Annotated in this window: 52 protein-coding genes, 6 pseudogenes and 1 riboswitch (1 of these 59 running past the window's edge); of the genes and pseudogenes, 33 read left to right on the top strand and 25 right to left on the bottom strand. The window is 61.1% G+C overall.

The features are described from left to right. Window positions 1–127: 127 nt before the first annotated feature. Window positions 128–524: riboswitch (cobalamin riboswitch) on the bottom strand. A gap of 253 nt (window positions 525–777) precedes the next feature. Then, window positions 778–2,568 carry a chloride channel protein gene (locus ACS4RR_RS12620; RefSeq protein ID WP_456188861.1) on the top strand — a complete coding sequence of 597 codons (1,791 nt, stop codon included), beginning with the start codon at window positions 778–780 and terminating at the stop codon, window positions 2,566–2,568. A 4-nt stretch (window positions 2,569–2,572) separates the two neighbouring features. Here ACS4RR_RS12620 and ACS4RR_RS12615 read toward each other — a convergent pair whose 3' ends face one another. The 3 genes and pseudogenes from ACS4RR_RS12615 to ACS4RR_RS12605 all read right to left on the bottom strand — a co-directional run bounded on the left by ACS4RR_RS12615 (window position 2,573) and on the right by ACS4RR_RS12605 (window position 5,986). Further along, window positions 2,573–3,661 (bottom strand): adenylate/guanylate cyclase domain-containing protein, encoded by a 1,089-nt coding sequence (locus ACS4RR_RS12615; protein WP_170261968.1) that lies wholly within the window; start codon window positions 3,659–3,661, stop codon window positions 2,573–2,575. A 325-nt stretch (window positions 3,662–3,986) separates the two neighbouring features. Beyond that, window positions 3,987–4,283: pseudogene (locus tag ACS4RR_RS12610) on the bottom strand (SDR family oxidoreductase); the annotation flags it as partial. Between the two features lie 248 nt (window positions 4,284–4,531). Then, window positions 4,532–5,986, bottom strand: coding sequence for a cobyric acid synthase (locus ACS4RR_RS12605; RefSeq protein ID WP_456188860.1), 1,455 nt, complete (start codon window positions 5,984–5,986; stop codon window positions 4,532–4,534). Window positions 5,987–6,626: 640 nt separating this feature from the next. Between ACS4RR_RS12605 and ACS4RR_RS12600 the strand changes: the two genes are divergently transcribed. Both ACS4RR_RS12600 and ACS4RR_RS12595 read left to right on the top strand, forming a co-directional pair. Continuing rightward, window positions 6,627–7,628, top strand: a complete 1,002-nt coding sequence (locus ACS4RR_RS12600; RefSeq protein WP_017964684.1) for a glycine betaine ABC transporter substrate-binding protein — start codon at window positions 6,627–6,629, stop codon at window positions 7,626–7,628. A 20-nt stretch (window positions 7,629–7,648) separates the two neighbouring features. Further along, window positions 7,649–8,002 carry a hypothetical protein gene (locus ACS4RR_RS12595; protein WP_456188859.1) on the top strand — a complete coding sequence of 118 codons (354 nt, stop codon included), beginning with the start codon at window positions 7,649–7,651 and terminating at the stop codon, window positions 8,000–8,002. A 98-nt stretch (window positions 8,003–8,100) separates the two neighbouring features. On the opposite strand, the gene ACS4RR_RS12590 is transcribed toward ACS4RR_RS12595, so the two are convergent. Beyond that, complete coding sequence (locus ACS4RR_RS12590) at window positions 8,101–8,256, bottom strand: entericidin domain-containing protein (RefSeq protein WP_003540537.1); 156 nt, start codon at window positions 8,254–8,256, stop codon at window positions 8,101–8,103. Between the two features lie 100 nt (window positions 8,257–8,356). Beyond that, window positions 8,357–9,298, bottom strand: a complete 942-nt coding sequence (locus ACS4RR_RS12585) for a LysR family transcriptional regulator (RefSeq protein ID WP_018074580.1) — start codon at window positions 9,296–9,298, stop codon at window positions 8,357–8,359. 73 nt (window positions 9,299–9,371) lie between these two features. Between ACS4RR_RS12585 and ACS4RR_RS12580 the strand changes: the two genes are divergently transcribed. Beyond that, the gene (locus ACS4RR_RS12580) at window positions 9,372–9,560 is read left to right on the top strand and encodes a hypothetical protein (protein WP_311202848.1); all 189 of its coding nucleotides are present in this window, start codon (window positions 9,372–9,374) and stop codon (window positions 9,558–9,560) included. 107 nt (window positions 9,561–9,667) lie between these two features. Here ACS4RR_RS12580 and ACS4RR_RS12575 read toward each other — a convergent pair whose 3' ends face one another. Then, entirely contained in the window at window positions 9,668–10,276 is a 609-nt protein-coding gene (locus tag ACS4RR_RS12575; protein ID WP_222387325.1) for a LysE/ArgO family amino acid transporter, read from the bottom strand. A gap of 100 nt (window positions 10,277–10,376) precedes the next feature. Here ACS4RR_RS12575 and ACS4RR_RS12570 point away from each other — a divergent pair, with 100 nt between their 5' ends. Further along, window positions 10,377–11,270, top strand: coding sequence for a LysR family transcriptional regulator ArgP (locus ACS4RR_RS12570; protein WP_260111028.1), 894 nt, complete (start codon window positions 10,377–10,379; stop codon window positions 11,268–11,270). Window positions 11,271–11,362: 92 nt separating this feature from the next. Here the strand turns inward: ACS4RR_RS12570 and greA are convergent, their stop codons facing one another. Then, a complete protein-coding gene (gene greA / locus ACS4RR_RS12565; RefSeq protein WP_260111029.1) occupies window positions 11,363–11,845 on the bottom strand; it encodes a transcription elongation factor GreA in 483 nt (160 codons plus the stop codon). Between the two features lie 284 nt (window positions 11,846–12,129). Between greA and ACS4RR_RS12560 the strand changes: the two genes are divergently transcribed. Next, the gene (locus ACS4RR_RS12560) at window positions 12,130–12,849 is read left to right on the top strand and encodes an MgtC/SapB family protein (protein ID WP_222387322.1); all 720 of its coding nucleotides are present in this window, start codon (window positions 12,130–12,132) and stop codon (window positions 12,847–12,849) included. A gap of 37 nt (window positions 12,850–12,886) precedes the next feature. On the opposite strand, the gene ACS4RR_RS12555 is transcribed toward ACS4RR_RS12560, so the two are convergent. The 5 genes and pseudogenes from ACS4RR_RS12555 to ACS4RR_RS12535 all read right to left on the bottom strand — a co-directional run bounded on the left by ACS4RR_RS12555 (window position 12,887) and on the right by ACS4RR_RS12535 (window position 16,076). Beyond that, window positions 12,887–13,072: a DUF3008 family protein gene (locus tag ACS4RR_RS12555; protein ID WP_003560205.1), complete on the bottom strand. Its 186-nt coding sequence runs from the start codon at window positions 13,070–13,072 to the stop codon at window positions 12,887–12,889. A gap of 39 nt (window positions 13,073–13,111) precedes the next feature. After that, window positions 13,112–13,320: pseudogene (locus ACS4RR_RS12550) on the bottom strand (hypervirulence associated TUDOR domain-containing protein). 51 nt (window positions 13,321–13,371) lie between these two features. After that, window positions 13,372–13,605 (bottom strand): DUF2171 domain-containing protein, encoded by a 234-nt coding sequence (locus ACS4RR_RS12545; protein ID WP_017964693.1) that lies wholly within the window; start codon window positions 13,603–13,605, stop codon window positions 13,372–13,374. An 81-nt stretch (window positions 13,606–13,686) separates the two neighbouring features. After that, complete coding sequence (locus ACS4RR_RS12540; protein WP_260111030.1) at window positions 13,687–14,643, bottom strand: DUF2950 domain-containing protein; 957 nt, start codon at window positions 14,641–14,643, stop codon at window positions 13,687–13,689. Between the two features lie 20 nt (window positions 14,644–14,663). Beyond that, on the bottom strand, window positions 14,664–16,076 hold the full coding sequence (locus tag ACS4RR_RS12535) for a DUF3300 domain-containing protein (RefSeq protein WP_222294689.1): 1,413 nt from the start codon (window positions 16,074–16,076) through the stop codon (window positions 14,664–14,666). A gap of 761 nt (window positions 16,077–16,837) precedes the next feature. Here ACS4RR_RS12535 and ACS4RR_RS12530 point away from each other — a divergent pair. The 5 genes from ACS4RR_RS12530 (at window position 16,838) to ACS4RR_RS12510 (ending at window position 21,311) form a co-directional block, all read left to right on the top strand. After that, window positions 16,838–17,302, top strand: coding sequence for a hypothetical protein (locus tag ACS4RR_RS12530; protein WP_222294691.1), 465 nt, complete (start codon window positions 16,838–16,840; stop codon window positions 17,300–17,302). 200 nt (window positions 17,303–17,502) lie between these two features. Further along, the gene (locus ACS4RR_RS12525; protein WP_222294693.1) at window positions 17,503–19,221 is read left to right on the top strand and encodes a SulP family inorganic anion transporter; all 1,719 of its coding nucleotides are present in this window, start codon (window positions 17,503–17,505) and stop codon (window positions 19,219–19,221) included. 6 nt (window positions 19,222–19,227) lie between these two features. Next, on the top strand, window positions 19,228–20,073 hold the full coding sequence (gene ppk2 / locus ACS4RR_RS12520; RefSeq protein ID WP_222387318.1) for a polyphosphate kinase 2: 846 nt from the start codon (window positions 19,228–19,230) through the stop codon (window positions 20,071–20,073). A gap of 103 nt (window positions 20,074–20,176) precedes the next feature. Beyond that, window positions 20,177–20,509 carry a hypothetical protein gene (locus ACS4RR_RS12515; RefSeq protein WP_222387317.1) on the top strand — a complete coding sequence of 111 codons (333 nt, stop codon included), beginning with the start codon at window positions 20,177–20,179 and terminating at the stop codon, window positions 20,507–20,509. Window positions 20,510–20,783: 274 nt separating this feature from the next. Beyond that, a complete protein-coding gene (locus ACS4RR_RS12510; RefSeq protein ID WP_222387316.1) occupies window positions 20,784–21,311 on the top strand; it encodes a CYTH domain-containing protein in 528 nt (175 codons plus the stop codon). A gap of 355 nt (window positions 21,312–21,666) precedes the next feature. Here the strand turns inward: ACS4RR_RS12510 and ACS4RR_RS12505 are convergent, their stop codons facing one another. From ACS4RR_RS12505 to ACS4RR_RS12495, 3 genes and pseudogenes are all read right to left on the bottom strand, one after another. Next, window positions 21,667–22,695, bottom strand: a complete 1,029-nt coding sequence (locus ACS4RR_RS12505; RefSeq protein ID WP_222387315.1) for a DUF2955 domain-containing protein — start codon at window positions 22,693–22,695, stop codon at window positions 21,667–21,669. Continuing rightward, complete coding sequence (locus tag ACS4RR_RS12500; protein WP_222294700.1) at window positions 22,685–23,794, bottom strand: HlyD family secretion protein; 1,110 nt, start codon at window positions 23,792–23,794, stop codon at window positions 22,685–22,687. Before ACS4RR_RS12500 ends, ACS4RR_RS12505 begins: the two co-directional genes overlap by 11 nt. 165 nt (window positions 23,795–23,959) lie before the next feature. Next, window positions 23,960–24,219 (bottom strand): annotated as a pseudogene (locus ACS4RR_RS12495) (hypothetical protein). Window positions 24,220–24,366: 147 nt separating this feature from the next. On the opposite strand from ACS4RR_RS12495, the gene ACS4RR_RS12490 reads away from it, so the two are divergent. From ACS4RR_RS12490 to ACS4RR_RS12460, 7 genes and pseudogenes are all read left to right on the top strand, one after another. Continuing rightward, window positions 24,367–26,187, top strand: a complete 1,821-nt coding sequence (locus tag ACS4RR_RS12490; RefSeq protein ID WP_260111032.1) for an adenylate cyclase — start codon at window positions 24,367–24,369, stop codon at window positions 26,185–26,187. A 156-nt stretch (window positions 26,188–26,343) separates the two neighbouring features. Then, window positions 26,344–26,515, top strand: a pseudogene (locus ACS4RR_RS12485) (alpha/beta hydrolase); the annotation flags it as partial. A 50-nt stretch (window positions 26,516–26,565) separates the two neighbouring features. Continuing rightward, window positions 26,566–28,722 (top strand): mechanosensitive ion channel family protein, encoded by a 2,157-nt coding sequence (locus ACS4RR_RS12480; protein ID WP_456188858.1) that lies wholly within the window; start codon window positions 26,566–26,568, stop codon window positions 28,720–28,722. A gap of 53 nt (window positions 28,723–28,775) precedes the next feature. Next, entirely contained in the window at window positions 28,776–29,174 is a 399-nt protein-coding gene (locus ACS4RR_RS12475; protein WP_170280875.1) for a hypothetical protein, read from the top strand. Between the two features lie 109 nt (window positions 29,175–29,283). Next, window positions 29,284–29,931 (top strand): MarC family protein, encoded by a 648-nt coding sequence (locus ACS4RR_RS12470; protein ID WP_222294705.1) that lies wholly within the window; start codon window positions 29,284–29,286, stop codon window positions 29,929–29,931. A 327-nt stretch (window positions 29,932–30,258) separates the two neighbouring features. After that, window positions 30,259–30,459 (top strand): hypothetical protein, encoded by a 201-nt coding sequence (locus ACS4RR_RS12465; RefSeq protein WP_260111034.1) that lies wholly within the window; start codon window positions 30,259–30,261, stop codon window positions 30,457–30,459. Between the two features lie 294 nt (window positions 30,460–30,753). Then, window positions 30,754–31,773 carry a GlxA family transcriptional regulator gene (locus ACS4RR_RS12460; RefSeq protein ID WP_003540607.1) on the top strand — a complete coding sequence of 340 codons (1,020 nt, stop codon included), beginning with the start codon at window positions 30,754–30,756 and terminating at the stop codon, window positions 31,771–31,773. A gap of 67 nt (window positions 31,774–31,840) precedes the next feature. Here ACS4RR_RS12460 and ACS4RR_RS12455 read toward each other — a convergent pair whose 3' ends face one another. From ACS4RR_RS12455 to ACS4RR_RS12440, 4 genes are all read right to left on the bottom strand, one after another. Further along, on the bottom strand, window positions 31,841–32,158 hold the full coding sequence (locus ACS4RR_RS12455; protein ID WP_017964712.1) for a hypothetical protein: 318 nt from the start codon (window positions 32,156–32,158) through the stop codon (window positions 31,841–31,843). 19 nt (window positions 32,159–32,177) lie between these two features. Further along, on the bottom strand, window positions 32,178–32,624 hold the full coding sequence (locus ACS4RR_RS12450) for a CBS domain-containing protein (RefSeq protein WP_017964713.1): 447 nt from the start codon (window positions 32,622–32,624) through the stop codon (window positions 32,178–32,180). A 170-nt stretch (window positions 32,625–32,794) separates the two neighbouring features. Further along, complete coding sequence (locus tag ACS4RR_RS12445; protein WP_011652402.1) at window positions 32,795–34,126, bottom strand: diguanylate cyclase; 1,332 nt, start codon at window positions 34,124–34,126, stop codon at window positions 32,795–32,797. Window positions 34,127–34,312: 186 nt separating this feature from the next. Further along, complete coding sequence (locus ACS4RR_RS12440; RefSeq protein ID WP_032985103.1) at window positions 34,313–35,143, bottom strand: response regulator; 831 nt, start codon at window positions 35,141–35,143, stop codon at window positions 34,313–34,315. Between the two features lie 374 nt (window positions 35,144–35,517). Between ACS4RR_RS12440 and ACS4RR_RS12435 the strand changes: the two genes are divergently transcribed. Further along, window positions 35,518–36,501 carry a squalene cyclase gene (locus tag ACS4RR_RS12435; RefSeq protein ID WP_456188857.1) on the top strand — a complete coding sequence of 328 codons (984 nt, stop codon included), beginning with the start codon at window positions 35,518–35,520 and terminating at the stop codon, window positions 36,499–36,501. Window positions 36,502–36,604: 103 nt separating this feature from the next. Here the strand turns inward: ACS4RR_RS12435 and ACS4RR_RS12430 are convergent, their stop codons facing one another. Further along, window positions 36,605–37,129: a DUF6428 family protein gene (locus ACS4RR_RS12430; protein WP_456188856.1), complete on the bottom strand. Its 525-nt coding sequence runs from the start codon at window positions 37,127–37,129 to the stop codon at window positions 36,605–36,607. 42 nt (window positions 37,130–37,171) lie between these two features. Here ACS4RR_RS12430 and ACS4RR_RS12425 point away from each other — a divergent pair, with 42 nt between their 5' ends. The 7 genes from ACS4RR_RS12425 to arsK are packed head-to-tail and all read left to right on the top strand — an operon-like array spanning window position 37,172 to window position 41,562. Then, window positions 37,172–37,528, top strand: coding sequence for an ArsR/SmtB family transcription factor (locus ACS4RR_RS12425; protein ID WP_170276603.1), 357 nt, complete (start codon window positions 37,172–37,174; stop codon window positions 37,526–37,528). Further along, window positions 37,525–38,055, top strand: coding sequence for an arsenate reductase ArsC (locus ACS4RR_RS12420; RefSeq protein WP_456188855.1), 531 nt, complete (start codon window positions 37,525–37,527; stop codon window positions 38,053–38,055). The genes ACS4RR_RS12425 and ACS4RR_RS12420 overlap by 4 nt, the downstream gene beginning before the upstream one ends. Beyond that, window positions 38,055–38,498 carry an arsenic resistance N-acetyltransferase ArsN2 gene (gene arsN2 / locus ACS4RR_RS12415; RefSeq protein ID WP_456188854.1) on the top strand — a complete coding sequence of 148 codons (444 nt, stop codon included), beginning with the start codon at window positions 38,055–38,057 and terminating at the stop codon, window positions 38,496–38,498. Before ACS4RR_RS12420 ends, arsN2 begins: the two co-directional genes overlap by 1 nt. Next, window positions 38,495–39,202, top strand: coding sequence for an aquaporin (locus ACS4RR_RS12410; RefSeq protein WP_456188853.1), 708 nt, complete (start codon window positions 38,495–38,497; stop codon window positions 39,200–39,202). The genes arsN2 and ACS4RR_RS12410 overlap by 4 nt, the downstream gene beginning before the upstream one ends. Then, a complete protein-coding gene (arsC, locus tag ACS4RR_RS12405; protein WP_456188852.1) occupies window positions 39,199–39,627 on the top strand; it encodes an arsenate reductase (glutaredoxin) in 429 nt (142 codons plus the stop codon). The genes ACS4RR_RS12410 and arsC overlap by 4 nt, the downstream gene beginning before the upstream one ends. Continuing rightward, window positions 39,602–40,327, top strand: a complete 726-nt coding sequence (gene arsH / locus ACS4RR_RS12400; RefSeq protein ID WP_017964722.1) for an arsenical resistance protein ArsH — start codon at window positions 39,602–39,604, stop codon at window positions 40,325–40,327. The genes arsC and arsH overlap by 26 nt, the downstream gene beginning before the upstream one ends. Beyond that, a complete protein-coding gene (arsK, locus tag ACS4RR_RS12395) occupies window positions 40,324–41,562 on the top strand; it encodes an arsenite efflux MFS transporter ArsK (protein WP_170261988.1) in 1,239 nt (412 codons plus the stop codon). The genes arsH and arsK overlap by 4 nt, the downstream gene beginning before the upstream one ends. A gap of 21 nt (window positions 41,563–41,583) precedes the next feature. Here arsK and ACS4RR_RS12390 read toward each other — a convergent pair whose 3' ends face one another. From ACS4RR_RS12390 to ACS4RR_RS12370, 5 genes and pseudogenes are all read right to left on the bottom strand, one after another. After that, entirely contained in the window at window positions 41,584–41,850 is a 267-nt protein-coding gene (locus ACS4RR_RS12390; protein ID WP_170261989.1) for a hypothetical protein, read from the bottom strand. A 112-nt stretch (window positions 41,851–41,962) separates the two neighbouring features. Then, entirely contained in the window at window positions 41,963–44,497 is a 2,535-nt protein-coding gene (locus ACS4RR_RS12385; protein ID WP_456188851.1) for a mechanosensitive ion channel family protein, read from the bottom strand. Between the two features lie 92 nt (window positions 44,498–44,589). Beyond that, the gene (locus ACS4RR_RS12380) at window positions 44,590–45,141 is read right to left on the bottom strand and encodes a DUF924 family protein (protein WP_017964725.1); all 552 of its coding nucleotides are present in this window, start codon (window positions 45,139–45,141) and stop codon (window positions 44,590–44,592) included. 228 nt (window positions 45,142–45,369) lie between these two features. Continuing rightward, a pseudogene (locus ACS4RR_RS12375) lies at window positions 45,370–46,433 on the bottom strand (sensor histidine kinase). A gap of 279 nt (window positions 46,434–46,712) precedes the next feature. After that, window positions 46,713–48,157: pseudogene (locus tag ACS4RR_RS12370) on the bottom strand (MFS transporter). Window positions 48,158–48,737: 580 nt separating this feature from the next. On the opposite strand from ACS4RR_RS12370, the gene ACS4RR_RS12365 reads away from it, so the two are divergent. From ACS4RR_RS12365 to ACS4RR_RS12335, 7 genes are all read left to right on the top strand, one after another. Continuing rightward, a complete protein-coding gene (locus ACS4RR_RS12365) occupies window positions 48,738–50,063 on the top strand; it encodes an ABC transporter substrate-binding protein (protein WP_017964728.1) in 1,326 nt (441 codons plus the stop codon). Between the two features lie 123 nt (window positions 50,064–50,186). Then, entirely contained in the window at window positions 50,187–51,155 is a 969-nt protein-coding gene (locus tag ACS4RR_RS12360) for a carbohydrate ABC transporter permease (protein ID WP_017964729.1), read from the top strand. Continuing rightward, entirely contained in the window at window positions 51,152–52,105 is a 954-nt protein-coding gene (locus tag ACS4RR_RS12355) for a carbohydrate ABC transporter permease (RefSeq protein ID WP_017964730.1), read from the top strand. Before ACS4RR_RS12360 ends, ACS4RR_RS12355 begins: the two co-directional genes overlap by 4 nt. Next, the gene (locus ACS4RR_RS12350) at window positions 52,102–52,314 is read left to right on the top strand and encodes a hypothetical protein (protein WP_017964731.1); all 213 of its coding nucleotides are present in this window, start codon (window positions 52,102–52,104) and stop codon (window positions 52,312–52,314) included. Before ACS4RR_RS12355 ends, ACS4RR_RS12350 begins: the two co-directional genes overlap by 4 nt. A 3-nt stretch (window positions 52,315–52,317) precedes the next feature. Next, a complete protein-coding gene (locus ACS4RR_RS12345; protein ID WP_017964732.1) occupies window positions 52,318–53,415 on the top strand; it encodes an ABC transporter ATP-binding protein in 1,098 nt (365 codons plus the stop codon). After that, window positions 53,408–54,415, top strand: a complete 1,008-nt coding sequence (locus ACS4RR_RS12340) for an ABC transporter ATP-binding protein (RefSeq protein WP_017964733.1) — start codon at window positions 53,408–53,410, stop codon at window positions 54,413–54,415. The genes ACS4RR_RS12345 and ACS4RR_RS12340 overlap by 8 nt, the downstream gene beginning before the upstream one ends. A gap of 53 nt (window positions 54,416–54,468) precedes the next feature. Continuing rightward, window positions 54,469–55,074, top strand: partial view of a dihydroxyacetone kinase subunit DhaK gene (locus ACS4RR_RS12335; RefSeq protein ID WP_456188850.1) — the 5' end (the start) only. Its footprint extends 1,038 nt past the window's final position; only the first 606 of its 1,644 coding nucleotides appear in the window; it begins with the start codon at window positions 54,469–54,471; its stop codon lies beyond the right edge, outside the window.

Here is a 55,074-nt window from a genome sequence, read left to right as displayed (position 1 = left end):
TCGGGCCACCTTCTCCCCGCTGGGGAGAAGAGGAAGCAAATAGCGCCGCACCAGGCCGCGCCGAATTCAATCGTTCAGCCAAGACAACCTCCGTGCTGGCAACGGGCATAGTGCCCAGGTGTGGGCTTCTTGCCCGGCACGTATGGCAGGTCTCCTGGCTCGCGGTTATCGGCCGCGATCGGGGCAGACCGGAAACCGGTCGCCCTGATCGTGCCAGCGGATCATCCTCGCCTTCCCGGCCGCATCAGTGAAAAGGTGGACGATTCGTAGACTTGAGAGGCGTCCGACCCCGGTTGATCACCATGCATTTCCAGTGGCTTTTCCGGCATATCGCCTATCCCGCCCGCTTGCATGTTTGCAAGCCGCCGGCCGGAAGGGCTTTGTGCCGGATGGAAGACCCTGACCGCTCTACAGTCGCGGGGTCGGCTGTGATGAAGGCGCCCGGCTTGGGTCCGCCCCGTCACATTCCCTTTTCATCCGGAAGGGCGTAACACCGATCCGGAACCATCCGTTATGTCAGGATGGTCAATCGACCATCCGTTATCGGGATGGTTAGGCAAGCGCAGGGGTGAAGTCAACCGATCTTGGCGGTCGACCAGTTGACGGCCAGCCGGTATGCTTGCTCCAACACGACTTACTCTACCTAAAACATCGTCATTTATCAGGGACTTACGTCACAAATATTTATCCCGCCCGCCGAGTTTTCGCCGCAATTGCGTCGCAAGCGGGCTGCGCCTCCGCCCTTGACCGGGCCTCTCCTCGCCTAGTTGTCTAGCCATGCTTATGAAATTGGATCGGCGCCGTTTCCGCGCGCTGCGTGTTTTCTTCGATCCGGGACGCCTGCGCGCGCTGACCCGCCGTAGCGAGGTCGGCCTGTCGCTGGCGGGCGCCGTCGTCGGCATCATCTCGGGTCTTGCCGTCACCGGCATGAGCTACGTCTCCAACGAGCTGCATCAGCTGGTCTTCGGCATCGCCGACAGCGAACGGCTGAGCGCGTCCGAGATCGAGAACAAGATGCTGCTGCTCACCGCCCCCGTCATCGGCGGCACCCTGCTCGGCCTGTTGCTTCTCGTGCTGGCGAAACGGCGCAAGAAGCCGATGGTCGACCCGATCGAGGCCAATGCGCTGCATGGCGGCCGCCTGTCCCTGACCGACAGCATCATCGTTGCCGTGCAGAACCTGATCTCCAACGGTTTCGGCGCCTCGGTCGGCCTGGAGGCCGGCTATACCCAGCTTGCCGCCGGCCTCGCCTCGAAATTCGGCCTGAAGCTGCAGCTTCGCCGCTCGGACCTGCGCACCCTGGTTGGCTGCGGCGCGGCGGGCGCCATCGCCGCCGCCTTTAACGCACCGCTGACCGGTGCTTTCTACGCTTTCGAGCTGATCATCGGCTCCTATACGATCGTCTCGCTGACGCCTGTCGTCGTCTCCGCCCTTGTCTCGACTCTGATCGCAAGGCTGCTTGCCGGCAGCGATTTCACCATCGGTATCGGCAGCTTCGGCTCAGTCGTGCCGGCCGATTATATCCCAGCGCTGCTGCTCGGCATTTTCTGCGCCGGTGTCGGCATCCTGATCATGCAGGGCGTCGCTTTTGTCGAGGAGCTGGCGCGCAAGAGCTCAATCGCCCCACCCTTCCGTCCGGCACTCGGCGGCATCATCGTCGGGCTCTTGGCTATGATCTCGCCGCAAGTGCTCTCGGCCGGCCACGGCGCGCTACATCTCAATCTTTCCCGTGAGGTGGCAATCCCAACGCTGATCGGCCTCTTCCTCTTGAAATCCTTCGCCTCGGCGATCTCGATCGGCTCCGGCTTCAGGGGTGGGCTATTCTTCGCTTCGCTGTTCATGGGCGCCCTGCTCGGCAAGCTCTTTGCCTATTGTGGCCCCTACTTCGCCGATGCGACGCTGACGCCCGTCATCTATGCCGTGGTCGGCATGAGCTCGCTTGCCGTCGCCGTCATCGGCGGGCCGCTGACCATGACGTTCCTGGCGCTCGAAATCACCGGCGATTTTCCGATCACGGCGCTGGTGCTCGCTGCCGTCATCACCTCCTCCCTCGTCGTGCGCTCGACCTTCGGCTACTCCTTCGCCACATGGCGGTTCCATCTGCGCGGCGAAAGCATCCGCAGCGCCCACGACGTCGGCTGGATCCGCAATCTGACGGTCGACAAGCTGATGCGCGCCGACGTCAAGAAGGCGAAGGCGGGCATCACGCTGGAGGAATTCAAGCAGGCCTTCCCGATCGGCTCGACCCAGCGCGTCATCCTCGTCGAGGAGAGCGACAAATATGCGGGCTTGGTGCTGGTGCCGGAGATTTACGCCAACCCGACCGACGCTCAGGACGAGGGCAAGACGCTTGCCGATTTCATCCACTACCGCAACGACTTCCTGCAGCCGCAGATGAATGCCAGACAGGCGGCGGCGATCTTCGACAAGAGCGAAAGCGAAGCGCTCGCCGTCGTCAACAATCTGATCGAACGCAAGGTGATCGGCCAGCTCAGCGAAAGCTATACGCTGCGCCGTTACAGCGAAGAACTCGACCGCCGCCGCCGCGAGGTCTCCGGCGAGATCTAAGCCGCTATGATCCGGGGCCGGCGAGCTTGAACACCTCTGCCCGCTTCGAAACGCCGCGCAATTCAAACGAACCCAGATACTCGCAGGCCACGGCGCAGGTGGTCGCGAAGCTCTCCGACATCAGCAGGTCTTGCTCCAGCGTGCCGCAGAGCTTTTCAAGCCGCGAGGCCTCGTTGACGGCCCTGCCGATCACCGTGAAATCGAGCCTGCCGCGGGCGCCAACGTTCCCGTAGAAAACCTCGCCGAGATGAAGGACGACATCGACGCCGATATCGGGGCCGCCGTTTTGCGTCCGCTCGCGGTTCAGCGCCTCGTTTGCTTTCAGCAGATTCTTCGCGGAAGCCAGCGCGGCCATGCAAGCCTTCTGTGGGTCGTCGGCGTCGGTCGGAAAGATCGCCAGCACGCTGTCGCCCATGAACTTGAGGATTTCGCCGGAATTTTCCTCGACATGCCGATCGATCAGCTCGAAATGTTCGTTCAGAAACCCGACGATCTCGCCGGGTTGATAGACCTCGGTCAAGGCAGTGAAATTTCTGAGGTCCGCAAGCAGGATCGCGGCATTGATGGAACCGCCCGTTCCCCTCTGGGTCTCCCCGGCCAGGATGCGCGCGCTCGTTCTGGCGCCGGTATAGACCGCGAGGATATCGGTGGCGGTTTTCGATGCCGCCACACGGTAAGCCGCCAGCCCCAGCGCTGGGACAAGCGCTTTGACTGTTACCAGTTGATCATCGGAAAATCCGCCCGGCGCATCGCTGGTCAGCGAGAAGCCGAGCCCGCGTAGCGCGACTTCCTTCGGGAATTCGAAAAGGCTGACCACGTGGTCCGTGCCGCCGGCGAGCGCGAATTCCTTGAGCTGCGGATAGTCGAAACCTTCACCCTTCGCCAGTATCCAACGCCCCGTCCTTTCGCCGCGGCTCAACAGGTAGAATATCGGCGTTTTCTCGAAATTGCGCTCTTCCACGCTGCCATGCGCCGCATTTTCAAGAACCGTTGCACCGCCCCGGATGAAATTGGCCGAAACGCCGCGATACATAGGGTGAATGGATGGCATAGTGATGCTGGCCCTCCAGATGGGAAAGCCGTCCGCGATCAACCGGTCGCACAGGCCGGCGACGAGATCGCCAATATGCTCACTAGTGATTCCCTGTTCTATAAGCCACTGAATATGATCGTTAATTTTTGAATCTCCACATGACCGACGCAGTCTATCGTCGGAAATCGGGCAAATGGACGGCGATGACCAACGGGGGCGTTGCACGTCAACCAATAGTCGAGTCAGGCAGATATTTCTAGCCACGGACTCCGGCAACGACAACCGCAGGGCAGACGAAGAGGCGATTACCGTCATTCGACTCCGACGAGAATCAGTGGAGAGTGCCGCAGAAATGAAAGACGGTGCCGTAGCGCCTACGAATATCTCACATCCTGACCGTCATGCCGCCGTTGACCGTCAGCACATCGCCGTTGACGAAGGAAGCGGCGGCGCTTGCGAGAAACAGCGCCGCGCCGGCGATCTCGTCTGGGCGTCCCCAGCGCTGGACCGTGATGCGCTGGCGCACGAAGGGCATCAATTCCTCGTTCGCAGCCATCGCCGCATTCGTCTCGGTAGCAAACCAGCCGGGCGCAATCGCGTTGCTGGTGATGCCGTCCGGGCCGAACTCGACCGCCATGCCGCGCATCAGTCTGGTCAGTCCCTTCTTTGCTGCAGGGGGAACGCGGCGCCGCCACGATTCTCTTCTCCCCATCGGGGAGAAGGTGCCGGCAGGCGGTTGAGGGGGTGAGCGGCGGAGCCGCGAATGCGCTGAGCGAAAGCGAAGGGCAATCAATGACGTAGTGCCGCGTCGCCCCCTCATCCGACCCTTCGGGCCACCTTCTCCCCGCTGGGGAGAAGAGGGAGCCAGCCGCGATCCTTGTCATCCCACAGACTAGGAACGATGCGGCAGCCGCCCACGACACACCCAGCCTAGCCAATCAACCCGGCCAGCCAGCGCGGATCGAGATGACGTTCCAATTCTCCGGCGATCTCGTCGAGCGCCTGCTCGACGCTCTCGCGATAATACCTCCGCTCGCCTGATAGGCCGAAGCTTTGAAGCAGTCGGGCGCGGTAGGCGTCGCTGCCGAAGAGCCCGTGCAGATAGGTGCCCATGATCCGGCCGTCGGCCGACAGTGCCCCATCCGGCGCGCCGTCGATGATAGCCGAAGGCCGATTGCAATCCGGGCCGCGGGTGATGCCGAGATGGATCTGGTAGCCGGCGAGCGGCGCGTCATATTCGGTCGAGCGGGCATGGCTGTTGCGCACGGTCTTTTCCGGCGCCATCTCAGTCTCGATGTCGAGCAGCCCGAGCCCCGGCATCTCGAGCGTCCCGCCCTCGATGCCGAGCGGGTCGCGCACCATGCGGCCGAGCATCTGATAGCCGCCGCAGATGCCGATCACCCGGCCGCCGCGCCTGACATGCGCCTGGAGATCGTGATCCCAGCCATGGGCGCGGAAGTCGGCGAGATCCGATATCGTCGATTTCGAGCCGGGAAGCACAACGAGGCTCGCATCGGCAGGTATCCGCTCGCCTGATCGCACGAAGACCAGCTCGACATCCGGCTCGGTCCTCAGCGGATCGAGATCGTCGAAATTGGCGATACGCGGCAGCACCGGCACGGCGATCTTCAGCGCGCCCGTCCCGCCCCTCGCCAGCCGTTCGAGCACGGCCGAATCTTCGGCCGGCAGGCGCGCAGCCCCCCTCAGCCACGGCACGATGCCGAAACACGGCCAACCGGTAAAACCCTCGATGGCGCGGATGCCGTCGTCAAACAGCGAGACGTCGCCGCGGAACTTGTTGATGATATAGCCTGAAATCATCGCCCGGTCGCTATCATCGAGGATCGCATGCGTGCCGACCAGGGAGGCGATGACACCGCCGCGGTCGATATCGCCGACGAGCACGACAGGCACGCCGGCCCGCGTCGCAAAGCCCATATTGGCGATATCGCCGGGCCTGAGATTGATCTCGGCCGGCGATCCGGCGCCCTCGACGATAACGAGGTCGGCCCCTGCAGCGACTTTTTCGAAACTTTCGAGCACGGCGCCGAGCAACTGAGGCTTCAGCCGCTGGTAATCGCGTCCTTTCGCCTGCCCAAATATCCTGCCCTGCAGGATGATCTGGCTGCCATTTTCCGATTGCGGCTTGAGCAGCACCGGGTTCATGTGCACCGAGGATGGCGCGCGCGCGGCCAACGACTGCAGCCACTGCGCCCGGCCGATCTCGCCCCCATCATCGGCGACCGCCGCATTGTTCGACATGTTCTGTGGCTTGAACGGCCGGACGGTCAGCCCACGATTGGCCGCCAACCGGCAAAGGCCCGCAACCAGCACCGTCTTGCCGACATCGGAGCCGGTCCCCTGCAGCATGATCGCTCTTGCCATGATGGCCTGTATTCGCCTCTCGTTCAGGCGAGGCCTACAATGGGCGGCAACCTCGGGTCAAGCTTGGCTCGGGTCAAGACTTGGCCCGGCGCAAGACTTGGCTCCCACGCAAACGCGAAAACCGCGCATGGCCTTGGCTCTGCGCGGTTTGCCGAAAACTCAGGCGTCTTCGCCCTTACACGGCGAAGCTCGCTTTCTCCGGTACGCACTACCTGAACCGGAGAAGCGGCGGTCATTGCTGCCACGCCCCAACTGATAACGGCACATTCTTACCGGAGAGTTATTGAAGGCTTACGCAAGTGTTAATTTTGATCTTTTTTGACATTCTCGCCAAAATTTCTGCCGAAGATCCGCCGCCGGTCGCGAAGAGCGTGCATTTCGCCGGAGGGCGCCATTTTCGGGATGCCGACATAAATTCTTCGAATTCAATAATTTAGTCACGCAACCATGAGCAGAAGATGGTTGATTTCTGTGAGCGAACGCGTAGGCTTCATCAAGATGCTCCATTGTTGAACATGGCCTGCCCATGAACCGGAAAGCCTGTTGCGGTATCGCCCGGCAGGCATTGTCCCTTCGGGTGCCGGAGAGATTTGTCGGTGGATTTCAGAGCCTGCGCGTCCGCCTAAGAAGAATTCGGGAAATGACGATGAAGACGTTTCTGATTCCGGCCGTCTTTGCCGCGGCTCTTTCTACCGTCGCGCCGGCTGAAGCCGCTGAGTGCGGCAGCGTTTCGATCGCCGAAATGAAATGGGCCTCGGCAGGCATCGCGGCGAGCTTCGACAAGATCATCCTGGAAAAGGGATACGGCTGTTCGGTCACCATTGTCGATGGCGACACTCTGCCGACTTTCGCCTCGATGAATGAGAAAGGCACCCCCGACATCGCCTCGGAATACTGGATCAATTCCGTCAGGTCCCTGCTCGATCAGGCCGTCAACAGCGGCCGGTTAGTGGAGGGGGCCGAAATCCTGGCTGACGGCGCCGTCGAGGGTTGGTGGATTCCGAAATTTATCGCCGACGCCCACCCCGACATCCGCTCGGTCGAAGACGCGCTGAAACATCCCGAACTCTTCCCCGCCGAGGACGACCCATCGAAAGGCGCAGTTTACAACTGCCCCGCCGACTGGAGCTGCCAGATATCGACCACAAATCTGTTCAAGGCGCTTGCCGCCGACAAGAAGGGCTTCGAGCTCGTCGAGACCGGCAGTCCCGAACGGCTCGATGCATCGATTGCCCGCGCCTTCGACAACAAGGTCGGCTGGCTCGGTTATTACTGGGCGCCGACCGCCATCCTCGGCAAATACGACATGACGCGCCTGAGCTTCGGCGTCGGCCACAACAAGAGCGAATGGGACCGCTGTACCGCAGTTGCCGGCTGCGCCAGGCCCGAGGTCAACTCCTACCCCGTCTCGCGCGCCTTCACACTGATGACCAGGTCCTTCGCCAGCCGCGCCGGGCCTGTCACGACCTATCTCAAGACCCGCAAATGGGACAATGCGACGATCAATCAGGTGCTCGCCTGGCAGGACGAAAACCGCGAAAGCAATGAGGGTGCCGCGATCTATTTCCTTCGCAATTACGAGAGTCTGTGGACCAAATGGGTGCCAGTCGATGTAGCCGAGAAGGTCAAGGCGAGCTTATAACGGCAAAAACACGATCAAGCATGGACGATTCGATGATTCCCTTTCCTGACCGCGATACCGTTGCGGAAAAGCTCGCCGCACTATCGGAGACCGACAAGTCGTATCTGGCGCGGCTCATGGAAAACGCTGCCCAGGACGACAACCTGCTCGACGGCCTGCGCCGCCATCTCGATCTTGCCGCCGGATCGCGTTTCCTGAACTCGCTGAAGCTCGAAAATCTGGGAATCTGGCTCGGAACCCAGGCGCCGAACCGGTTGCAGATCCGGCTGAAGGAAACCGCCCGCTCCAGCCAGCATCCCGCCTACCAGGCCTTCCGGACCGGTCTCGACCGATCCGGCGGGCTGGAAAAGGCTTATCCCCCGGTCACCCCTTAGAATGATCCGAACTCGGTCATCTGATCCGGCCCCGGCCGATATCTGATCCCGCGGTCAATATCTGATCCGGCAATCCTCGGAAGAAAGCTGAATCGTCATCACTTCTTCGCGGCGCGGTCGACCGAGCGGCCGGCATCCTGCGTGGCGTTCACGGTATTTGCCGTATCCTTTCCTATGCCGCGGATCGTGTTGCCGCAGGAAGAAAGGGCAAGAAGAACCATCAAGGCTGCGGCAATTTTGGCCGTTGTCGTCATCTCGGATATCCTTGTTTGAAATCAACCCCGAACGGCGACAATTGCCGTCCGCGCCAATAACGCACGACAAACCAAAAGGTTCACTGGCTATGATGCTGCTTCAGGCGGCGACCGCTTTCGCTCTCTCGGCAAAGGCGCCGCGAATGCTGTCGGCCACCGTCTCGATCGGCCCCGATACCTGCGAGGCGGTCAGCAGGCGGATATCGAAGGCGCCGAGCTCCGGCAGCCCTTCCTGAGGCCCGAGGATCGCCATGTCTTCGTTGACATAGGACAGCGGCAGCGGCGCAATGGCGAGATCGGAAAGCACGGCGGCGCGCTGCGCCATCGTGTGGCCGCTGAGATAGGCGACGCGATAATGCCGTTTGTTGCGTTCGAGTTGGGAGAGCGCCTCCTGGCGCCAGATGCAGCCATCCTCCCAGATCGAGATCGGCAGGGGATCGCGGCGATGCGCCGAACCACACTTGGCGCCGGCCCAGACCAGACGCTCGCGGAACACCACCTCACCGCCCGTCGGGAACGGCCGTGTCGCACAGTTGATCAACGCCAGGTCGAGGCGTTGCTCCTCCATGCGCTTCTTCAGCCCCATGCTCATGTCGATCGTCACGTCGACCATGATGCCGGGATAGCTCTCGGCGAAACTCTTCAGAATACTCGGCAGCAGCCGTTCGCCGATATCTTCCGGCGCGCCGAGCCGCACGACGCCGCTGAGCTCCGGCATAATGAAGCGCGACACCGCTTCGTTCGACAGCGCCAGGATGTTGCGGGCATAGGACAGCAACATCTCGCCATGGCGCGTCAGCGAAACCGAGCGTGCGTCGCGCAGAAACAGTGTCGCACCAAGCTGCTCTTCAAGTTTCTTGATCTGCATCGACACCGCCGACGGTGTGCGGAAGACCGCCTCGGCGGCGGTCGAAAAATTGCCCGTCTCGGCGATGGCAACAAAGGTGCGCAATACATCGTTGTCGAGCAGCGGAATGGGACGGCGAAAGGGAATGCTCATCGTCGCATCTTTCAATTTTTCTGATTTATAACCCCATATCATTTTGTTTGATTGAATGTCAATTGAACCCGATATTTCGCGTGTCGGCAGCAAAATGCAGCCAAGGAGGCCCGACATGTCTCAAACAAGCATCTGGAATATCGTACAGGCCCTTTCCGCATTCAAGGCGCAGAGACGCAGGGATGCCAACCATGAGCATGCGCTCCGCGAGTTAAGGCGCTTTCCGCCACATCTGCTGGCGGATTGCCAGCGCGAAATGGAGTTGACCCTCCCGGAGCGCCGCGCATGCGATGGGACGCGGTAGAGACGCTTCATCGTTTTGAATTCGCTGAGCTGGCCAGATTGATGCCGGTCCACTTGCGACGTCCGCTCGACCTGCACCGTAGCGGCCGACCGACAGCCGAACGGCGATCACAGCCCGCCCAGCAGTTTGAACGCAATGATCCACATCGTGAAAGCGACGAGCGTTTCCAGCACGCGCCAGGATGAGGGTTTCGAGAAGATCGGCCGCAGCCGTGTAGCGCCATATCCGAGCGAAAAGAAGAACAGGAAGGAACCCGTCACCGCCCCTGCCGCAAATGAAGCCTGCTCTCCCGGATATCGTGTCGATATCGTGCCGAGCAGTACCACGGTGTCGAGATAGACGTGCGGGTTGAGCCAGGTGAGTGCGAGGCAGGTCGCCAGTGTCTGCCGGAAGCTCGATGGTTTGGCTTCCGCGGCCGTGAGAGCGGTGGACGACCGCAAGGCGGAATAGAGGCTTCTTGCCCCGTACCAGACCAGAAATACGGCTCCGCCGTAGCGCATGACGGGATCGAGCCAGGGCATCAACCTGGCGATTTGTTGGAGGCTGGTCACGCCAAGCACGATCAGCGCTGCATCCGATACCGCGCATGCGAGGCAGATGGCGAAGACATGTTCGTTGCGCAAGCCCTGGCGGAGGATGAAGGCGTTCTGCGCGCCGATGGCGACAATCAGGCTGAGGCCCATCATCAGGCCGGTTCCATAAATCGAAAAATTCATCGCTTCGGCCAACGCCCCTCATTTCGGTGAGGTTGCGCTATCGCTATTGGGAGAATTAGGCTAATTAATCCACCTTACTCCAATTAAGTAAAACTAATCCATGATCGACTATCCCGCTCTTCACGCAGTTGCAACCATTGTCCAGACAGGCAGCTTCGAAAGAGCCGCGACCGTGCTGAACGTGACGCCTTCGGCCATTTCCCAGCGCGTGAAGCAGCTCGAAGAGCGTCTCGGCGTCGTCCTCATCGTTAGGGGCGCGCCGTGCACGGCGACGGAAAAGGGAGAATGGCTCTGCCGCCATATGGAGAATGTAGGTATGCTCGAAGCCGAACTCTTCGGGCAGCTGCCGGCACTCGTCGATCCCGACGAGCCCCGCCAAAGGGTCACGCTTCAAATCGCGACGAATGCCGACAGCCTCGGGACATGGTTCGTCGAGGCCATGGCGAATTTCACCAGGAGCTCTTCCTATTTGCTGAACGTCGCCGTCGACGATCAGGACCACACCGCCGAATGGCTGCAGCGCGGGCGGGTGATCGCTGCCGTCACCAGCCTGGAAAAGCCGGTCCGCGGATGTCGGCGTTTTGCACTCGGCGTTCTCAGATACCATGCGACGGCAACCCCCGACTTCGTCGCCCGTCACTTTCCGCATGGCGTGACATCAGAGGCAATCCGCAGCGCCCCGGCGCTAACCTTCAATCAGAAGGACAGGTTGCAAAGCAGTTGGATCAGGCGGATGTTCGGACACGATCTCGACCACCCCACCCACTGGCTGCCGTCGCCGCAAAGTTTCGTCGAAGCCAGCCTCTCGGGCATGGGCTGGGGAATGAACCCCACCCAGCTGACCCGCGAGCATCTGTTATCGGGACGGCTGGTGGAGCTGGTTCCCGATACGCCGTTGGACGTCCCACTCTATTGGCAGATAAACCGCTTTGCCGCCGATCGCTTGGCGGAGCTGACGCGGGAGGTCATCAAGGTCGCGAAACGCAATCTCTGACGCTTCACTCATCTCGGCGACCGAGTGCGCTTTTGTCAGACGTAAGCGGTGCGGCTGCCGAACTCGCTGGTCTCTACGCGAATAGCGCTCTCCTATGTTATGGTGATGATCTCCAGTTCCTGGCCGCCTGTCTGCACCATATCCCCAACAGCCTTGCCCATCAGGAGCCGCGCCACCGGGGAGACATAGGAAATGGTCCCGGCCTTCGGATCGGCCTCGTCCTCCCCGACGATGCGATAGGTCTGCACGCGCCCGTCGTCACGGTGGAAAGTCACCGTGCTGCCGAAGGCAACCCTGTCGGTTGACGTCGGGTCAGGCATAAGCTGGGCGGTGCGAAGTCTTGCGGCTAAGTAGCGAAGATCACGCAAGGGATTGGCCGTCTGCCGCCGCCGTTCGTTCACGTCTTCGATGGGGGTCGCAGTATCATAGGCCTCGCGAGCCTGCTGGAACTGCAATTCCAGAGCCTTCAATCCCGCTTCCGTGACGAGGTTCGGATGCGGCGAGATCGGACGATCGGGCAGCAGGGTTTCCGAAGCGGTTTCGAAACTCTCTTCCTTGGTGAAAGCGACGGCCAATCTCGGACTCCGTTTTAGGGCGATGCGGTCTCGTAGCTGATGGGCGATTGCCCAGATCTCTGTTGGAACCATACACCGACTGCAGACGAACCGCCAATCGGGCCCATCGACGGCCGCTTTTCCTGTCACGCCCCCAACTTGGGAGCGTTAGGAACGTCCTGCGCCGCATGACGTTTATACCACGGTGCGCCGTGGCGCATCGGATACACTCTGATAACCACGGCCGAGGAGGAGCAAATGCCCGGCGAGCAGCGAGAGGGCCAGGACAAAGTCTGGACCAAAACATGCCTTCGCTCCTGACGGATGCCATGCCGCTGACGCCAGGCTGGTGGGATATCGGCGCGCGGATCATGCTGACATTGATTGCCGGCGGCCTCATCGGCCTTGATCGCGAGCGCGGCGGTCATGCGGCAGGTTTCAGAACCACGATCTTGGTGGCGCTTGCCGCCTGCCTGGCGATGATCCAGGCAAACCTTCTTCTGTCGACATACGGAAAGACGCCTGGCTCGTTCACGCAGATGGACGTGCTGCGCTTTCCGCTCGGCGTCCTGACGGGCGTCGGCTTCATCGGCGGCGGAGCGATCCTCAAACGCGGCGACATGCTGACCGGGGTCACGACGGCGGCGACCTTGTGGTTCATGACGGTGGTCGGCCTCTGCTTCGGCGGGGGCCAGATCCTGACCGGCATCGCGGCGACGGCGGTTGGCTTTATCGTCCTGTCGCCCTTGAAGCGTCTGGACGCCTGGCTGCGCTGCGAACAGAAGGCAACGCTTGTCGTCCGCGCCTCAAACGGCAATGTCCCCGAGCTATCGGAAGTTCTGAACCCGCTCAGATGCCATGCAGGCTTCCTGTCACTCCACCGAACCGCCGAGAGCGGCGCCGAGGTGACGTTCGAGCTGCGATGGCTCGCCAGGGACCCCGACGCGTCGGCACGCGCGATCCTGAACGCGCTTTCGAACACGCATGAGGTCGCGGATTTCTCCATGAAGTCGATGACGATATAAGCTTCGCGGTGACACGCCGGCGGCGGTTCCACATCTCTCATTTCGAAACGTGCTGAGGTTTTCCTTTCCTCTTGGTTGAGGCAAATTCCTCGAGCTGTTTCTCGCTCATGGATTCGACCATCTGTTTCGAGGCGCCTTTGAGTTCGCTCTTGGGTGTCTCGCCACGCTTGGCCGAAAGTGCGGCGCCTGCCGCCTTCTGCTGGGCCTTGGACTTGGCTGGCATATCGATCTCCTTTTTGCTCGAACAGAACGGCCGCCGGCGTCAAAGTTTCTTGAGCTCGTCAGGTTTGTGGGCGGCACGCTTTTCCGACGTGTCGCTCTCGACGATATATTGCGGCTCGGTCTTCGATGCCTTCACGCTGTGGCCTTTGATGTTCGTCGGACTGCTCTGCTTTTTGACCGCCCTGCCCTCTGTTTTCCCAGGCTGGTATTCCAGCTGACCTCATCGCCCATCTTCAATTGCTTCGACATGACGGCCGCTTGCAAGGAGGCTGCGGCTTATAAGCCGCAGCCGACCGATTGTCAGTTGATAGTGGCCCACTGGCTTCGGACATCCCTGGCGTTCTTCGACAGGTGGACGTGGGCGTCCACGTGGTCGACCCAATCGAGCGGGATCAAGTGGTGCTTACCATCCCCCGAGTCGGTCTTCGTCAGCTTGATGCGCGTGGGGCCGTCGAGATGATCGACTGTGCCGACATGGGTGCCGTCGGCAGCCCGAACTTCCATATGTTCACGGATCTGATCTGCGGAAATCATCGTTTCCTCCTTTGCATCATTGTCGGATACGAAGCGGCAACGACGTGGAGCGGACTTGGTTCCAAACACGAGCGACCGTGTTCAATCATCAGTCAACTCCCAGTTATCATCCGGGTTGAAGGTCCTGATGCCGGCAGCTATTTTTTCGGTCTGCCGGCCGAGATCGGCTTGGTAGACCGTGCCGTTAGCATTCACTTGGAACGTGTGCACGCCGGTTTCGCCATATCGGATCGGCCAGGCGATCAGTGCGAATCCTGCGATCATGTTGCCGTTGATCACGTAATCGAACTTTCCGCCCGCGATGTTCGGCCCCTGGCTTTCGATAATCCTGTAGCGATAGCCGTAATAGCCCTCGCCGGCCTTCGCTTTATCAAGCGCCGCATTGTCTTCGAGGGCGTTGCCAGCCGGGCTGTCACCCTCGCCCAGATCAGGCGACCAGTAGAGACCGTCAGTTTTGCCGTCGCTGCTGATCAGTTTCTGGGCATATTCCAGGACGCCGTCATCGTCGTGGTCGGCGGAAGAATATTCCTTTTGGGCGTCGACATAGGCCCGCATCGTGTCGATGGTCTGCAATTCGTTCTCGCCGACGCGACGATCGATGATCTCCTCGAACCCGGCATACGTGTCGAAACCCCATTTGCCATCGTCGCCCTTCGCGATCGGAAATGGCAGAGGCCACAGTTTGTCGCCGATCTCGATGATCTTGCGGCCATCGACGTCCTTCACGACGATCTTCTTGCTTGTGCCGTCCCGGATCTGTGCGTAGGTGTCCATCACGCCTTCGTCTGCCTTCGCTTTCGCCGCATCAATTCCCAGCAGCGCCGTAAACTTGTCGAAATCATCAGCCGACAAGGCCGCCTTGAAGGCCTCGACGGCTTGTTCCGGCGTCTCGAATACCGGAGGATCGCTCTGCGAAGCGAAGCCCGAGATGACGGTCGCATCGGATGGCTCTGCCGCAGATGTCGAAACCGGATTGGTGGCGAGAGCCGCAAGAGCGAACACAGAACCCAGAAGCATGTTTCTGACTGACTTGGTCATCACTTTCCTCCTTCTTTCGGTCACCGACGACCGCCGCCGCGGCCACCACCTCCACCACCGCGGCCACCACCACCGCCACCGCGGCCGCCGCCACCGCCGTGCATTACTCTACCGCCGCCGCGATTGCTCCCGGCCATGGCCTGTCTGCCGCGGTTGGACTGCATCTGCGCGCGCCTGCCGCTGTCGACCTGACCGAGGGCTGATGGCTTTCTGGGCCGGTTGTCGACGCGGGACGCTGGCTTCGCCTTTGCGACTGGACGTTTGGCGTTGGCCCCGGACCTTGCCTTTTCGCCAGCTCTGTTCGTCGGCCTCGCGTCGGGCCTGCGGTTCTGCGCGGCCTGCGCTGCCTTCCCGCCTCCAGGAGCCGCTCCCGTATTGCCTGGCTTGTTGCGGGCAGCACTGATCCTGTCCGCATCGATCTTGCTCTTGCGGACATCGTTGACGCTGATTTTGCCTGGCTGGTCGCGGATCGTGTTCGCACGGTCGTTGCCTCTGGCTCCGACCCTGTTGCCGGGATTCGCCTCGATACTGCTCCGGAAGGAACTGCGGTCCATCTTGTTGAATTGAGCGCCGTCGAACCCGATCTTGCTGCGATCGACATTCTTCCAGTCGACGTCGTTGATATTCACTTTGCCATTGATGTTGTTGAGGCAATTGTTGCAGTCGATGTCGACGTTGCCGTTCCAGCGCCCGCCCCATACGCCCCAGCGGTTCCAGTCGACGGCGGCGGCCCATACCGCTCCGGTCACCACGCCCGCAAAAAAGGTGGCGGTCGGATAGTAGTAGTTCGGATACGGCTCGGAATAGTAGCCGATAGGCTCAGCCGCATAGTTCGGTTCATACAGCATCTCCGGCGCATACTGCGGAACGTAGATCTTGTCGGGACTGGCGGAGACGATCACGACGTTGTCGTTCTCCTGGCTGACCTTGATCTTGTCGTCAGTCTTGATGATGCCGTCGGCGACCGCTTTGTCGCGCAGTTGCTGTATGGCGATCAGAACGTCCTTCTGCTGGACGGAGAGCGCCTCTCCGAGCGACTGCGTCCAGTCCAGATCGTCGCTCATCATCGTGACGATCTGGGGATAGTTCAGCAGCGATACGATGCTGCCGTCCCACGTCGTCTTCGGCTTGAGCTCGGGCTGCTTCTTCAAGGTTTCGAGAAACCGGGCTGCTTCCACGACCTGCAGCGGATAGAGCGACGCCGATGTGACGAGCGCGACCAGTTCGTCCGGATAAAGTGCAATCCGCGCCACCAGGATCTCGAGTTCGTCCTCACTCAGCGGCGCCGGTGCATCGTCTTCCGCCGCCGCGGCGGGACTGGAAGCGGTCGGCTCCTGCGCGGCGGCGATCGGCGTCGGATGTGGCGAAAACGGGAAACCTGCAAAGGGCAGGAACAGGCCCGTGGCGAGTAACAATGCGTGAGGTCTAGCCATCTCAAATCCTCCTTGCGGTCAGACATGGTGTGCAGGCTGTCGACTATTGTATCTTCGCTCGTGCCGCATACTCCTCCGAGTGGAGGAGGATTGATAGCTAAACATCGGCCAAGCCGTCTTTTGCTCCAAATTTATAGCAAAGACAGCCCCAGGCGTAGTCGCGGGACTGATCTAGGACGTATGTTACAGTAACACACTTGCAAAAGCGGAGTTCAGCGCGCAAACTAAAATCGACTGCGGGTCGCTTGATCACGAAGTCAATGGCACGCCGAAGAAACACATCCGCGCCAACAGCATCGCCCTAGGCGCCATTCGCACGCCGACCAAGACCAGCGCGTGGCGAACCTCGGAAACTGTGCCGACTTGATGAAGCTCAATTCCGTACACGCATCGGTGCGACGGAGGAGATCGGCCGAACGGCGATGCGGCTTGCGCCTGATTTCACCGACTACATCGTCGCAACGACGATCTATATCGACGGCGGAATAACGCTGCACCCCGGTTTCGAAACCGGTGCCTAACGTTCCATCTCAGCGCGGTGCCCTGCCGCCCCCGTTTGGCACGTCAATGAGAGATGGAGCCGACACACTCCTGCTTCATGCATTTCGCTCATGCCGCATACTCGTCCCAGTGGGAGGGTGTTGACGGCTAAAATATCGGCAGGCTGTAGGTAACCAGAACCTACAGTATCATACGGTCTAGTTTGACTTATCGATGCTGTAATATTTGGTCTTGGCCTTGGATCACTGGGAGGGAACGTCATGGCTGAAAGTGAAAAGTCAAATCCTCAGATGCTTAGCGCGGAAGAATTGCGACAGAAAGCTCTGGAACTGCAGCTGATAGAAATGCAGCGTGATGACAAAGTCAAAGAGCGTGAAGCAAAAAAACACGCGGAGTTCGTCGATGACTTCTTCCGCAAACACGTCGGCGACAAGGAACGTGACATTATCAGGCGCGTCGTCATGAAGGCAGCCGCCGACGGCAAATCCGAAGCCATGGTCTATAGCTTTCCGTCGAGCTTCTGCACGGATAGCGGCCGCGCGATCAATAGTGCCCGGCCAGAGTGGCCGACGACGCTTCAAGGAAAAGCCAAGGAAATTTATGATCTTTTCGTCGAAGTCGCCCGGCCGCACGGCTACAAGCTGAAAGCGATGGTCATCAGTTTTCCGGGCGGCATGCCGGGCGACATCGGCTTCTTCCTGAATTGGGAGGCCCCCGTCGGCTAGGCTGCTGCGCAACTATGCGTTTTGTCAGCCATGGTTTCGGCCGGCGCATCAGAGCCCGAGGTCAACCCTTCAGCTGATGCTGCTTGGCAAGACCATCTTCGTCAAAGCCCAATCTGCGCCCAGTCTGGAGCGATCGGAGGCTGCCCCACTGGTAGCCTGAGTTCGCCTCAGCAGATGAATGAATTTCCGGGGGGAGTGGCATGCTTCAAAGTTTTCATATGCCGATATTCAGGGGCCTGGAGGGATTTCGCGCGGACTGGCTGCGAAGCGATATTCCTGCGGGGCTGTCGATTGCAGCTGTCGGCCTGCCGAGTGCGATCGCTTATCCAGCCATCGCCGGCCTCCCCCCGGAAACCGGGATATATGCGAGTATCGTCGCGCCCGTTGCCTACGCTCTGTTCGGGCCGTCGCGCCTATTGGTGGTCGGACCGGACGCCGGGACCATGGCGGTTCTTGCGGCGGTCATAGGAACTGTCATCGCCGCGCAACCTGCCGGCACATCAGCCGATCCGGTTGCGATCGCGTCTGCCCTGGCGCTCGGCGTCGGAGCCTTCTATTTTGCAGCACGGCTGCTGCGGCTGGGCGTCCTCGCAAGCTTTCTTTCCCGCCCGATTCTGGTCGGCTTCTTTGCCGGCGTATCCATCTCCATCCTTGTCGGGCAGATCGGCCGCTTTACCGGGGTGCGTATCGAGTCCGACGGTCTCCTGCCGCCGATTGCCGAGATCATTCGCAAGAGTGCCTTGATCCATTGGCCGACATTACTGTTCGGCCTTGCCATGTTCGCACTGTTGTGGATCGTGAAAGCCACGCGGCTGCCTGTACCGGGACCCGTCGTCGTCGTCGTCGTTTCCGTGATTCTCTCCGCCATCTTCAACTTCGAAGCCGCAGGCATCCGCGTCGTTGGCGATCTCCCCACCGGCTTGCCGTCATTCTCCCTCCATGCATTCTCTCAAATGCCCATGGACAGGATCGTCCTTGGGTCGGCAGCCGTCTTTCTGATCAGTTTTGGCTCGAGTATCGTCGCCGCACGAAGCTTCGGGGCGCGCTCCGGCGAGGAGGTCGACGCCAACCAGGAACTGATCGGGCTGGGCGCGGCGAACATCGCCCCCGGCCTGTTTGGTTCATTTCCCATCGCCGTGTCCGACTCGCGTACAGCGATCAATCTTGCAGTCGGCGGCAGATCGCAGGCAGCCGGTCTCGTTTCCGCCGTGACCCTGATGGCGACGCTGCTGTTCTTGAATGGCGCTCTGCGCATCCTGCCGATCCCTGCCCTGGCGGCGATCCTGGCGGCAGCCGCAATCAGCCTGATCGACGTCAGCGAGTTGAGAAAGATATGGCACATCAGCCGCGCGGAGTTCGTCTTCGCCCTGATCGCCATGTTCGGAGCCATCAGCTTCGGAGTCCTGAACGGCGTCATCGTCGCGATCGCCGCAACCCTGATCTATCTCCTGCGCAAGACGATGTTTCCGAAAGACACGCTTCTCGGCCGCATTGCCGGACGCGACGGCTTCTACGACATGCAGCGCTTTCCGGAGGCCCGGAGCATTTCAGGCATCGCCATATGTCTCGTCCAGGGCAATCTGCTGTTTTACAACGCCGATTATGTCCGGATCCGGTTGCGCACCGTCGCTGACGGCCTACCGGCCGAAACACGCTGGTTCATCCTCGACGCCAGTGCCATTGCGCATATCGACAGCACCGGGGCCGCAGCACTCGATGCCGTGCAGGCAAACCTCTCCGGGCGGGGCATCGTCTTCGGCGTCGCTCACCTGAACGCCGAGGTCACGGAGTTGCTGGGCCGCGCCGGCGTCGTCGACGGCATCGGAGCCGGAAAGTTCTTTGGCGACACGGAGGACGCGCTGCGCGCCGCGCGCCTTGGGGAAGGAAGCGACCGGCCTTTGGCCGGAGGTCATCAGTAAAGGGTCATGGAGGAAGTGATGAACAATCGGCAGGACGACGACACAGAAGTAGACGAAAAGAAAGGCAAGAAGTCCTGGAATTACGACAAGGAAATCGCAAAGCTTCAGGTCGAGCTCGCGCATCTACAGTCCTGGGTGAAAAAATCGGGCGCTCGCATCGTGATCATCTTCGAGGGCCGGGATGCTGCGGGCAAAGGCGGGATGATCAAGCGAATTACCGAGCGCGTCAGTCCACGGGTCTTTCGCGTGGTCGCGCTGCCGGCCCCGACCGATCGCGAAAAGACGCAAATGTACATGCAGCGCTACTTCGCACATATGCCCGCTGCGGGCGAAATCGTCATATTCGATCGCAGTTGGTACAATCGCCCCGGCGTCGACCGGGTGATGGGATTCTGCTCCGAGAAAAAGGCCCGGCGCTTTCTTGAGTTGGCTCCCGGTTTTGAAGCCTCGATCGTCGAAAGCGGCATCACCCTGCTGAAATATTTCCTGACGGTCGGCGAGAAGGAACAGGATCGGCGCTTCAGGCGGCGGATCGAGGATCCGCTGCGGCAGTGGAAGCTCAGCCCAATGGATGTCGAGTCGTACCAACGGTGGTGGGACTACACGGTTGCTTACGACGAGATGATCCGGGCGACGGACCGCCAGCACGCCCCATGGTGGATCGTTCCGTCAGACGACAAGAAGCGCGCGCGCATCAACTGCATCTCGCACATCCTGAAGTCCATTCCGTACGAAACAATGAAGTTCAACGCACCGGACCTTGGGAAACGTCAAAAGCGGCCCGCTGACTACGTCGAAGACAAAAGCATCCGGCATATCGTGCCGGATGTGGTCGCCGAGCAGATGCAATAATCGAAGCCGCGCGGGAACGACACGGCAATTTCAGGAGGAAGGTCCGCCCGGAACAGCATCGGCTGTCCGGCGCGGTGATGTCATCAATCAACAGGAGTGTGTGATGATCCATCCATCGATCCGTGTGCTGTCTATCCCCATTGCCTTGATTCTTCCCTTGGCGGGCATATCCGTTTCGGGAGCGCAGGCGGCCGGGCCGTTCGATCAATTTCCGATCGCCGTAGCCTGCGAATATAAAGGCCTGTACCAGATCTTCTATCTCACGAGATTGGAGGCGGATGGCGTGGCCACCTATGTCAATCCGAGCAAGCTTGCCGGAACGATATCTGTAGGCGGGACCGCCAAAGCCTTGGGCGAACCGATCGGTGGAAGTTGTCTCGGTAAAACACTGGAGCAGCTCAGGGCGTCGGGACAGATCCTCGATCTGAAGCGCTAGATGCGGGTGATTTTAGGCGGGCTCGGCCTAAAGTCTGAGTCCCCATCTAAATCAAAGAAATAGAGCATGATGTCGCCCGAAAACCGCTTCACACTTTTCGACATCATGCTCTAGCAACCTTCGTCCCGTATGTTTTGTCCGGCATATGGCGATCAACGGCACGATCCAGCGGGAGGTAGGCTGCATCCCTGCCTACTCGATATTAAAGTTCGGACAGCGGAGCCTGGTGGGAAGTCCAGGTTCGTCGTCGTTCGGAACGACAAAGGAGGGCAAGATGACCGCAGAGATTGAGCGAAAATATCTGGTCGTAAACGATAGCTGGCGGGACCACGCTTCCAAAGGCGCAGCATTCTGCCAGGGCTACCTGCTGGCGAGGAAAAACCGCTTCGTGCGGGTCAGGATCATCGATAAGGCACACGCCGTCTTGACCGTTAAACTCCGGACCGGGCGCCTGCGGCGCGAGGAGTTCGAATATGAGATTCCCTATGCCGACGCCCTCGAAATGATCGCCTTTGCAACGAGCGTGGTGGATAAGACCCGCTATGAGGTGAACCATCGTGGCTGCCTTTGGGAGGTAGACGTCTACAGTGGCGTCCACGACGGATTGGTTGTCGCAGAAATCGAGCTTGCCGACGAAAGCGATCAACCTCCCTGCCCGCCGTGGCTCGGCCCGGAAGTGACCGGAAATGCCGCATTTTCCAATCGTACGCTCGCAATGCTCGTGCAACGCAACGACTACCGCAGCCGGAATGTACCAAGGCTGCGACCTGATGGGCAGCCTTCTCAAAGGAGGGAACAATGAGTGTCTTGGTAACGGGCAGCAGTTCCTCCGTGCCCGGTTGCAAGCAAAAACCTCACGCTAACGCATCGGCAGTCAGCGCTGCAGGTCGTAGCACTGCGCCCTGCGGCTCCCGGTCTGGCAGGTCGGCGAGAAATGGAGGCGATAGCGCCTTTCTTTCATGCATTCGCTGAAGCCATTGGGGTCGGGCGGATCCTTCCACAGATGGGCGAGTTCGCAGTGCTTGCGGACATTGGTGAAGTCTTCTGTTCTCTCGGTGGCGTCAACCGAAACCGCTGAAGCGGCTAGCGCCAAGAATATCGCGGAACTCAAGGCAGCCGACGTCTTCAAGATAAGGTGCCTTCAGAGACCGCCTGAGTCATGCCGATATCCTCTTTGTTTCCCCCGTCCGCGGCCACAGGATGACGGCAAACAGCAGCGCGTAGATCAAGGCTGCTGCGACATAGACGATGCGGGTGGCGAAGGATTCTGCGGCGCTGCCGGGCAGAGGCGAGACCCCGAGGCCGAAGAGAATCAGGAAGGTCGTCAGAGCGCCGGCAAATATCGGTGCGTCCTTCGAGCGGGCCGCCGCGCGCCCTCCTATGAGGAGGACGACGATGAGAACGATGAGGAAGATCGAGAAAAGATTGGGGCGCAGCGATAGCGCCGCATAGGCAACGGAGGCGAGCACGCCACCGAAGAGGTTGACGAGCACGAGCCCGATCGCCGCCCGCGCGCTCGCTGCAACGTCGAGCTGCCCGAGCAGCGACGCTACGGATATCGGAATGACCGCCGCAGCGGTCAGATTGTCGCTCGTCAGGCAGATCACGACGGAGCCCAGCAGGATGACCGTGTTGGCCAGTGCCCGACCCAAGGCCGGCGGCCGCTCTTCGATCGGCGCCGCCTCGATCTGTTGGGAGAACGGCTCGGGAAAGACCGCATGGGCAAACCACATCAGAGCCGTGCCCGACAACACCCCGGTGACCAGGATGGACAGGATGGAGTTGGCGAGTTCCTTGTTGAGGATGCCGAGCAGAGGCACGATAATCGCGACGACGAGCACGAGAAAGACGGCCGGCCCTCCCTTTCCCGTCGACTGCCCGGCAAAACACACAAAATAGGTCAACCCCAAGACCAGAAGGAAGGGTGCGGGACGCTCGCCGAGGACGTCGGTCAGAACCATCATCGCGATCCCGGCGACCAGCATGACCATCGCCGCGCCAACCGTCTTCACAAGCGGCATGGGCCGCGAACTACCGAGCAGAAACTGGGCGGCAAAGAGCGGGCCGAGGAAGGGCACGATAGCCCCGGCATAGACTGCCAGCGTGAAGCCGATGGAGACTGCGAACGCGACCCGCAGCCCCTTGCGTTTCTGTTCCTCGATCGCAGGGCTCCTGTCAGCTGACATAGGTCAATACCGACATGATGCGGATCCAGAGTGATCCCCAGGCATTGGTGACCGGGTTGTCGCCGGTGTAGATGACGACCGTCACCTGCGAGCCATAGCGCACGCCGCCGCCCTTGGGCCTCTGCGCCTCGTCGATGGTGAGGCGCACTGGAAACCGCTGTGCCTCCTGGACCCAGCCGGTATCGCTTCTGATCGTCGGCAATCCCGTGTTCGGGTCCGTGCTGCCTTGCGATACGCCAAAGCCCACGCTCTCGACGGTTGCTGGAAACAGTCGACCGGGAAGCGCGTCGAAAAGGATCTCCGCTCTGTTGCCGACGGCGACCTTCTCCAGGCTGTTCTCCTTGAATGCCGCGCTGATCCAGATGGTGCCGGCGTCGATGAAGGTCATCGCAGGCTGGCCGGTTGAGACCACCTTGCCGATGGTCAGCTGAAGATTGGTGACGACGCCGGCCGAAGGCGCGCGGACGATCGTTCGCACCAGATCGAGCCGGGCCTTCTCCAATCCGGCAAGAGCTGCACGCAGTTCCGGATTATCGTTTCCCGCTGGGCCGAGCTGCTCTTTCGCCTTGGCAAGGTCGGCCTGCGCCCCTGAGACGGAAGCTTCCGCCTGCTCATAGGCGGACTTTGCGGTATCGAACCGGGCTCTGGAGAAGACGCCGCGCTTCACGAGTTCGGTGGCCCGCGCATACTGGTCGCGCAGATTGTCTCTGTCCGCCTGCATCTGGACGAGCTTGGCCTGTGCGGCATCGACTGATGCAGTCGATGCCCCGATCGACTGGCCGACGCTTGCAAGCGCAGCTTCCGCCTCGTCGACGGCGAGCTGATAGCGCTCTGAATCGATACGAAAGAGAACCTGGTCGGCCTCGACCCGCGAATTGTCGGCGACGCCCACTTCCACGACCCGGCCGGTGACTTCGGGCGCGATGCCGACGATATAGGCTTGAACCTGGGCCTGCGATGTCGACGGCGTACGCCGCTCCATGAAGATGGAGAGAACGAACAGGGCGAGCGCCAGCAGGAGGACGATGAGTGCTATCCTGCGGAGTGGATTCCGAGGCGTTGCGGGAATGGCAGGCTCGTCCAAGTTTTCGGAAACCACGGCTATATCCTTCGGATGCATCTCGTTTCGTGGAAGCGCAAAGTTCCAGGGCGCAAAATTCAGCGCCGGACATCTGTCGCGATGGTGGTTACCGGGAGAGGGAACGCAAGTAGGTAACCGTAACATACGCCTCTCGATGGCCTGCCGCCGGCCTCGTCGCGTGCGTCAGCGAGCCGGTGGCGGTACCGAAGCGTCGTTGAGTGCGCCCTCTATCTCCTTGGAAAGCTCTGCGATCAGCTCGCGGTATTCGGCGACACGCTCGTCGCGCTTCTGATCGGTTGAGAGGTTCCACTTCTCCAGCGCGGACTGGGCGTCGGCAAAGTCCCTGCAGATTTCCCGAAAGTCCTCACTGCGGGCAGAGAGTCGTCGATCGCCTTGATCCTGGCTGGAAACTGCCGACGGACTGCGGTCACGCCTTCGTCCATGGTTTCACTCCTTAACGGCATCCCGAACGCTGCCACTGCAACGTGTGCCAGATCCCGATCTTCATGGACGACGATCGCTTCGAGGAGTATGTTACCGTAACATACGGTCTGGCAGTGATATGACTCCATGGGGGATTGGGGACAGACATGCAGACGTCGATACCAACAGAGGGGTCTGGGGCGCCCATTTCTTCAAGGCCGGCGCCTCACGCCGACGATATCCGGGAACAACTGGAACGTGTCGTCTCCAGCCCTGAATTTCCAGGCGTCGGTCGCGCCGCCACGTTTCTCCGCTATGTTGTCTCGGAAAGCCTCGAGGGCCGGGGTAACCGGATCAAAGCCTATTCGATCGCGATCGAGGTGTTCGGCCGGGATCCCGGCTTCACCCAGGACGATCCGGTGGTCAGGATCGAGGCCGGACGGCTGCGGCGGTCGCTTGAGCGCTATTATCTCGTCGCCGGGCAGCATGACCCCGTCAGGATCGACATTCCCAAAGGCGGATATGTTCCAACCTTCGCCTGGTCCTGTCCGGCATCAGTCGACATTGGAGACGAAGACGCTGGCGAAACATCGCCTTCTGAGGTCCGCCCCGGACGCTGGTGGCGCGCACGGCGGGTCTTGTGGCCGGGTGCTGCTGCGCTCGCTGCAGTGGCTATTTCGCTCTATTGGATCGGGGCGCGATTTACCGCTCCGTCGCTCGAACGCGCCGCAAACCTATTGCCCGATCGTCCGGCCCTCGTAGTTGCCCCGTTTGCCAATCTTGGCGAAGGGCCAGAGGCGCAGCTCTACACTGCCGGCCTGACCGAGGAACTGATGACCATCCTGCCACGGTTCAAGGAGATCAAGGTCTTCGGTCGCGAGACGTCCAAGTCACTTTCCGCGGATGTGGGCACATCGAAGATCCGGGCCGAATTCGGCGCGCGCTATCTCCTTGCCGGCGGTGTCCGCACGTCGGGAAAGCGCCTTCGTGTGACGGCCAGATTGCTTGATACGTCGGACGGCGAGATCCTCTGGTCGGAGAATTATGACAATGATCTCGCATCGGGGGACCTGTTTGCGATCCAGACGGATGTCGCCAGAAAGGTTGCGACTGCCATCGCCCAACCCTACGGCGTCATGGCACAGGTCGACGCCGCCAGTCCACCGCCTGATGATCTCGGTGCGTATGAGTGCACTCTGCGCTTCTATGCCTATCGCTCGGAGCTCAGCGCCGAAGCGCATGCGCGCGTCCGGGATTGCCTCGAGGCTGCACTGGCGCGCTTTCCGAAATATGCGACCGCCTGGGCGATGCTGTCGATCGTCTATCTCGATGAGGACCGATACAAGTTCAATCCAAGATCAGGCCAGGATACAGCCATACAGCGTGCACTCGACGCCGCCAGCCACGCAACGCAGATCGATCCGAACAATACGCGCGGACTTCAAGCGCAGATGACGGCGCTGTTCTTCGACCGGCAGCTTGCTGAATCACTTCGCGTTGGCGAGCAGGCGCTCGCCACCAACCCCAACGACACCGAACTGATGGGCGAGTTCGGAACCCGGCTTGCAATCGCTGGCCAGTGGCAGCGCGGAGCAGACCTTCTGGACCAGGCCATTGCTCTGAACCCAGGAGGTGGCGGCTTCTACCATGGAACGCGAGCCTTGGCCGCCTACATGCTCCGCGACAACCACACCGCCGTGCTGGAGATCCGACAGGCGAACATGCAAAAGTTCCCTCTCTTCCATGTTGTCGCGGCCATCATCTATGCGGAGGCGGGCATGATGGAGGACGCCCGACGAGAAGGACAGGTGTTCGTCAGCATGCGACCTGACTTCCTGCCGAACGTTGTAACGGAACTCGCAATGCGCAACATGCAGCCTGAAGATCGCGACCGTCTGATCGAAGGACTTCGCAAGGCGGGAATGACCGTGTCCGATCCGAATGCAATGGCGTCGACCGCCGACACCTCGGACCTGCAACCCCGCTGATGCTGCCTCCCCGACCGTAACATACCCGATCATACGGGTAAGGCATCTCATCTTCGCATAGTCTCGCCTCAGTGCCGACTTCGACAGCCGCAGCGCGCGGCGTCGAGGCCTGCTCAAACTTGACGTGGCGACGAGGAACAGCAGTGAGCACAAGATGTCGCGATGGCCGATCTCACCAAGGTCAAGGTGGGCGACAGGCTGAACCACGGAAAATTCGCGGAACCGCCTGAGGTCGTGCAGCTCATCGGGGCGCGGTCCTGTGGGTACGCCGCCGAAGGCGTCCGAGCGCACTGCCGGAGGCCGATCAAAGGAGACATGCAGGCAATAGCGTTTCAGCAACCGGCAGACGCAACAGCTTCATCGAGATCAGGATAGACGATGCCATTACTTTCCAAGATCCGCATGGTTAGACTACTTCTCACGGGGCTCACCCTGGCATCCATTCTCCTTTGTGCCTCCATTGCCGTGGCGCAGAGCACGACGCCGGCCGGCCCGCAGCCTGAAAGTGTCCAGCGCTTTATCGGCATGCTCTCGGATCCGGATGTCCAGCGCTTCCTGCAGCAGCAGTCGGAAGCAGCCAGGGCCGTGACGGAACCGCCCGTCGCAACGCCGAACGCCGACCCTTCATTCTCGGAATTCGCGATGCGGTTCCGTGTCCACGCCTCCGGCCTTCTCGGGGCTATCAAGTTCTTTCCTTCGGAGACGATGCATGGTGCGGCCATACTCGACCAGGACGTCCAGGCGAACGGCGGGACGCGGCCGATCTTTCTGGTCGCGGCCTTCGTTGCCGTCGGGCTGGCCGCGCAATGGCTGTTCTGGTGGATCAGCGCCGGCTGGCGCTCCTGGATGACACGCGCGCCCTTCGCCACAGTTCACCAGAGGGTGATCGCACTGGCCGCGAGGCTTCTTTGGGCGGCATGTTTCGTTCTGTCGTTCGGGCTCGGCAGCATCGGATTCTTCCTCTTGTTCCAATGGCCGCCGATTGTCCGGGAAATCGTCGTCGGTTACCTCTTCGCGATCGTCGTCTTCCGTCTGGCGAGCGCGCTTTTCGACGTACTTCTGGCGCCGCGAGCCGAGGAAGAAGGTCGGTTTCGTGTCGTGCCGATCACGAGGGATGCCGCCGACCATTGGACAAAACGCCTCGGTTACCTCATCGGCTGGTATGCCTTTGGCTGGGTGACGATCCGACTGCTCGGCACGCTCGGTTTTTCCGTCCCGGCCCGACAACTCGTCGCCTATGCCCTCGGCCTCGTGCTCCTCGTCATCGGTATCGAAGCCGTCTGGAGACGTCCGGTTCAATTGGCTGCCGGTCAAGCCGGCCGGATCGGCCTGCGGGCGCGGAACTGGCTCTGGACGGTCTACTTCGTTGCCGTCTGGCTGCTGTGGGTGGTCGGAGCCATGAAGCTGTTCTGGATCGCGGTGGTCTGTGCAGCGCTGCCCGGCGCTATCGCCCTCACCAAGGCGTCGGTCGACAATATCCTGCGGTCTTCCGCGGCCGAAGAGGACGGCCACAAAAGAGGCACCGTCGTGTCGGTGATCGTGGAGCGCGGCATAAGGGCGGCGCTGATCGTCGGAGCGATCGTTCTGCTCGCAGACGCCCTGGGCATCAGGCTGACGCAGATGACAATGCAGGATTCGCCGGCCCTGCGCCTCGTGCGTGGACTCCTGAGCGCCGGGATTATTCTCCTGGTCCTCGACCTCGCCTGGAACGTCATCAAAGTGCTGATCGATCGCAAGCTAGGCGACACCGAAGCCGTCCTTGAAGTCGGCAGCGAACGGGAGCGGCGGCGCACCCGTCTCAGAACCCTGCTGCCGATCCTTCGCAATTTCCTCATGATCCTCTTCGTCGCCATTGCGATCATGATGGCGCTCTCATCGCTCGGGGTCGAAATCGGACCACTGATCGCAGGTGCCGGCGTGGTCGGCGTCGCGATCGGCTTCGGCGCGCAGACGGTGGTCAAGGACGTCATCAGCGGGATGTTCTACCTGCTCGACGACGCCTTCAGGGTCGGAGAATATATCCAGAGCGGCAGCTACAAGGGCACCGTCGAGTCGTTCAGCTTGCGATCCATCAAGCTCAGGCACCACCGCGGTGCGGTCTACATCGTCCCCTTCAGCGAGCTCGGCGCTGTGCAGAACATGAGCCGCGACTGGGTGATCGAGAAGATGACGATCACCATCACCTACGATTCCGACATCGAGAAGGCCCGCAAGATCATCAAGAAGATCGGCCTGGAGCTCTTCGAGGATCCGGAGTTCAAGCCGACGACGATCGAGCCGCTGAAGATGCAGGGGATCGACAGCCTGGGGGACTCCGGCCTGCTCCTGCGCATGAAAGTCATGACCCTTCCCGGCCAACAGTTCACGCTGAAGCGTCGAGCTCTGCGGATGATCCACGAGGCGTTCAACGAAAACGGCATCAAGCTCGCCGTGCCCACAGTTCAGGTCTCGGGCGGCAAGGACGACGCTGTCGCAGCCGCTGCCCAGCAGACGCTAGCAGCACACAACGCAGCCGCAGCCGCAAACCCGGCCTGAGGGCGGAATCTTCGAGGAAGTGAACACAGACGAGAGCAATGGGAGTAAATGAAATGAAGATCCTCGTTATCCCTACGCACATGCTTGCGACACTTGCCGTCATCATGACGGTCTGCGCACCCGTCCTCGCTCCCACGACGGCCGAAGCCCGTCGCGGCGTAGCGGCATGCGGCCCGAGAGGCTGCGGTGCTGCGGCCTGCGGACCGCGCGGATGCGCTGCAGTCGGAAGCACCCGTCCTGCCGTTCGGCCGCCCGTCCGGCGCGGCGTCGTGGTCGTCGCCCCTCGCCGCTACTGGCGCCCGGGTACGGCAATCGCCGCAGGTGCTGCCATCGGCTTCGTCGCCGGAGCTGCCGCCGTTTCACTGGCAGGCACGCCGCCGCAGTCCGGTCAATGCTGGTACTACACCTCGCCCGCCAAGACGACGGGCTTCTGGGACGTGTGCCCGCGCTGAGCGATCCGGCGGAAAAACTGCCAGCTCGTTTGGTTCTCTTAGTCGCCTGCCCTCCCCTGAGTGGGGAGGACCTCAATTTCCAGGTCACAAATTTTAGAGGGTACGTTCCATGGATTTCACAGTCATCGATGCCGCGCTCGTCGGAAAACTTCTCCTGCTGCTTCTGGTCGGCCTGGGGCCGAAGATTGCCCTGGTGCCGTTTCTGGAGAAGACCCATGCCTTCGATACCGAAACCAAGGCGCGCATCGGCCGCCAGATGGTTTTGGTCGCAACGGTCACAGCCTTGATCCTTTTTGCCACCGGCGCTTTGCTGATGCGGCTTCTCCATATCACGGGCGGTGCCGTCGCCGTCGCCGGCGGTATCATCCTCGCGCTTATCGCGATCAAGATGGCATCAGGACCAACAGAGAAGCCGCATGAGGAAACGGGGCTTCCCGTCGATCCCGAAAAGATCGCCGTCTTTCCGCTTGCGGTCCCTTACCTGCTCAATCCTGTCGGCATCACCGTCGTCATCATCGCCTCCGGCGAAGTCGTCTCGATTGCCAGCGCGATACTCGTCATCGGCCTGATCCTGATCGTCGCTGCGTTGGACTATTTGGTATTTACCAACATCGACGCGCTCGCCAAGCGCATGAAGCCTGCCAGTCTGATCGTCTCGGAGGTCGTCTTCGGCATTCTGCTGACCGCAGTCGCAGTCCAATTGGTCGTCAGCGGGCTTGGCGGTCTTGGCATCATCACCCCAACCGCTGCGCATTAGATGCGGATGATTTGCGGCCGGCGGTCTAAAAAACTGAACCGGGATTTAAATCAAAAAGTGGAGCCGAAAGCCGCTCGGTTTTCGGCACCATGCTCAGCTGCGCATTTGCTGTCCCCCTGCGTGGAAAGCCCGAGGATTAAGGTCGGGAACAGACGACAATGGTGTCGCCACCGACCACCGGGCGCACCGCGATCATTCAATATCTCTGATGTTATCCATAAGTTCTATTCGTTTGAATGATGAGTTTTCAAAGCCCATATTGGGATCATGGACATGGACGAACCTCCCATTAACGACCATAGCCCTGACCCAAGAAAGGAATTGAAAATGACCACGCTCACCTATCGCGGTGGTGGTAAGTCCCTCACCTCCGGCCAAGGCCGCTTCGATCTGGGACATTATGCCCGTAAGCTGGTGCTCGCTTGGACGCGCTGGCAGACGGCCCGCGAAATCGAAGCCATGCCCTTCGACATTCGCAAGGATATCGGCTGGCCGAGCGCGGACGACAGCAAACACCGGACCATGTAATGAATGCGACATTCCTCCCAAAATAAGGGCGGCGTCTGCACCATGCAACGCCGCCTTTTTCGTGGCCTGACCGTCCATTCCTAAGCCATTTTCAACATTGAATTTCAGTCGCCTATCAGCCTGTCTTCTCCCCGCCCGCAGCCATTCCGGCGGTTTCACCGGCCAAATCGCGGGCGATGTCGCATATTTGCTCTTCCCGGCCGCATTTTTCCATGCCAGTGTCGCTTTCAGGACATCGGCGCGACGCATTCCGCGCAACGAATGTGTCATCGCCCCTCGAGCATGGATTTCGCTATGAACAGGATGCAGATCAAGAAGCGTTCGGTAGTCTTCTTTATGGTACCGCAATTCACCATGCTGCCCTTTTCGGCGGCCGTGGATACCTTGCGCATCGCCAATCGCATGCTCGGCTACCAGGCCTATACCTGGCGGCTGACCTCCGTCGATGGAGAAAAGGTCTATTCTTCCTGCGGCATCGGCGTCGAGGCAAATTCCTCGCTTGCCGAGGAGCGCCGTCATCTCGGCGGCGAAAACCGGCCGGGCATGGTGCTCGTCTGTTCCGGCATCGATGTCGAGCAGTTCAACAACAAGTCGGTCAATGCCTGGCTGCGTGAATGCTACAATCGCGGCGTCGCCGTCGGCAGCCTCTGTACGGGCGCGCATGTGCTTGCCCAGGCCGGTCTCCTGAACGGCAAGCGCTGCGCCATCCACTGGGAAAACCTGCCGGGCTTTTCGGAAGCCTTCCCACAGGCGGAGGTCTATGCCGATCTCTACGAGATAGACGGCAATCTCTACACCTGCGCCGGCGGTACCGCCTCTCTGGACATGATGCTCAACCTCGTCGGCGAGGATTTCGGCGAAAGCCTCGTCAACCGCATCTGCGAGCAGCACCTGACCGACCGCGTGCGCAACCCGCACGACCGCCAGCGTCTGCCGCTACGCGCCCGCCTCGGCGTGCAGAACGCCAAGGTACTGTCGATCATCGAACTGATGGAAGGCAATCTCGCCGAGCCGCTGTCGCTGATCGAGATCGCCGACGGCGCCGGCCTCTCGCGCCGCCAGATCGAGCGGCTGTTCCGTCAGGAGATGGGCCGCTCGCCGGCCCGCTACTATCTGGAAATCCGCCTCGACCGTGCGCGCCACCTCCTGGTGCAGTCCTCGATGCCCGTCGTCGAGGTTGCCGTCGCCTGCGGCTTCGTCTCGGCCTCGCATTTCTCCAAGTGTTATCGCGAACTCTACCATCGCTCGCCGCAGCAGGAGCGCGCCGAGCGCAAGATGACCATGGCGACGGCAAGGCAGGCGGTCGCCGCGTGAGACATCAAGAAAGGCCGCAACCGCCGCGGCCACTTGGACAAGTAACGATCTAACGGCAGCAAAACCGTCACTTCGGTTGCTGCTGCCCGGGTAGATCGTCGGGCCGAATGACCGGTGTCTTGCCTTCCTCCGGCGCGGGCTTGCTGAAATCGCTGTCCCCGGTCGGGGGCGGCTTCAGTACACCGTTGCAATCGTCCATCTTTTGCGACAACGAGCCGTCCTTGGCCGCCTTCCCGGCGTCCTCCGCTGCCGACTGATTGTTTTGATCTGCAGGCGATGCAGTGCAACGTTCCGAGCCGGCCGACGGTTGTTCTTTTGTCTGTCCAATAACGTTTGAACTTGAAAATGCGACCATCGCAAAGATCAATGCAGCTTGGATACGCATTGGCTTTTCCCGCGCCGCTTCAGCCTCTCGCGCCGCCGGTCTGGGAGTGTGCGCCACCTGGCCTGGAGATGTGGGAAAGCGCCGATGCTGCAGCCCCGTCACTGGACGTCACCGCGATGTCTCCAAGCGACAGGATGCCGACGAGGCGCTTGTTCCGATTGACAACCGGCAGGCGACGAATTTGTTGATCGCCGAGGTTCTCAAGCACGTCATTAACATCATCGTCTTCGAAGCAGTATTTCACATCGGCAGTCATCACATCCGCAATCTTGGCATCCGGCCCTTTGCCGCGGGCAACAGCGCGGACGGCAATGTCTCTATCCGTGATCATTCCCACCAGCCGGTCCCGATCGCCAACCGGAACCACACCCGCATCAATGTCTGCCATCATTTGTGCGGCATCCTGGATTGACTGGTCGGGGCGAGCGACCAGAACGTCGCGCGTCATGGCTTCCCTGACTTGCATGATGAATCCTCCGTATTTCGGTTGAATCCACTAAACTTGCGGCTCAGGCATTTGTTCCACGCCACCATCGCCAACAGGTTTTCGGAAACAAAGCCCAACGCAACGCCACCGGCACCGCCCACGCATTTCAGCTCGCGTTTTCGGATAGGCGAGCTGAGATGAGGTGCGCGCTATTGCGCCGCCTCCTCCGTCATCTTGGCGTCGGAATAGACCTGGTTGCGGCCCCTATGCTTGGCCATGTAGAGGAACTGGTCGGCGGCGTTGAGGTAATTCTCGAAGGTCTCGTAACCGGCGATCTCGGCGATGCCGATCGAGATCGTGACGCCGAGTTCCTCGTCGTCGGCCGTGACTTTCAGTCGCGAAATGTCCGACCGGATCTCGTCGCAGAGCTTGGTCGCGGCAGCGGAATCCATCTGAGGAAAGAGGATGGCGAATTCCTCGCCCCCGAGCCGCGACAGAAGATTGTCACTGCCCTCGAAGATCGTAAACAGCCTGTTTGCGACAGCCTTCAGCACCTTGTCGCCGATCTCGTGGCCATAGGTGTCGTTCAGCCGTTTGAAATGGTCGATATCGAGAATGGCGACGGAACTCGGCACCTTCAGCCGCAGGCACTCATTCACCAGCTTCGGGCCGTTGTCGTAGAAATAGCGGCGGTTATAGAGACCAGTCAGGTAATCGCAGGCCGCCGCTGCCCGGAGTTGCCGCATCTGCGCCAGCGTTTCGGCGTTGTTGGCGATGCGGCATTGCAGCTCCTCGGCAACGAAGGGCCGGTAGACGAAATCGCTGGCGCCGGCCTTGAGAAAACTCGCCGAAAGCATGCGGTCGTTGGAGGAGGAAACGCCGATGACACGCAGCCTGTCCGAACCGAAGCGATGGCGGATGCGCCGCGTCAGCTCATAGCCGCTCATATCGGGCATATGGTGGTCGGTGACGACGAGTTCGATATCGCTGTAGGCCTCGAGCGCGGCCAGCGCCTCGAGCCCCGAATTTGCCTCGACGACGAGATATTGCTGTGCCTTCAGCAGGTCGACGAGCACCTGGCGCGCCGAGACGACGTCGTCGACGACGAGCACCCGCGTCTTGCGGTTGGAGATCGCCCGCCGGACGGTGGCGACCAGATTGTCGAGCGCGAATTCATTGTCCTTCAGCACGTAATCGATGACATTGCGCTCCATGATCTTGTTGCGCGTGTTGAGATCGAATGTCGCAGTGAAGACGATTGCCGGGATATCGTGCTCGATCGTGCAGTCGAGCGCTTCACCATAGGGCGAATCCGGCAGGTTGAGATCAACGACGGCCATGGTGTAGCCGTGACCGTCGTCGGCAAGTTCCTTTCGAAGAGCTTTCAGCGACGGGCAGGATTTGACGGCAAGGCCGAGCTCCGTCTGGAACCGGTGACAGAGCACGGCGGAAAACATCCGGGAATCTTCAACCAGAAGTATCTTGAGCCCGCCGGAGCGCAGCCCGATGCCATCTCGCTGGAAATCCGCTTGAAAAGCCACAGCCCCTACTCCCCGATGCGTCCCATGGGCTCGACTCGGCCCTTTCCCCGGCGGGGACGATAACCGAGAGGCGTGTGCGAGTGAAGGGGATAAATAACGGCGACATTACCTGTAATTGCAGAAATTCTGCGACTGTCCCGGAGCGTGATATCCGGCCCCCTGGCGATACCGACACTGGAAGAGCCGTCAGGCAACCGCCCGTTCCTTGCGCATCGATTGAATCTGCAGCAGCGTATCAAGGTTCTGGTTGACGCGGCAGTAGAACTCCTCGTCGATGAAGGGACGCAGCATGAAATCATTGCCGCCGGCCTTCAGGAATCGTGCCGAAAGCAGCCGGTTCGAAGAGGAGGAAACGCCGATGATGCGCAGCTCGTGCGAGCCGATATTGGCGCGGATGCGCCGCGTCAGCTCGAAGCCGTCGATGTCGGGCATATTGTAGTCGGTGATGACAAGGCCGATATCGCGATTGCCCTTCAGGATTTCCAGCGCCTTGCCGCCGCTTTCGGCGACGCTGACACGGAAATTGTAGCGCTTCAGCCGGCTCGACAGCAGGGCGCGCGCAGTCGCACTATCGTCGACGATCAGCACGTGGTGGCGATGATTGGTGAGGAAGCGGCAGATCGATTCCGCCAGCAGGTCGACGGCGAAGATATTGTCTTTGAGGATATAATCGACGATATCCTTGGCCATCAGCTTGTCGCGCATCTTTTCATGGAAGGTGCCGGTGAAGACTATGGTCGGGATTGAGAGATCGACCAGATATTCGAGCGCTTCGCCGTTTTCGGCGCCGGGCAGGTTGATGTTCGAGATCGCCAGCGTGATCGGATCGGAAGACTTGTCGTAGGAAACCTGCAGATCCTCGAAGCTGCGGCAAATCTCGACATCGATGTCGAACAGCTCCTTGAGGCGTTTGCTGATCATCGATGTGAATACGTTGGAATCTTCCGCGACAAGAATACGCGCACCGGCAAACATTTCCCCGGAATATTGCATCCCCGAAATACCTAGAAACGCCATAGTAAACCTTTGATGTAAAATCTGTCCCCGGATCAAGCTGATAGATCAATTGATTTGAATAATTATTAATCGGCGCGCCTGGATATAAATGAAGAGGCGGCCCGATGGGGTCGCCTCCGATTTCTTTGCGGATATGATTAAGAAATCGGGCGCGAAGTGCCGCATTCTCGGCATCGAACGGGCTCTCGCCGACAAACGTCGCATTGTAGGTCGATGCGAGGATTTTGATCTTCAGCTTCGTTGCTTCCTTGCGTCGGTCCCGCCGCGACCACGTCGGATTTAGACAACTTCCCGCGCGCCCCTTCGGTTGGCACCGCTTGGCAGAAGCGATTATAAACAAACCATTCACCCCGACCCGCCGACAGGTTCGCCTCATGATCCAATCCGACCCGGTGATCGCATGGCTTCTCGACTCCGACCCGTCGATCCGGTGGCAGGTGATGCGCGACCTGCTCGACGCCACGAAGCGGGAATGGATGGCCGAGCGGGCCAAAGTCGAGACCGAGGGCTGGGGGGCCAGGCTGCTCTCCTGTCAGGACGAGGACGGGCAATGGGCAGGCGGCGCTTTCCTGCCCGCCGGTTTCGACCCTCGGGAGTGGAAGGAGCACGGCCAGCCGTGGACGGCCACGACGTTCTCGTTGTCGCAATTGCGGGAGTTCGGTCTCGATCCCGCCTGCGGCTGCGCCAGGCGCACTGTCAAATTGATCGGCGCCAACGCCCGTTGGGAAGAAGGCAGCCAACCCTATTGGGAAGGCGAAGTCGAAGAATGCATCAACGGCCGCACCGTCGCCGACGGCGCCTATTTCGGGATCGACGTCTCGCCCATCGTCGACAGGCTGGCCGGCGAGCGTCTCGACGACGGCGGCTGGAACTGCGAGCGGATCAATGGCTCTGTCCGCTCGTCTTTCGCCAGCACCATCAATGTGCTGGAAGGCTTGCTGGAATACCAGAGATCGACCGGCGGCACGCATCGGTCTCGAGAGGCGCGCAGGACGGGCGAGGAGTTTCTGCTGGCCCGCAACCTCTTCCGCCGCCTCGGCACCGGCGAGCCGGCCGACGAACGCTTCCTGCGCCTCCTGCATCCGAACCGCTGGCGCTATGACATTTTGCGCGCGCTCGATTATTTCCGCTCCAGCGCAATCCTGACCGGTACCCACCCCGATCCGCGCCTCGGCGAGCCAATTGACCACCTTCGTTCCAGACGCTTGCAGGACGGCACCTGGCCGCTCGACGACAGCCCTGCAGGCCGGGTGTGGTTCGAGGTCGATGACGGGCAAGGCAAGCCCTCGCGGTGGGTGACGCTCCGGGCGATGCGGGTGCTCAGATGGTGGGATGCCCAGCCCTCAATCAATGCCTGATGGCAGACCCAGCACGCGCAGGAAATGCACCCATGACTGACTGGTGGTCAGTCAAGATCCGATCTTGCTGCCACCCTGTCCTGCCGCGCGATCTTATGTGTCCTTACGCGCAGCAGCCGCTCGCGGCCGCTTGCGGCGCACAGCAGGCCGCCACCTTGCTGTTTTCCTCTGCCAGCCAGCGATCGCGCGGCTTGCAGCTTGCCGGCCGCGGCGACAGCGAAACATGGACGGCGCCGGCGCGAAGAACCGGCGTCGCCGCGCAATAAAGCTGCATTGGCCGCACGCCGTCGCTGACTTCGAAGGTCAGCTTCGCCGAACCATCCAGTTGCACGTGATCGGAAACCTTGCGGATGATTGCATGGAACTTGCCGGCCGGCATATGTGTGCGGTCGCCTTCCTCGATATCCCAGAGCTGGATGAAGATTTCCGCCCACGCTTCTGGATTGGCGCCGCAATCCAGGCCTGAGAATTGGCCCGCCTTGACCTCGGTGACATGATAGCCAGGCTTCACCGCCTTGCCGTCATAATAGAAAATCAGCGGAGAATCCTTGGCTCCGGTTAGCACACTGAGCAGCAGGCCGAGATCAATGTCGTTCTCTTGAATTTTGCTGTTGTCGATGACGTTCATTTGCGCTAATCCCCGCTTCAATGATTCAAGGATTATTGAAATATGGATCAACGTCAAGCCCTCATCGCATTCGGCGCGCTCTCGCAGGAAACCCGCCTTCACATCGTCCGCATGCTCGTGGTTTCGGGTCCCGACGGCATGGCCGCAGGCGCAATTGCTGAGAAGGCGGAGGTCTCGCCCTCTAATATCTCCTTCCATTTGAAAGAGCTGGAACGGTCGGGGTTGATCGCGCAACAGCGTGAATCCCGGTCGATCATTTACACCGCAAACTACGAGGCACTTGGTGGCTTGGTTCGCTTTCTGATGGAAGATTGCTGTTCCGGGCACCCGGAAATCTGCGCACCTGCCGCGGAGGTTGCGGCCTGCTGCGCCCCTAAAATGGAGGAGAAACTGCAATGACCACCGACCGCGTTTACAATGTGCTGTTTCTCTGCACGGGCAATTCTGCCCGGTCGATCCTGGCTGAATCCATTCTGGAGACCGAAGGCAAGGGTCGATTCAAAGCTTATTCAGCCGGCAGCCAGCCGAAGGGTGAGGTCAATCCCTATGCGCTGAAGGAGCTTGCGGCGCAGGGCTATCCAACAACCGGCTTCCGCTCGAAGAGTTGGGACGAGTTCGCCGAGCCGGGCGCTCCTGAGATGGACTTCATCTTTACGGTTTGCGACAGCGCTGCCGGCGAGGCTTGTCCCGTCTGGATCGGTCATCCGATGACCGCCCATTGGGGCGTCGAGGACCCCGCTGCCGTCGAGGGCAGCGAAGTCGACAAAGGCCGCGCTTTCGCACAGGCCGCCCGATTCCTCAAGAACCGGATCAGCGCCTTTTTGAGCCTGCCTCTTTCCTCGATCGACAAGCTCGCGCTGGAATCGCACCTGCGCCAGATCGGCACGATGGAAGGCGCCAGCACTAAACAGCCCAAGGCAAGCTGATGAGTTTCGATTTGAACCAGCAGGCCTTGGAGGGGCACGACGACAGACTTCGCGGCGCGCTCGCAGGCGCCGGACTTCCAGTCGACGACCTCACAGACGCCGGCCGAAGCTTCTATCGGTTTTCACGTGGCGGCGAGACGGTCGGCTTCGGCGGGCTGGAACTCTATGGCGAGACTGTGCTCCTGCGTTCCATTGTCGTGCTGTCCGATCAGCAAGGCTTTGGCTTCGGCCATGCGATCACCCTTGGCCTGCTCGATCAGGCCCAAAGGAAAGGCGCAACCGCCGCCTATCTGTTGACAGAAACAGCCGCCCCCTTCTTTCAATCGCTCGGCTTTCGTCCGATCGGCCGCGATGAAGCGCCAACCGAGCTCCTGACGACGCGGCAGGCCGCAAGCCTCTGCCCGGCATCGGCCGCCCTGATGGTCCGGAGCCTGCTGGCATGAGCGCGCCAGTGTTCCCGATGTCTCGACGACTGGCCGCCGAAGCGCTCGGCACGCTGTTGCTCGTGGCAACCGTCGTCGGCTCCGGCATCATGGCGGACAGGCTGACGGACGATACGGCGCTTGCGCTGCTCGGCAATACGCTGGCAACGGGGGCAATCCTCGTCGTCCTGATCACGGTCTTGGGTCCGATTTCCGGGGCTCATTTCAATCCGGTCGTGTCGCTGGTGTTTGCGCTCCGGCGCGAACTGCCTGCCTCCTCCGTTCCCGCCTATATCACCGCGCAGATCGTCGGCGGCATTGCCGGAACCATGCTCGCTCATGCGATGTTTGCCCTTCCCGTGCTGCAGGCCTCGGAAACCCTGCGCACCGGCGGCGCGCAATGGCTCTCTGAAGCGACGGCAACCTTCGGCCTCGTCTTCGTCATCTTAGCCGGCGTGCGCTTTCGCGCCGATGCCGTGGCATGGCTGGTCGGCCTTTATATCACCGCCGCCTATTGGTTCACCGCCTCCACGTCCTTTGCCAATCCCGCCGTCGCGATTGCTCGATCGCTAACGCACACGTTTTCCGGCATCCGCCCGATCGATCTACCGGGCTTTATCGCCGCTGAAGTCCTCGGCGCCTTGCTGGCGCTGATGCTTGCGGGATGGCTGCTGATGGAAGCCCGCAATCCCAAGACCCTCACCAAGACGGAATCCGCCTCATGACCATAGATGTTACGATCTATCACAACCCCGAATGCGGCACCTCGCGCAACACGCTTGCGATGATCCAGAACGCCGGCATTGAGCCCAACGTTATCGAATATCTGAAAAACACGCCGTCGCGGGAGCAGCTAATCAAGGTGATTGCGGATGCAGGTTTGAGCGTTCGCGAGGCGATCCGCGAAAAGGGCACGCCCTATGCGGAGCTCGGCCTCGACAACCCTGATCTTACCGACGAGCAACTGCTCGACGCGATGCTGAAAGACCCGATCCTGATCAACCGGCCCTTCGTCATGACGCCGCTCGGCACGCGCCTGTCGCGGCCGTCGGAACTTGTCCTCGAAATCCTGCCAGAAACGCATCAGGGCGCCTTCACCAAGGAAGACGGCGAGAAAGTGCTCGATGCCGGAGGCAAGCGCATTGTCTGATCTGCCTGCCATATCGCCAATGCATCTGCGTCAACCGGATGTGGACGCGCTCAGGCCGGCGTTCTCGACGCACAAGCCGCGCATCCTGATCCTCTATGGCTCGCTGCGAGCGGTGTCCTACAGCCGCTTCCTCGCACAGGAGGCCGCGCGGCTGCTCGAATATTTCGGCTGCGAAGTGCGCATCTTCAACCCGGAAGATCTGCCGCTGCCTGATGCGGCGCCGGCGAGCCACCCAAAAGTTCAGGAGCTGCGCGAATTGTCGGCATGGTCTGAAGGCCAGGTGTGGGTCAGCCCCGAACGTCATGGCGCGATGACCGGCATCATGAAAGCGCAGATCGACTGGATTCCACTGTCGGTCGGTTCGATCAGGCCGACGCAAGGCAAGACGCTGGCGGTGATGCAGGTCTCCGGCGGCTCCCAGTCCTTCAATGCGGTAAGCCAGCTCCGCATCCTTGGCCGATGGATGCGGATGATCGCAATTCCCAATCAGTCCTCGGTAGCCAGAGCTTTCCAAGAATTCGACTCTGACGGCCGTATGAAACCCTCGTCCTATTACGATCGCGTCGTCGACGTCTGCGAGGAACTGGTGAAATTCACGCTGCTGACCCGCGATGCCTCGAACTATCTGACCGACCGCTACAGCGAGCGGAAGGAAGAAGTCGAAAAGCTCGAACAGCGCGTGAGCCTCAGATCCCTATGACAATCGTCAGCACCGAACGACTGCCGGTAGCGGCCATCGCCGCGCTCGGGCTGACGCAGATCATCGGATATGGATCGCTCTATTACAGCTTCAGCATCCTCGCCCCCGACATGGCCCGTGATCTGGGCTGGTCATCGGAATGGATCTTCGGCGTGCTCTCTGTGGCCCTTCTGATCGGCGGTCTGGCCGCACCTCTCATGGGCACGTGGATCGATCGCTTCGGCGCAGGCAGGATCATGACGTCGGGCTCGGCGATTGCCGCCGCCGCCCTCGTCGCCTGCGCCTTCGCGCCGGGAAAAATCGCTTTCGTCGTGGCATTGATCGGCATCGAGATCGCCTCGAACCTGGTGCAATATGGCGCAGCCTTCGCCCTGCTGGTGCAGATCAGGCCGCAGGTCGCCCAGCGCAGCATCACGTATCTGACCCTGATCGCCGGCTTTGCCTCAACCATATTCTGGCCGATCACCACGGCGCTGCATGCGCATCTCTCATGGCAGAACGTCTATCTGATCTTCGCCGCGCTCAATCTCGTTGCCTGCCTTCCCATTCATGCCTGGCTCTCCCGTGGCGTCAGGCAAACCAGGAGACGGACCGGAGAGGAGGCTGCAAAACGCGTCGAGCCGAGCCTTCCGCCGTCGGTGCGCAGGCCGGCCTTTATCCTGATGGTGACGGGCTTTGCTTTGGAAAGCTTCGTGAACTCGGCACTTCTGGTTCACATGGTGCCTGTGATGTCGGCCCTCGGCCTCGGCGCCATGGCAGTGGTGGTCGGAACGCTCTTCGGCCCGTCACAGGTGCTGAGCCGCCTCATCAACATGGTCTTTGGCGAGAACTTGTCGCAAGTGATGCTCGCGATCATCTGCGCCATCCTGCTGCCGACAGCCCTTGCCATCCTGATCGCCACCGCACCCTCGGTGCCCGGTGCGCTGGTCTTCGCCGTCGTCTTCGGCCTTGGCTCGGGGCTTAACAGCATTGTCTACGGAATCTTGCCGCTCGCGCTCTTCGGAAGCGATGGCTACGGCCGGCGGCAAGGACAAATCATGTCGGTGCGTCTCGTCGTCTCCTCGATGGCGCCGTTCGCGCTCGCCTTCCTGATGGGCAATCTCGGCGCATCGTGGTCGCTGTCGATCGCTGCATTGCTCGGCACCGTCGCCGTTGCCGCATTCTTCGCCATCATGCGGCTGACGCGCCCGGTTGTTGCCCGGCCGGAAACTGTTCCCAATCCCGGAGAAGCTTGAGCGCATTAATTACGACAAGCGCTACTTGACGACGGCCGAGCCCTTGACGATGTCGATCGTCTCGCCGCCGTCGAGCCCGATGCGGTCGCCGTCGGGCGTCGCCATGAAGCAGCCGGAAGCGCAGAGGTTTTCCGAAGCGCCGGCATCGACCACGACCTCGACGCGCTGGCCGCTCTCGGTGATGACGAGCACGACGGCGGCTGGATCGGTGTTGGTGATGGACGCCGCTTCAGCCGCGGGTGCGGCAAGCAGCGGGACAAGCAGAACGGCGGCAAATCTTGCCATCATGTGCGGGGGCGCTGGCGCGCCCTCCCCTCGAACGATCGGTGCTGCCCCCGGCAGCGATCCCGATAGTGGAGATTATGCACAGATAGCTGTGAATGATGGCTGAATGACCCGTTCAGCCTTTCAGATTGCCGTCCGCCGTCTTGCCGCGCAATTGCCGCACCGGCCGCTCTTCCTCCTCCATGAGCACATCCCCCGATTTTTCCTGCTCGTTGGGTTGATCCCTGCCTGCAACGGGAAGGACGGGAGGAGCGTCCCGATGGATAGTGAGATCGCTCCGCGGCAGCGGGATCTCGATGCCCTCGGCCCTGAAGCGCTGGAGGATCTCGATCCTCAGATTGTTGCGCACCGTCATGCCGTCGCCCATGTCGGCGAGGAAGAAGCGCAGTTCGAAATCCAGCGAATAGGGGCCAAAGCGCAGGAATTCGACATGCGGCTCGGGATTGCGCATGACGAGCGGTATCTTGGCGGTCAGTTCCAGCAAGATATCCATCACCTTCTGCGGATCCGCGTCGTAGCTGACGGAAACGGGAATTTCCGAGCGGCCGATCTTGTTGCGGTGCGTCCAGTTACCGACCAAGCCGTTGATCAGCTCCGAATTCGGCACGATGATCGACTGCTTGCGGAAGGTCTCAATCTCCGTGGCGCGCACCGAAATGCGTTTGACGATGCCTTCAGCCGTGCCGGAAACGACATGGTCGCCGACCTTGAACGGCCGTTCGACGAGCAGGATCAGGCCGGAGACGAAGTTGGAGACGATGTTCTGCAGGCCGAAACCGATACCGACCGAAAGTGCGGAGGCGACGAGCGCGAAGCTCGACAGATCGATGCCGGCCGCCGAAACGCCGATGATCGCCGCGATGCCGACGCCGAGATAGCCGATGCCCGTCTTCACCGAATTGCGCACGCCGAGATCGACATGGCTTCTGGCCATCACATTGCCGTCGAGCCAGCGCTGCAGCCAGCGCGTCAGCAGATAGACACCGGCAAACAAGAGGATTCCGGTGCAGATGCCGAGCAGCGAGATGCTGATGCCGCCGAGCCTGACCTCGGTGAACAACCTGTAGGCAAGAATCTGCAGGTCCTGCACATGGAAGCCCCACATCAGCAGGATCAGCGGGATGCCGACGAGAAGCGCCACCGCATAGATGGCAAGACCGACAAGCAGGCCGGCCTGGTCGATCGCCACCGGCCCGAGCTTGAAACGGCGCGTCAGGAAGCTTGCGAAGAAGGTGTCGCCGAAGCTTTCCTGCCTTGATATCGCCTTGCCGGAAAGCAGGCCGACATACATGGTGACGACGACGGCGCCGGTAATGATGAGCTGCGTGGCGACGAAGCGCGCGAGCCCGACATAACCGGTGAGCGCGGTGAGGATGAGGCCGGCGCCGACGATCCGCAGGATGATCGCCATGCCGCGCGGCCAATGCCTTCCCGGCGCATCTGGATCGCCGTTCTTCGCCAGCATCGGCTTGCCGAACGAGACCGCGATCAGGATCAGGCCGATGATCAGCGCGGCGATCAGGCTTCTGACCACGGTCAGCACCAGCGGCGAGCCCATCGCCTCGCCGATCGTGCCGAACAGATAATCGAGCGCGTTGACGATCGCCATTGCCAGCAAGCAGTAGCCGATCGAGCGCGCGCCGAGATTGGAAAGCCGAACGAGGCGCCAGCGCGGTTCGTGCGGTGCAAAGATGGCATTGACGAAGCGGCCGACGAAATAGACGAGGCCGATCGCCCCGAACAGCGCGCCGATGACAGGTGCGATGTCGGGCCTCAGCACATTGAACCCGTTAAGGAAAAAGAATGAGGTGACGAGCAGCACCGATAGCGCCAGCGTGCGGATCAACGTCGACCAGAAGGCGATCGACAGCCGGCCGATATAGGAGGGGTTCTCGACAGCCTCGTCGCGCTGCAGGTAGGAGCCGAATAGCCGGTAGCTGCCGGAGAGAAGGATCAGGGCCGCGGCAAGCGACAGGAAGATCGCGGCAAACATCGGGAAACGCTTGAATTTCCAAACGAAGGTGGCCCAACTGGACAGGGCCTGCGAGAATTCTCTGGCCTCGTGCACGAAGGCGCTGGCGGCATCGTCGAGCACCGAGACCGAAATCTCGGTCCGCCTGAGCAGCGTATCGGCAAACAGCCGCCGCCGCATCTCGGTGATCTCGTTGACGAGCTTCGTCACCGTGATCGACAGGTTTTCGGCATCGCCCGTCAGCGCGTTGATCTGCGCGCGTTCGGCGGCGAGCGCATTGCGCTCCTGGGTGACGATCTCGGCTTCCGGCGGCTGCCCGTCCTTCGGCGGATCGCCGATCTCGGCAAGCCGGTTCTTGATCTGGTCGAAACGCGGCCTGAGATTGACCGATATGGTGATAACGGCGCGGCTGAGTTCATCGGCCTTGGTCGCAAGCCCGACGAGGGCGTCGTCATTGTCGGCATTCTGTTTGACGCCGTCCTGAAGCGCCGTCAGTTGGACCTTCGCCTTGTCGATCTCCTTTGTCGCCTGGTCGAGCGGGCTATCTGCAAGCGGCGCCTGCGCGGACGCCGGTGCCTGCGGCTCCTGCGCGAAAGCCGCAGCACCGTTGAAATGCGCGCCGGCAACCGCCAGCATCAGCAGAAGAATGGTGCGAAGCAGGATCGGTCTCAGCCGCAAAAGCGCCTCCGGGAAAGGTTGTCATCGGAATAGAATGCCAGCTTGTCTTAGTAAAGAAAGGCGACAGAAAGGCGGAAGCTCCCTGGAAAGCCTTAGAAACCGGCGCCGGGCTTGGAGAGATAGTCGCGTTCCCTCGCCGTCGACTCCCGCCCGAGCATGGCATTGCGGTGCGGAAAGCGGCCAAAGGCAGCGATCACGTCGCGGTGGCGGATCGCATAATCGAGATATTCTTCATCGCCAAGCGCGGCGAACAACGCTACCGATCGCTCCTGTTCGCCAAGGTCTTCGGCATGTTCGAAGGGCATGTAGAAAAAGGTGCGGCACGCGGCTTCTACCAACAGATCGGCGCCGGATGCCAGTGCGAGTTTGGCTTCGCGAAGCGCCAACCCGTCGGTCGCAACGGCAAGCGCCGTGCCGCGATAGATATTGCGGGGAAACTGGTCGAGCACGATCACAGCCGCCAGCCGGCTCTCCGCATCCGCCCGCCATTCGGCGCCAACATCCGCTGCAAGGGCCAGATGGGTATCGCGAAAGACCGTGCTGATCTCCGCGTCGAGGTCCGGCGTCGCGCGGAACCACAGCTCCCGGCCGCATCTGACGAACCAGAAATCATAGACTTCGCGTGGCGTACGGATAGTCGTCATGCTTTCTCTCCCCTAGCGTAAAGCTTGTTAATGCGGCGTCTGCAAACTGTTGTAAATATAGGGTAAACGGCGTGGCGTGAGGCCCCCTCATCCGGCTGCCGCCACCTTCTCCCCGAGGGGAGAAGAGACTTGCGGCAGCGCCTCGTTCCCCCTTCTACCCAGCGGGGAGAAGGTGCCGGCAGGCGGATGAGGGGGCTGCAAACTCAGCGCCCGGACGGGGAAAATCCCCTACTTCCCCTCATCCAACGAAAACACCAGCGTCGCCTTGGTTCCGTCGTGGCCGGGGTCATAGGCGAAATCCGATTTCAGGCTGGCGGCCATTGCTGTCAGAATGCGTGTGCCGAGGCCCGTTCCTTTCGCCGGGCTCGACGGATCGAAACCGGCGCCGTCATCCTCGACGATCACGCGTAATGCGCCATCTGTCTGGTCGACCATGACGCGGATCTCGCCCGGCACGCTCTCCGGATAGGCATATTTGAAGGCATTGGTGACGAGCTCGCTCACGATCAGCCCGAGCGTAATCACCTTGTCGGTCGCCAGATTGACCGGCTGCGCGGTAAGCACGATGCGGTGCGGCCGCTTGTCGTCGCGCATCGAGGTTTCGAGTTCGGTGAGCAGGCTGTCCAGATATTCGTCGACCTGCACCGAGCCGACCTGGCGGTTGGTATAGAGCCGGCGATGCACGCTGGCGATGGCGTTGATGCGCATCTGGGTTTCGTGCAGCGCGTCGATCGCCACTTGGTCCGTGGTCATCGAGGATTGCATGCGGATCAGCGCGCCGACGAGGCCAAGGCTATTGGCGATACGGTGATTGACTTCGGCGAGCAGCATTTCGGCAAGGTCGCGCTGCTGTCGGATCATCTCCTGCGCCTGCGCCGTCTCGCGGCGAAAACGCGTCCGCTCCAGCGCCTGTTCGAGGGCGGCGGCCAGCAGGTCGAAATAGTCGGCCGAGATCCCTTGAGCATGTAATCGTCGGCGCCGGCCTTCAGCGCCGCGACCGCGATGCTGATATCGTCCGAACCCGTCGCATAGATGACCGGCGGGTGATCCGGCATCGCCGCGATGCTGGGCAAAATATCGAGGCCGGTCTCGCCAGCCAGGACATGATCAAGCACGACGGCGTCGATACCGCCTTCGCCCAGTCTCGCAAGGCCTGCAGCGCCGCTCTCGGCCCACTCGACCGAAAAGCCGCGCCGACGGAGGTTTTTCTGCATCAGTAGAGCAAGCCCCTCGTCGTCGTCGATATAGAGGATGTGGATCAGGGCATCCGCATCGCCGCTAGAATTGTTCATTCCGTCTCCCGGCGTTCTCTCGCAGCGACGACCGCCCGCAAGCGTCCGAGTCGTCCGCATAGCAATGTCGTATTGCATTGGCCGCCTGGGGTAAACAGCGGTTGTCCCTCGCTCTTGTCGCAGGCGGCGCGGAAGGAGGATGTCGGGAATCCGGCATTTTCAGAACATGACCCTGGGCTGGCGAGCATCCCTATGGAAGCCGTTGAAGGAGATGGGAAAACGAAAAACCTGAAATGAGATGCATCAACGCCAAGCGACCCGTTTGGTTCCGTGGATAAGCTAATTTTTCTGGAATTTCCGATGACCCGATACTTCGGCTCCAGCCTCCGCCGGCAATTGCAGGAAGCGCAGCGATGAGACGACGCCGATCACGCCGACTACGATGAAAGCCCAGCGGAAATCGGCAAGGACGGGATTGCCGGCGCCCCTGAGAGCAGAGGCGATGTTGAGCACGGCCGCCGCCACTGCCACGCCGAGCAGCATCGATACCTGCTGCAGCATGCTCGACAGCGTCGAGGCCGAGCTTCGCTGCGCGGGGCCGATATCGGCGAAGGCGAGTGTGTTCAGCGCGGTGAATTCCATCGACCGTGAGAGACCGGCGAGAAAAAGCAGCGCATGGATGAAAAACGGCGGCGTCGTCGGCGACAGGAAACCGCAGGAGACGATCGAAAGCGCGGCGATCAGCCCGTTAACCCCAAGCACGGTACGAAAGCCGAAGAAGCGCAGCAGCGGCGTCGTCACCGCCTTCATGCTGAAATTGCCGAGGAAATAGACGAGCAGATAGGTGCCGGCGGCAATCGAGCTCAGGCCGAAGCCGAGTTGGAAGAGCAGAGGCAGCAGGAACGGCGTCGCATTGATCGCCATCCGGCAGGCCGTGCCCGCCGACAATGTCGACATCGAGAAGGTCTGGATGCGGAAGGCCGAAAGGTCGAGCAGCGGATTGTCGACGGCGAGGAAATGCCGCGTCGCCATGACCGACAGCACGATGCCCGCCGCCAGCATTGATATCACGGGCAAAAGCCCGCCGTCCCATTTGACCGAGAGTTCGAGGGCGGCGAGCAGGAAGGTCAGCCCCGCAGCGCTCAGCATAAAGCCCACGAGATCCAGCCGGCCGGGATTGGTCTCGCGCTGCTCCGGCACGAAGCGCAGCACCAGCGCCATGCCGACAATGCCGATCGGGATGTTGATCAGGAAGTTCCAGTGCCAGCTGGCATAGGTGGTGATGAAGCCGCCGAGCACCGGGCCGAGCACCGGCGCCGTCAGTGCCGGCCAGGTGATCAGCGCGATCGCCTGGACGAGTTCCGACTTGCGGGCGTTCTTGAGCACGATGATGCGCCCGACCGGCGTCATCAGTGCACTGCCCGCGCCCTGGATGGCGCGCCACAGCACGAATTCCGCAAGGCTGCCGGACAGCCCGCAAAACAGCGAGGCGCCGGTGAAGACGGCGATCGACATCAGGAAGATGCGGCGCGCGCCGAACCGATCGCCGAGCCAGCCGGACAGTGGAATGAAGGCGGCCATCGTCAGCATGTAGACGGTGATGCCGATGCTCATCGATACCGGCTGCACGTTAAAGCTTGCCGCCATCTGCGGCAGCGAGGTGGTGACGATCGTGCCGTCGAGGATCTGCATGAAGAAGGAAACGGCAACAACCAGCGCCACGATCTTCGCCTGGCGGCCGCCGCGGCCTCTTGCCCATTCTCGCTCGTGTCTGCCGTGGTCATCGATCTGCCAATAAAAATTCCGGATGACGCGGCAGGGAAACAGGAAGGAAGCCGATCGGAGATCTGCCGCGCGGGGGACACGCGGACATGGGAAGCCGCGCCGCGGACATGGGAAGCCGCGCACTGGCTGAATACGCCCCTTGCGTCCGGCCGGAAAGGCTAAATCTCGTACTCCGTAGGAATATTCCCGATACGTCGCTGCATCGACCCAGAAAGGATTCAAGAAAAAGGCCCCACCGAAGCGAGGCCAAGCTTGAACCGCTCCGGGGAAAAACAGGAGCGGCGTGCAGTCCATATCGTGCGATCGATGTCGCAGCGAGGCCAGATGTCGCCGCATCGGTACGCTCGTCAAAGAATTTCTCGAGATCTGCCGAAAAAAGATCGGCCCCAAAACTATCTGCCTATGTGGCGCGACACCTGTCGCATTGCAGCAACGATTGGCGCTTGCAATGTTTATAAAAATGGGTATCACTAAACATATTGCTAAACATGATGATTGAGGAGTTCATGTGAGCATTCTCTGAAGTGGGTGAACATGCGACGCCGGCGGGGAGCCGGCCCTTGGTTCTGGGAGGAACTTATGCAGAAAACATCGAAAGCCCTTTTCGGGCTGGCCACGGCATTCGTCATGTCGTCGGCATTGCCCAATCTCGCCAAAGCCGATGAACTGACGCTGTGCTGGGCCGCATGGGACCCCGCCAATGCGCTCGTCGAGCTGTCGAAGGATTTCACCGCCAAGACCGGCACGCAGATGAAGTTCGAATTCGTTCCCTGGACGAATTATGCCGATCGCTTCCTCAACGAGCTGAATTCCCACGGCAAGCTCTGCGATCTCATCATCGGCGACAGCCAGTGGATCGGCGGCTCGGCCGAGAATGGCCACTACGTGAAGCTCAACGACTTCTTCGACAAGGAAGGCATCAAGATGGATGACTTCGTGCCGGCGACGGTCGTCGGCTACTCGGAATGGCCGAAAAACACCCCGAACTACTGGGCGCTGCCCGCCATGGGCGACGTCGTCGGCTGGACCTACCGCAAGGACTGGTTCGAGAAGCCGGAACTGCAGAAAGAATTCAAGGAGAAATACGGCCACGATCTCGCAGCGCCGAAGACCTACGACGAGCTGAAGCAGATCGCCGAATTCTTCCAGAAGCGTCAGATCGACGGCAAGACCGTCTACGGCGCCTCGATCTATACCGAGCGCGGCTCCGAAGGCATCACCATGGGCGTGACCAACGTGCTCTACGATTGGGGCTTCCAGTACGAGAACCCGAAGAAGCCCTATGACATGGAAGGTTTCGTCAACTCGGCCGATGCTGTGAAGGGCCTCGAATTCTACAAGTCGCTCTATGATTGCTGCACCCCGCCCGGCAGCTCCAACGTCTACATGGTCGAATCCGCAGACGCCTTCAAATCCGGCCAGGTCGCCATGCAGATGAACTTCGCCTTCACCTGGCCCGGCCTCTACAAGGACGAGAAGGTCGGCGGCAAGAGGATCGGCTTCTTCCCCAATCCGGCTGAAAAGGCCCACTTCGCCCAGCTTGGCGGCCAAGGCATCTCGGTGGTCTCGTACTCCGACAAGCGCGATGCCGCCCTGCAATACATCAAGTGGTTCGCACAGCCGGACGTGCAGGCCAAATGGTGGGAACTCGGCGGCTTTTCCTGCTTGAATTCCGTCGTCAACGCGCCAGGCTTTGCCAAGAGCCAGCCCTATGCCCAGGCCTTCCTGGACTCGATGGCGATCGTCAAGGACTTCTGGGCAGAGCCGAGCTACGCCTCGCTGCTGCAGGCCATGCAGAAGCGCGTTCACAACTACGTGGTCGCCGGCAACGGCACCGCCAAGGAAGCGCTCGACGGTCTGGTGAAAGACTGGAGCGACGTCTTCAAGGACGACGGCAAGATCTGACGCGTGGCATCCCTGATGCGCGCCATCCTCGACAGGATGGCGGCCCGGATCGGCAGACGAGCCGGGCCGCCAGATCTCTCATACCCCAAAAGACCCCGTACCCCAAAAAGACCAGGTGAAGACTTGACCATTTCCCATTCCTCCATCGTCGAGAAGGCGGCCGATGCAACCGCGAGGGCAACGCCTTCCTCGGTCGCCCGGCGCGTCCGCGGCCTTTCCGACAGGGCGATCGCCTGGCTATTCATTGCCCCTGCCATCACCCTGCTGCTCGCGATCAACATCTTCCCGCTGCTTTGGGCGGTCTATCTCTCCTTCACTAATTACCGCGCCAATCGGCCGAATGCGCCGGTCGTAGGCGTCGGCTTCGGAAACTACCAGCGCGTTCTCAACGATCCCGATATCTGGCAGGCGATGCAGACCACCGCGCATTTCGTCTTCTGGACGATTGTACTGCAGACGGTGATCGGCTTTACGCTCGCCTATCTGATCGACCGCAAGTTTCGCGGCCACGCCTTCTGGACGACGATCATCCTGATCCCGATGATGCTGTCGCCCGCCGTCGTCGGCAATTTCTGGCGCTTTCTCTACGAGCCGCAGATCGGCCTCTTCGCCTATGCCGTGTCGCTGGTCACAGGCATTCCGACATCGGATATCCAGATGCTCGGCAACGTTACGCTGGCGCCCTGGGCGATCATCATCGTCGATACCTGGATGTGGACGCCTTATGTGATGCTGATCTGCCTCGCCGGCCTGCGCTCGATCCCCGATTATATCTATGAGGCGGCCGAGGTCGACCGTGCCTCGCCCTGGCGGCAGTTCTGGTCGATCACCGTGCCGATGGCCCTGCCTTTCATCATGCTTGCCGTGCTTTTCCGCGGCATCGAGAATTTCAAGATGTTCGACATGGTGACGCTGCTCACCGGCGGCGGGCCAGGCTCGATTACCGAGGTCGCCTCGATCACGCTGAAACGCGCCGCCTTCGAAAGCTGGGCGACCGGCCGGGCCTCGGCCTTCGCCATCATCCTCTTCGTCGCGGTGTTCGGCCTCGCCAACATCTACGTCAAGGCATTGAACAAGGTGAAGCAACGATGAGCGCCGCCAACTCAGCCCATTCGGTCGTCGAACCGAGCCTGTCCAGCAAGCGCATCGCCGGCACCATCGTCGTCCTCTATGCGCTGATCACCTTCATCCCGCTCGTCTGGATCTTCCTGACCAGCATCAAGTCGCCGCCGGATTCGATCAGCTATCCCCCGAAGATCGTCTTCACGCCGTCGCTCGAGGGCTATTGCAACCTGTTCACCACGCGCACGCGCCAGACGCCTGATTATATCGCCTCGCTGCCGGCGCCAGTCGGCACCTGCGATGAAGTGACGCGCAAGCGCAACATGGTGATCGCCGGCCCATCGAACTTCCTGCCGCGCTTCGTCAATTCGCTGGTGATCGCCTTCGGCTCCACCTTCCTCGCGGTCTTCCTCGGCACCCTCGCCGCCTATGGTTTTTCCCGCTTCAAGATACCGCTCGCCGACGACTTGCTATTCTTCATCCTGTCGACGCGGATGATGCCGCCGATCGCCGTCGCCATCCCGATCTACCTGATGTATCGCGAGCTCGGCCTGTCGGACACGGCCTTGGGCATGATCCTGCTCTACACCGCCGTCAATGTCTCGCTCGCCGTCTGGCTGCTCAAGGGTTTCATCGACGAAATCCCGCGCGAATACGAGGAAGCGGCAATGATCGACGGCTATACGAGGCTGCAGGCCTTCCGCAAGGTTGTGCTGCCGCAAGCGACCACAGGCATTGCCGCCACCGCGATCTTCTGCCTGATCTTCGCCTGGAATGAATATGCCTTCGCCGCCCTCCTGACCTCGGGCGAGGCCCAGACCGCGCCGCCCTTCATCCCGACGATCATCGGCGAAGGCGGGCAGGACTGGCCGGCCGTCGCCGCCGGCACGACAATTTTCCTGATCCCGATCCTGGTCTTCACCATTCTATTGCGCAAGCAGCTGCTGCGCGGCATCACCTTCGGAGCCGTCCGCAAATGACCCACCTGATCGAAACACGCACTCCTGCTCGCCCGAAACGGCCGTTCTTTCTGCGACGCGGCCCGATGGAGACCATTGCCACCGTGCTGATCGGACTCGGCTTCCTGATGCTGTTCCAGCCCTTCCTGCTGGTGCTCTACACCTATTCGCTGGTGACACTGCTCACAGGCACCGTCATGTTCATCATCGTCTCGAAATTCCCGGAGTGAACCATGGCGGACATCCGGATCGAAAATCTCCGCAAGGAATTCGGCAGCTTCGTCGCCGTTCAGGATTCGAGCTTCACCGTCCATGACGGCGAGTTCCTGGCGCTTCTGGGCCCCTCCGGCTGCGGCAAGACAACGACGCTTCGCATGATCGCCGGCCTCGAGCTGCCGTCGAGCGGCAAGATCTATCTCGATGGCGAGGACGTCACCTTCAACCGCGCCAGCGCCCGCGACATCGCCTTCGTCTTTCAGCTCTTCGCGCTCTACCCGCATATGAACGTGCGTAGGAATATCGGCTTCCCGCTGCTGTCGCAGGGGATGCCCAAGCCCGAAATCCGTCAGCGTGTCGAGGAGACCGCGCGTCTGCTGCAGATCGACCATATTCTCAACCGCTCGGTCTCCGGTCTTGCCGGCGGCGACCGGCAGCGCGTGGCGCTCGGCCGCGCCATCGTCCGGCGCCCGAAATGCTTCCTGATGGACGAGCCGCTCGGCACGCTCGACGCCGAATTCCGCGAGATCATGGTTCACGAGCTGCGCGAATTGCACAACCGCATCCACGCGACCACCGTCTACGTTACCCACGACCAGCATGAGGCGATGGCGATGGCCGACAAGATCGCCGTCATGAACCATGGTGTCATCGAGCAGTTCGGCACGCCGCAGGAGATTTATGCCAAGCCCGCGACCATGTATGTCGCCGATTTCATCGGCTCGCCACCGATGAACTTCATGCGCTTCACCTCCGGCCTGAAAAGCGGCGATCGCTCCATCCTGCTCGACGGCGTCGATGTCGCCGTTCCCGAGATCCACCAGGACATGGCCGAACGCGAACTGGCGCTCGGCGTGCGGCCGGAGCATATCCGCTTCAGCGACGCCTCGGCGCTACGCGGCGCCGTCTATGGCAGCGAATATCTCGGCACCAATCAGGTCGTGGCTGTGGAAACCCCGGGCGGCGTGATCAAGGCCCGCGTTCCCGCCAATCGCAGCTTCCAGATTGGCGAAAGGGTCGGCCTCGAATTCAACCCGGCGAAACTCGCGCTCTTCGACTGCACCTCGGGCCGCGCGGTCCCATCCTCGCTTTATCAGGAGACCCGGCATGGCTGATGTCGTCCTCAGGAACCTCGCCAAGCGCTTCGGCGACACCCAGGCTTTGGCCGACCTCGATCTTTCGATCCGCGACGGCGAGTTCGTCGTGCTGCTCGGTCCGACAGGCGCTGGCAAGACCACGACGCTGCGGTTGATCGCCGGCCTCGAAAAGCCCGATAGCGGCCGCATCGAGATCGGCGGCCGCAATGTCGCCACTGAGGCACCCGCCGAGCGCGACGTCGCCTTCGTGTTCCAGCAATATTCGCTCTATCCGCACATGACGGTTTACGAAAACCTCGCCTTCCCGCTGAAGGCGCCGGTCCGCAAGCTGAGTGCGCAGGAGATCGACCGGCGCGTGCGCGAAGTGGCGCGCATGGTCCGGATCGACCACAAGCTGGAAAACCGCTCAACCAGGCTTTCCGGCGGCGAGATGCAGCGTGTCGCGATCGGCCGGGCGTTGGTGCGCAAGCCGGCGATCTACCTGATGGACGAGCCGCTCTCCTCGCTCGACGCCAAGCTGCGCGCCGAACTGCGCCTGGAGCTGAAACGCATCCAGAAGGAACTCGGCTCGACGCTGCTCTATGTCACTCACGACCAGGTTGAAGCCATGACCATGGCCGACCGCATCGGCATCGTCGCCGAGGGACGGCTGATGCAGGTGGGAACGCCGAGCGAGATCTACGGCAATCCAGCCAACCTGCATGTCGCGGCCCGTCTCGGCCAGCCGCACATCAATCTTCTGCCGGCGGACCTCTTGCCGGGCGGCGGGCCGCCGCCCGGCACGAAGACCGTGGGCGCCCGCACGGAGCATCTCGATATCATTGTCGGCAAGGACGCCAATGCCGAGATCGACTGGATCGAGCATCTCGGTGACCAGAACCATCTGCACATCAGAGTCGGCAATCACAAGCTCGTCACACTTGCAGATCCATATCTGGCGATCGCGCCGGGCGACCGGATCAGCCTGACGCTGCGCGATCCGCTTTATTTCGATGCGGCTGGACAGCGCCTGTCCTGACCGGCAAACAGACTTGATGATGGCATGAAAAACAAACAGACGGGTCTCAATCGATGAAACACTTCTTCAACCGCAGGGAAAGCATCGTCACCGAAGCCTTGGACGGTCTGCTTCTGACGAGCAGCAAGGGTCGTCTTGCCCGCCTCGACAGCTTTCCCGACATCAAGGTGATCCTGCGTGCGGACTGGGACAAGTCGAAGGTGGCGATCATCTCAGGCGGCGGCGCCGGCCATGAGCCCTCCCATGCCGGCTTCGTCGGGAAGGGCATGCTGACGGCTGCCGTATCCGGCGAAATCTTCGCCTCGCCGAGCGTCGATGCCGTGCTGACGGCGATCCGCGCCGTGACCGGCGAAAAGGGCGCCCTGCTGATCGTCAAGAACTACACCGGCGACCGGCTGAATTTCGGCCTTGCCGCCGAAAAAGCGCGCGCCGAGGGCTTCGACGTCGAGATGGTCATCGTCGCCGACGATATCGCCATTCCCGGCATCAACCAGCCGCGCGGCGTCGCCGGCACGCTGTTCGTTCACAAGATATCGGGCTATCACGCCGAAAAGGGAGAGGACCTGAAGACGGTGGCAAGCCATGCCGCGGCAACCGCCGGTGACATCGTCTCGCTCGGCATGTCGCTCTCCACCTGCAGCGTGCCCGGCCAGGCACAT

Source organism: Rhizobium zaerense (assembly GCF_051810725.1).
Classification (GTDB): Bacteria; Pseudomonadota; Alphaproteobacteria; order Rhizobiales; family Rhizobiaceae; genus Rhizobium; species Rhizobium leguminosarum_I.
The sequence above is the reverse complement of the archived record's forward strand: the minus strand, read 5'-3'. Positions and strand labels throughout refer to the sequence as shown.

What these genes read in the sequence shown, in the direction of transcription:
- ACS4RR_RS12620 (WP_456188861.1), top strand. Translation starts at nt 778, where the DNA reads ATGCTTATGAAATTGGATCGGCGCCGTTTCCGCGCGCTGCGTGTTTTC.
- ACS4RR_RS12605 (WP_456188860.1), bottom strand. Translation starts at nt 5,986, where the DNA reads ATGGCAAGAGCGATCATGCTGCAGGGGACCGGCTCCGATGTCGGCAAG.
- ACS4RR_RS12600 (WP_017964684.1), top strand. Translation starts at nt 6,627, where the DNA reads ATGACGATGAAGACGTTTCTGATTCCGGCCGTCTTTGCCGCGGCTCTT.
- ACS4RR_RS12595 (WP_456188859.1), top strand. Translation starts at nt 7,649, where the DNA reads ATGGACGATTCGATGATTCCCTTTCCTGACCGCGATACCGTTGCGGAA.
- ACS4RR_RS12590 (WP_003540537.1), bottom strand. Translation starts at nt 8,256, where the DNA reads ATGACGACAACGGCCAAAATTGCCGCAGCCTTGATGGTTCTTCTTGCC.
- ACS4RR_RS12585 (WP_018074580.1), bottom strand. Translation starts at nt 9,298, where the DNA reads ATGATATGGGGTTATAAATCAGAAAAATTGAAAGATGCGACGATGAGC.
- ACS4RR_RS12580 (WP_311202848.1), top strand. Translation starts at nt 9,372, where the DNA reads ATGTCTCAAACAAGCATCTGGAATATCGTACAGGCCCTTTCCGCATTC.
- ACS4RR_RS12575 (WP_222387325.1), bottom strand. Translation starts at nt 10,276, where the DNA reads ATGAATTTTTCGATTTATGGAACCGGCCTGATGATGGGCCTCAGCCTG.
- ACS4RR_RS12570 (WP_260111028.1), top strand. Translation starts at nt 10,377, where the DNA reads ATGATCGACTATCCCGCTCTTCACGCAGTTGCAACCATTGTCCAGACA.
- ACS4RR_RS12560 (WP_222387322.1), top strand. Translation starts at nt 12,130, where the DNA reads ATGCCTTCGCTCCTGACGGATGCCATGCCGCTGACGCCAGGCTGGTGG.
- ACS4RR_RS12555 (WP_003560205.1), bottom strand. Translation starts at nt 13,072, where the DNA reads ATGCCAGCCAAGTCCAAGGCCCAGCAGAAGGCGGCAGGCGCCGCACTT.
- ACS4RR_RS12545 (WP_017964693.1), bottom strand. Translation starts at nt 13,605, where the DNA reads ATGATTTCCGCAGATCAGATCCGTGAACATATGGAAGTTCGGGCTGCC.
- ACS4RR_RS12540 (WP_260111030.1), bottom strand. Translation starts at nt 14,643, where the DNA reads ATGACCAAGTCAGTCAGAAACATGCTTCTGGGTTCTGTGTTCGCTCTT.
- ACS4RR_RS12535 (WP_222294689.1), bottom strand. Translation starts at nt 16,076, where the DNA reads ATGGCTAGACCTCACGCATTGTTACTCGCCACGGGCCTGTTCCTGCCC.
- ACS4RR_RS12530 (WP_222294691.1), top strand. Translation starts at nt 16,838, where the DNA reads ATGGCTGAAAGTGAAAAGTCAAATCCTCAGATGCTTAGCGCGGAAGAA.
- ACS4RR_RS12525 (WP_222294693.1), top strand. Translation starts at nt 17,503, where the DNA reads ATGCTTCAAAGTTTTCATATGCCGATATTCAGGGGCCTGGAGGGATTT.
- ppk2 (WP_222387318.1), top strand. Translation starts at nt 19,228, where the DNA reads ATGGAGGAAGTGATGAACAATCGGCAGGACGACGACACAGAAGTAGAC.
- ACS4RR_RS12515 (WP_222387317.1), top strand. Translation starts at nt 20,177, where the DNA reads ATGATCCATCCATCGATCCGTGTGCTGTCTATCCCCATTGCCTTGATT.
- ACS4RR_RS12510 (WP_222387316.1), top strand. Translation starts at nt 20,784, where the DNA reads ATGACCGCAGAGATTGAGCGAAAATATCTGGTCGTAAACGATAGCTGG.
- ACS4RR_RS12505 (WP_222387315.1), bottom strand. Translation starts at nt 22,695, where the DNA reads ATGTCAGCTGACAGGAGCCCTGCGATCGAGGAACAGAAACGCAAGGGG.
- ACS4RR_RS12490 (WP_260111032.1), top strand. Translation starts at nt 24,367, where the DNA reads ATGCAGACGTCGATACCAACAGAGGGGTCTGGGGCGCCCATTTCTTCA.
- ACS4RR_RS12480 (WP_456188858.1), top strand. Translation starts at nt 26,566, where the DNA reads ATGCCATTACTTTCCAAGATCCGCATGGTTAGACTACTTCTCACGGGG.
- ACS4RR_RS12475 (WP_170280875.1), top strand. Translation starts at nt 28,776, where the DNA reads ATGAAGATCCTCGTTATCCCTACGCACATGCTTGCGACACTTGCCGTC.
- ACS4RR_RS12470 (WP_222294705.1), top strand. Translation starts at nt 29,284, where the DNA reads ATGGATTTCACAGTCATCGATGCCGCGCTCGTCGGAAAACTTCTCCTG.
- ACS4RR_RS12465 (WP_260111034.1), top strand. Translation starts at nt 30,259, where the DNA reads ATGACCACGCTCACCTATCGCGGTGGTGGTAAGTCCCTCACCTCCGGC.
- ACS4RR_RS12460 (WP_003540607.1), top strand. Translation starts at nt 30,754, where the DNA reads ATGAACAGGATGCAGATCAAGAAGCGTTCGGTAGTCTTCTTTATGGTA.
- ACS4RR_RS12455 (WP_017964712.1), bottom strand. Translation starts at nt 32,158, where the DNA reads ATGCGTATCCAAGCTGCATTGATCTTTGCGATGGTCGCATTTTCAAGT.
- ACS4RR_RS12450 (WP_017964713.1), bottom strand. Translation starts at nt 32,624, where the DNA reads ATGCAAGTCAGGGAAGCCATGACGCGCGACGTTCTGGTCGCTCGCCCC.
- ACS4RR_RS12440 (WP_032985103.1), bottom strand. Translation starts at nt 35,143, where the DNA reads ATGGCGTTTCTAGGTATTTCGGGGATGCAATATTCCGGGGAAATGTTT.
- ACS4RR_RS12435 (WP_456188857.1), top strand. Translation starts at nt 35,518, where the DNA reads ATGATCCAATCCGACCCGGTGATCGCATGGCTTCTCGACTCCGACCCG.
- ACS4RR_RS12430 (WP_456188856.1), bottom strand. Translation starts at nt 37,129, where the DNA reads ATGAACGTCATCGACAACAGCAAAATTCAAGAGAACGACATTGATCTC.
- ACS4RR_RS12425 (WP_170276603.1), top strand. Translation starts at nt 37,172, where the DNA reads ATGGATCAACGTCAAGCCCTCATCGCATTCGGCGCGCTCTCGCAGGAA.
- ACS4RR_RS12420 (WP_456188855.1), top strand. Translation starts at nt 37,525, where the DNA reads ATGACCACCGACCGCGTTTACAATGTGCTGTTTCTCTGCACGGGCAAT.
- arsN2 (WP_456188854.1), top strand. Translation starts at nt 38,055, where the DNA reads ATGAGTTTCGATTTGAACCAGCAGGCCTTGGAGGGGCACGACGACAGA.
- ACS4RR_RS12410 (WP_456188853.1), top strand. Translation starts at nt 38,495, where the DNA reads ATGAGCGCGCCAGTGTTCCCGATGTCTCGACGACTGGCCGCCGAAGCG.
- arsC (WP_456188852.1), top strand. Translation starts at nt 39,199, where the DNA reads ATGACCATAGATGTTACGATCTATCACAACCCCGAATGCGGCACCTCG.
- arsH (WP_017964722.1), top strand. Translation starts at nt 39,602, where the DNA reads ATGCCGGAGGCAAGCGCATTGTCTGATCTGCCTGCCATATCGCCAATG.
- arsK (WP_170261988.1), top strand. Translation starts at nt 40,324, where the DNA reads ATGACAATCGTCAGCACCGAACGACTGCCGGTAGCGGCCATCGCCGCG.
- ACS4RR_RS12390 (WP_170261989.1), bottom strand. Translation starts at nt 41,850, where the DNA reads ATGATGGCAAGATTTGCCGCCGTTCTGCTTGTCCCGCTGCTTGCCGCA.
- ACS4RR_RS12380 (WP_017964725.1), bottom strand. Translation starts at nt 45,141, where the DNA reads ATGACGACTATCCGTACGCCACGCGAAGTCTATGATTTCTGGTTCGTC.
- ACS4RR_RS12365 (WP_017964728.1), top strand. Translation starts at nt 48,738, where the DNA reads ATGCAGAAAACATCGAAAGCCCTTTTCGGGCTGGCCACGGCATTCGTC.
- ACS4RR_RS12355 (WP_017964730.1), top strand. Translation starts at nt 51,152, where the DNA reads ATGAGCGCCGCCAACTCAGCCCATTCGGTCGTCGAACCGAGCCTGTCC.
- ACS4RR_RS12350 (WP_017964731.1), top strand. Translation starts at nt 52,102, where the DNA reads ATGACCCACCTGATCGAAACACGCACTCCTGCTCGCCCGAAACGGCCG.
- ACS4RR_RS12345 (WP_017964732.1), top strand. Translation starts at nt 52,318, where the DNA reads ATGGCGGACATCCGGATCGAAAATCTCCGCAAGGAATTCGGCAGCTTC.
- ACS4RR_RS12340 (WP_017964733.1), top strand. Translation starts at nt 53,408, where the DNA reads ATGGCTGATGTCGTCCTCAGGAACCTCGCCAAGCGCTTCGGCGACACC.